The organism is Streptomyces sp. JW3 (assembly GCF_052216785.1).
In the GTDB taxonomy this organism is placed as follows: domain Bacteria; phylum Actinomycetota; class Actinomycetes; order Streptomycetales; family Streptomycetaceae; genus Streptomyces.
In genome coordinates this window covers 167229-222890 of the sequence record NZ_JBQOUX010000001.1, presented here as the reverse complement: position 1 = coordinate 222890, position 55662 = coordinate 167229, and the positions used below count along the sequence as shown (strand labels likewise).

Annotated in this window: 54 protein-coding genes, 1 pseudogene and 1 riboswitch (2 of these 56 running past the window's edge); of the genes and pseudogenes, 26 read left to right on the top strand and 29 right to left on the bottom strand. The window is 72.5% G+C overall.

Features of this window, described 5'->3' with window-relative positions; all coding sequences use genetic code 11:
- The 5 genes from sdhC to ACTT8P_RS01070 form a co-directional block, all read left to right on the top strand.
- Positions 1-52, top strand: partial view of a succinate dehydrogenase, cytochrome b556 subunit gene (sdhC, locus tag ACTT8P_RS01090; protein WP_361157227.1) — the 3' end only. The gene continues 329 nt to the left of window position 1, outside the view; only the last 52 of its 381 coding nucleotides appear in the window; the start codon falls outside the window, past its left edge; the stop codon is at positions 50-52.
- A 5-nt stretch (positions 53-57) separates the two neighbouring features.
- On the top strand, positions 58-540 hold the full coding sequence (locus ACTT8P_RS01085) for a succinate dehydrogenase hydrophobic membrane anchor subunit (protein ID WP_442829548.1): 483 nt from the start codon (positions 58-60) through the stop codon (positions 538-540).
- A gap of 17 nt (positions 541-557) precedes the next feature.
- Entirely contained in the window at positions 558-2312 is a 1755-nt protein-coding gene (sdhA, locus tag ACTT8P_RS01080) for a succinate dehydrogenase flavoprotein subunit (RefSeq protein ID WP_442829547.1), read from the top strand.
- Positions 2312-3091 (top strand): succinate dehydrogenase iron-sulfur subunit, encoded by a 780-nt coding sequence (locus ACTT8P_RS01075; RefSeq protein WP_442829546.1) that lies wholly within the window; start codon positions 2312-2314, stop codon positions 3089-3091. The genes sdhA and ACTT8P_RS01075 overlap by 1 nt, the downstream gene beginning before the upstream one ends.
- A 156-nt stretch (positions 3092-3247) precedes the next feature.
- Positions 3248-3868 carry a Uma2 family endonuclease gene (locus ACTT8P_RS01070; RefSeq protein ID WP_442829545.1) on the top strand — a complete coding sequence of 207 codons (621 nt, stop codon included), beginning with the start codon at positions 3248-3250 and terminating at the stop codon, positions 3866-3868.
- Between the two features lie 3 nt (positions 3869-3871).
- Here ACTT8P_RS01070 and ACTT8P_RS01065 read toward each other — a convergent pair whose 3' ends face one another.
- Entirely contained in the window at positions 3872-4459 is a 588-nt protein-coding gene (locus ACTT8P_RS01065; protein WP_442829544.1) for an HD domain-containing protein, read from the bottom strand.
- Between the two features lie 159 nt (positions 4460-4618).
- Between ACTT8P_RS01065 and ACTT8P_RS01060 the strand changes: the two are divergent.
- The 6 genes and pseudogenes from ACTT8P_RS01060 to ACTT8P_RS01035 form a co-directional block, all read left to right on the top strand.
- Positions 4619-5044: pseudogene (locus ACTT8P_RS01060) on the top strand (hypothetical protein); the annotation flags it as partial.
- Between the two features lie 14 nt (positions 5045-5058).
- A complete protein-coding gene (locus ACTT8P_RS01055) occupies positions 5059-5727 on the top strand; it encodes a YdcF family protein (RefSeq protein WP_442829543.1) in 669 nt (222 codons plus the stop codon).
- 148 nt (positions 5728-5875) lie between these two features.
- Positions 5876-6286: a VOC family protein gene (locus ACTT8P_RS01050; RefSeq protein ID WP_442829542.1), complete on the top strand. Its 411-nt coding sequence runs from the start codon at positions 5876-5878 to the stop codon at positions 6284-6286.
- A gap of 94 nt (positions 6287-6380) precedes the next feature.
- Positions 6381-6788 (top strand): hypothetical protein, encoded by a 408-nt coding sequence (locus tag ACTT8P_RS01045; protein WP_442829541.1) that lies wholly within the window; start codon positions 6381-6383, stop codon positions 6786-6788.
- Between the two features lie 4 nt (positions 6789-6792).
- Positions 6793-7248 carry a thiol-disulfide oxidoreductase DCC family protein gene (locus ACTT8P_RS01040; protein WP_442829540.1) on the top strand — a complete coding sequence of 152 codons (456 nt, stop codon included), beginning with the start codon at positions 6793-6795 and terminating at the stop codon, positions 7246-7248.
- Between the two features lie 9 nt (positions 7249-7257).
- Entirely contained in the window at positions 7258-8013 is a 756-nt protein-coding gene (locus tag ACTT8P_RS01035) for a TetR/AcrR family transcriptional regulator (RefSeq protein WP_442829539.1), read from the top strand.
- Here the strand turns inward: ACTT8P_RS01035 and ACTT8P_RS01030 are convergent.
- A complete protein-coding gene (locus ACTT8P_RS01030; RefSeq protein ID WP_442829603.1) occupies positions 8006-10405 on the bottom strand; it encodes an MMPL family transporter in 2400 nt (799 codons plus the stop codon). The genes ACTT8P_RS01035 and ACTT8P_RS01030 overlap by 8 nt on opposite strands.
- Positions 10406-10579: 174 nt before the next feature.
- On the opposite strand from ACTT8P_RS01030, the gene ACTT8P_RS01025 reads away from it, so the two are divergent.
- Positions 10580-11269 (top strand): response regulator transcription factor, encoded by a 690-nt coding sequence (locus ACTT8P_RS01025; RefSeq protein ID WP_442829538.1) that lies wholly within the window; start codon positions 10580-10582, stop codon positions 11267-11269.
- Positions 11266-12735: an ATP-binding protein gene (locus ACTT8P_RS01020; protein WP_442829537.1), complete on the top strand. Its 1470-nt coding sequence runs from the start codon at positions 11266-11268 to the stop codon at positions 12733-12735. Before ACTT8P_RS01025 ends, ACTT8P_RS01020 begins: the two co-directional genes overlap by 4 nt.
- Here the strand turns inward: ACTT8P_RS01020 and ACTT8P_RS01015 are convergent.
- Positions 12721-13971 carry a metallophosphoesterase gene (locus tag ACTT8P_RS01015; RefSeq protein WP_442829536.1) on the bottom strand — a complete coding sequence of 417 codons (1251 nt, stop codon included), beginning with the start codon at positions 13969-13971 and terminating at the stop codon, positions 12721-12723. The genes ACTT8P_RS01020 and ACTT8P_RS01015 overlap by 15 nt on opposite strands.
- A gap of 58 nt (positions 13972-14029) precedes the next feature.
- Positions 14030-14269 (bottom strand): SCO4848 family membrane protein, encoded by a 240-nt coding sequence (locus tag ACTT8P_RS01010; RefSeq protein WP_442829535.1) that lies wholly within the window; start codon positions 14267-14269, stop codon positions 14030-14032.
- A gap of 91 nt (positions 14270-14360) precedes the next feature.
- On the opposite strand from ACTT8P_RS01010, the gene ACTT8P_RS01005 reads away from it, so the two are divergent.
- Positions 14361-15656, top strand: a complete 1296-nt coding sequence (locus ACTT8P_RS01005) for a D-alanyl-D-alanine carboxypeptidase family protein (RefSeq protein WP_442829534.1) — start codon at positions 14361-14363, stop codon at positions 15654-15656.
- Here the strand turns inward: ACTT8P_RS01005 and ACTT8P_RS01000 are convergent.
- Genes ACTT8P_RS01000 through ACTT8P_RS00985 form a run of 4 tightly spaced genes read right to left on the bottom strand, consistent with a single transcriptional unit; the run spans position 15604 to position 18404 of the window.
- Positions 15604-16521: a YihY/virulence factor BrkB family protein gene (locus ACTT8P_RS01000; protein WP_442829533.1), complete on the bottom strand. Its 918-nt coding sequence runs from the start codon at positions 16519-16521 to the stop codon at positions 15604-15606. The genes ACTT8P_RS01005 and ACTT8P_RS01000 overlap by 53 nt on opposite strands.
- Entirely contained in the window at positions 16509-16937 is a 429-nt protein-coding gene (locus ACTT8P_RS00995) for a GtrA family protein (RefSeq protein ID WP_442829532.1), read from the bottom strand. The genes ACTT8P_RS01000 and ACTT8P_RS00995 overlap by 13 nt, the downstream gene beginning before the upstream one ends.
- Positions 16934-17881 carry a decaprenyl-phosphate phosphoribosyltransferase gene (locus ACTT8P_RS00990; RefSeq protein WP_442829602.1) on the bottom strand — a complete coding sequence of 316 codons (948 nt, stop codon included), beginning with the start codon at positions 17879-17881 and terminating at the stop codon, positions 16934-16936. The genes ACTT8P_RS00995 and ACTT8P_RS00990 overlap by 4 nt, the downstream gene beginning before the upstream one ends.
- Positions 17882-17888: 7 nt before the next feature.
- Positions 17889-18404 (bottom strand): phosphatase PAP2 family protein, encoded by a 516-nt coding sequence (locus ACTT8P_RS00985; protein ID WP_442829531.1) that lies wholly within the window; start codon positions 18402-18404, stop codon positions 17889-17891.
- Between the two features lie 153 nt (positions 18405-18557).
- On the opposite strand from ACTT8P_RS00985, the gene ACTT8P_RS00980 reads away from it, so the two are divergent.
- Both ACTT8P_RS00980 and ACTT8P_RS00975 read left to right on the top strand, forming a co-directional pair.
- On the top strand, positions 18558-19913 hold the full coding sequence (locus ACTT8P_RS00980; protein ID WP_442829530.1) for an FAD-binding protein: 1356 nt from the start codon (positions 18558-18560) through the stop codon (positions 19911-19913).
- Between the two features lie 102 nt (positions 19914-20015).
- Positions 20016-20771 carry a decaprenylphospho-beta-D-erythro-pentofuranosid-2-ulose 2-reductase gene (locus tag ACTT8P_RS00975; protein WP_442829529.1) on the top strand — a complete coding sequence of 252 codons (756 nt, stop codon included), beginning with the start codon at positions 20016-20018 and terminating at the stop codon, positions 20769-20771.
- A 50-nt stretch (positions 20772-20821) separates the two neighbouring features.
- Here the strand turns inward: ACTT8P_RS00975 and ACTT8P_RS00970 are convergent, their stop codons facing one another.
- The 7 genes from ACTT8P_RS00970 to ACTT8P_RS00940 all read right to left on the bottom strand — a co-directional run bounded on the left by ACTT8P_RS00970 (position 20822) and on the right by ACTT8P_RS00940 (position 27203).
- Positions 20822-21400 (bottom strand): 2'-5' RNA ligase family protein, encoded by a 579-nt coding sequence (locus ACTT8P_RS00970; protein WP_442829528.1) that lies wholly within the window; start codon positions 21398-21400, stop codon positions 20822-20824.
- Positions 21401-21546: 146 nt separating this feature from the next.
- Entirely contained in the window at positions 21547-22560 is a 1014-nt protein-coding gene (trpS, locus tag ACTT8P_RS00965; protein WP_442829527.1) for a tryptophan--tRNA ligase, read from the bottom strand.
- 112 nt (positions 22561-22672) lie between these two features.
- Positions 22673-24124 (bottom strand): glycine hydroxymethyltransferase, encoded by a 1452-nt coding sequence (locus tag ACTT8P_RS00960; protein ID WP_442829526.1) that lies wholly within the window; start codon positions 24122-24124, stop codon positions 22673-22675.
- 37 nt (positions 24125-24161) lie between these two features.
- Positions 24162-24270: riboswitch (ZMP/ZTP riboswitch) on the bottom strand.
- Between the two features lie 271 nt (positions 24271-24541).
- Entirely contained in the window at positions 24542-25726 is a 1185-nt protein-coding gene (locus ACTT8P_RS00955) for a glutathionylspermidine synthase family protein (RefSeq protein ID WP_442829525.1), read from the bottom strand.
- Positions 25727-25732: 6 nt separating this feature from the next.
- Positions 25733-26047 (bottom strand): hypothetical protein, encoded by a 315-nt coding sequence (locus ACTT8P_RS00950; RefSeq protein ID WP_442829524.1) that lies wholly within the window; start codon positions 26045-26047, stop codon positions 25733-25735.
- Between the two features lie 122 nt (positions 26048-26169).
- Positions 26170-26379, bottom strand: coding sequence for a DUF397 domain-containing protein (locus tag ACTT8P_RS00945; protein WP_442829523.1), 210 nt, complete (start codon positions 26377-26379; stop codon positions 26170-26172).
- Positions 26376-27203, bottom strand: coding sequence for a helix-turn-helix domain-containing protein (locus tag ACTT8P_RS00940; RefSeq protein ID WP_442829522.1), 828 nt, complete (start codon positions 27201-27203; stop codon positions 26376-26378). Before ACTT8P_RS00940 ends, ACTT8P_RS00945 begins: the two co-directional genes overlap by 4 nt.
- Before the next feature lie 142 nt (positions 27204-27345).
- Between ACTT8P_RS00940 and ACTT8P_RS00935 the strand changes: the two genes are divergently transcribed.
- The 3 genes from ACTT8P_RS00935 to ACTT8P_RS00925 all read left to right on the top strand — a co-directional run bounded on the left by ACTT8P_RS00935 (position 27346) and on the right by ACTT8P_RS00925 (position 28961).
- Positions 27346-27540, top strand: a complete 195-nt coding sequence (locus tag ACTT8P_RS00935; RefSeq protein WP_442829601.1) for a hypothetical protein — start codon at positions 27346-27348, stop codon at positions 27538-27540.
- 150 nt (positions 27541-27690) lie between these two features.
- Entirely contained in the window at positions 27691-28179 is a 489-nt protein-coding gene (locus ACTT8P_RS00930) for a hypothetical protein (RefSeq protein ID WP_442829521.1), read from the top strand.
- Between the two features lie 41 nt (positions 28180-28220).
- The gene (locus ACTT8P_RS00925; protein WP_442829520.1) at positions 28221-28961 is read left to right on the top strand and encodes a class I SAM-dependent methyltransferase; all 741 of its coding nucleotides are present in this window, start codon (positions 28221-28223) and stop codon (positions 28959-28961) included.
- 36 nt (positions 28962-28997) lie between these two features.
- On the opposite strand, the gene pdxR is transcribed toward ACTT8P_RS00925, so the two are convergent.
- On the bottom strand, positions 28998-30398 hold the full coding sequence (gene pdxR, locus ACTT8P_RS00920; protein WP_442829519.1) for a MocR-like pyridoxine biosynthesis transcription factor PdxR: 1401 nt from the start codon (positions 30396-30398) through the stop codon (positions 28998-29000).
- Between the two features lie 46 nt (positions 30399-30444).
- On the opposite strand from pdxR, the gene ACTT8P_RS00915 reads away from it, so the two are divergent.
- Positions 30445-30945, top strand: coding sequence for a carboxymuconolactone decarboxylase family protein (locus ACTT8P_RS00915; RefSeq protein ID WP_442829518.1), 501 nt, complete (start codon positions 30445-30447; stop codon positions 30943-30945).
- Positions 30946-30966: 21 nt separating this feature from the next.
- Here ACTT8P_RS00915 and ACTT8P_RS00910 read toward each other — a convergent pair whose 3' ends face one another.
- From ACTT8P_RS00910 to ACTT8P_RS00870, 9 genes are all read right to left on the bottom strand, one after another.
- Positions 30967-31914 (bottom strand): ABC transporter substrate-binding protein, encoded by a 948-nt coding sequence (locus ACTT8P_RS00910; RefSeq protein ID WP_442829517.1) that lies wholly within the window; start codon positions 31912-31914, stop codon positions 30967-30969.
- Between the two features lies 1 nt (position 31915).
- Complete coding sequence (locus tag ACTT8P_RS00905; protein ID WP_442829516.1) at positions 31916-33853, bottom strand: ABC transporter permease; 1938 nt, start codon at positions 33851-33853, stop codon at positions 31916-31918.
- Complete coding sequence (locus ACTT8P_RS00900; RefSeq protein ID WP_442829515.1) at positions 33850-34926, bottom strand: quaternary amine ABC transporter ATP-binding protein; 1077 nt, start codon at positions 34924-34926, stop codon at positions 33850-33852. Before ACTT8P_RS00900 ends, ACTT8P_RS00905 begins: the two co-directional genes overlap by 4 nt.
- Positions 34923-36479 (bottom strand): GMC family oxidoreductase, encoded by a 1557-nt coding sequence (locus tag ACTT8P_RS00895; protein WP_442829514.1) that lies wholly within the window; start codon positions 36477-36479, stop codon positions 34923-34925. Before ACTT8P_RS00895 ends, ACTT8P_RS00900 begins: the two co-directional genes overlap by 4 nt.
- 146 nt (positions 36480-36625) lie before the next feature.
- Positions 36626-38158, bottom strand: a complete 1533-nt coding sequence (locus tag ACTT8P_RS00890) for an aldehyde dehydrogenase family protein (RefSeq protein ID WP_442829513.1) — start codon at positions 38156-38158, stop codon at positions 36626-36628.
- Between the two features lie 318 nt (positions 38159-38476).
- A complete protein-coding gene (locus tag ACTT8P_RS00885; protein ID WP_442829512.1) occupies positions 38477-39466 on the bottom strand; it encodes a malate dehydrogenase in 990 nt (329 codons plus the stop codon).
- A 428-nt stretch (positions 39467-39894) separates the two neighbouring features.
- Positions 39895-41274, bottom strand: coding sequence for a DUF2690 domain-containing protein (locus ACTT8P_RS00880; protein ID WP_442829511.1), 1380 nt, complete (start codon positions 41272-41274; stop codon positions 39895-39897).
- Positions 41275-41886: 612 nt separating this feature from the next.
- Positions 41887-42549, bottom strand: a complete 663-nt coding sequence (locus ACTT8P_RS00875) for a DUF3017 domain-containing protein (protein WP_442829510.1) — start codon at positions 42547-42549, stop codon at positions 41887-41889.
- Positions 42536-43393 carry a bifunctional methylenetetrahydrofolate dehydrogenase/methenyltetrahydrofolate cyclohydrolase gene (locus ACTT8P_RS00870; RefSeq protein WP_442829509.1) on the bottom strand — a complete coding sequence of 286 codons (858 nt, stop codon included), beginning with the start codon at positions 43391-43393 and terminating at the stop codon, positions 42536-42538. Before ACTT8P_RS00870 ends, ACTT8P_RS00875 begins: the two co-directional genes overlap by 14 nt.
- Before the next feature lie 305 nt (positions 43394-43698).
- Here ACTT8P_RS00870 and ACTT8P_RS00865 point away from each other — a divergent pair, with 305 nt between their 5' ends.
- From ACTT8P_RS00865 to ACTT8P_RS00850, 4 genes are all read left to right on the top strand, one after another.
- Positions 43699-44499 (top strand): RDD family protein, encoded by an 801-nt coding sequence (locus ACTT8P_RS00865; protein ID WP_442829508.1) that lies wholly within the window; start codon positions 43699-43701, stop codon positions 44497-44499.
- A gap of 159 nt (positions 44500-44658) precedes the next feature.
- Positions 44659-45441, top strand: coding sequence for an FHA domain-containing protein (locus ACTT8P_RS00860; protein ID WP_442829507.1), 783 nt, complete (start codon positions 44659-44661; stop codon positions 45439-45441).
- Entirely contained in the window at positions 45438-47156 is a 1719-nt protein-coding gene (locus ACTT8P_RS00855; RefSeq protein WP_442829506.1) for a serine/threonine protein kinase, read from the top strand. Before ACTT8P_RS00860 ends, ACTT8P_RS00855 begins: the two co-directional genes overlap by 4 nt.
- A 134-nt stretch (positions 47157-47290) precedes the next feature.
- A complete protein-coding gene (locus ACTT8P_RS00850) occupies positions 47291-48049 on the top strand; it encodes an SDR family NAD(P)-dependent oxidoreductase (protein WP_442829505.1) in 759 nt (252 codons plus the stop codon).
- Between the two features lie 148 nt (positions 48050-48197).
- On the opposite strand, the gene purH is transcribed toward ACTT8P_RS00850, so the two are convergent.
- A complete protein-coding gene (gene purH / locus ACTT8P_RS00845; protein WP_442829600.1) occupies positions 48198-49760 on the bottom strand; it encodes a bifunctional phosphoribosylaminoimidazolecarboxamide formyltransferase/IMP cyclohydrolase in 1563 nt (520 codons plus the stop codon).
- Between the two features lie 11 nt (positions 49761-49771).
- Positions 49772-50422 carry a phosphoribosylglycinamide formyltransferase gene (purN, locus tag ACTT8P_RS00840; RefSeq protein ID WP_442829599.1) on the bottom strand — a complete coding sequence of 217 codons (651 nt, stop codon included), beginning with the start codon at positions 50420-50422 and terminating at the stop codon, positions 49772-49774.
- Positions 50423-50827: 405 nt separating this feature from the next.
- On the opposite strand from purN, the gene ACTT8P_RS00835 reads away from it, so the two are divergent.
- Entirely contained in the window at positions 50828-51649 is an 822-nt protein-coding gene (locus ACTT8P_RS00835; protein WP_442829504.1) for a hypothetical protein, read from the top strand.
- A gap of 47 nt (positions 51650-51696) precedes the next feature.
- On the opposite strand, the gene ACTT8P_RS00830 is transcribed toward ACTT8P_RS00835, so the two are convergent.
- Positions 51697-53484: a cell division protein PerM gene (locus tag ACTT8P_RS00830; protein ID WP_442829503.1), complete on the bottom strand. Its 1788-nt coding sequence runs from the start codon at positions 53482-53484 to the stop codon at positions 51697-51699.
- 96 nt (positions 53485-53580) lie between these two features.
- On the opposite strand from ACTT8P_RS00830, the gene ACTT8P_RS00825 reads away from it, so the two are divergent.
- Positions 53581-54807, top strand: a complete 1227-nt coding sequence (locus tag ACTT8P_RS00825) for a helix-turn-helix domain-containing protein (protein ID WP_442829502.1) — start codon at positions 53581-53583, stop codon at positions 54805-54807.
- 77 nt (positions 54808-54884) lie between these two features.
- On the opposite strand, the gene sucD is transcribed toward ACTT8P_RS00825, so the two are convergent.
- On the bottom strand, positions 54885-55662 hold the 3' portion of the coding sequence (gene sucD, locus ACTT8P_RS00820) for a succinate--CoA ligase subunit alpha (protein ID WP_442829501.1). 107 nt of this gene lie beyond the right edge of the window; only the last 778 of its 885 coding nucleotides appear in the window; the start codon falls outside the window, past its right edge — the gene reads right to left on this strand; its stop codon occupies positions 54885-54887.

Here is a 55662-nt window from a genome sequence, read left to right as displayed (position 1 = left end):
GGCCCTGTACCCCGTCCTCGGCCACGCCACCCGTGAACTGTTCGGGAGCTGACGCGCATGTCTACCGCTGAAACCACCGCCTCCGGGGTGGGCCCCGTAGAGGGCTCGTCCGTCTACACGGTCGACAACCCGGCACCGCTCATCGAGCCCCCGCGCAAGCGCACCAAGAAGTCCCCCAAGTCCACCCGGGGCAACTTCGAGATGTACGGCTGGCTCTTCATGCGCCTGTCCGGCGTGGTGCTGGTCGTCCTGGTCCTCGGCCACCTGCTGATCCAGCTGGTCCTGGACGGCGGCGTCTCCAAGATCGGCTTCGCCTTCGTGGCGGGCCGCTGGGCGTCCCCGTTCTGGCAGGTCTGGGACCTGCTGATGCTGTGGCTGGCGATGCTGCACGGCGCCAACGGCCTGCGCACGGTCATCAACGACTACGCGGAGCGGCCGAACACCCGCCTGTGGCTCAAGGGCCTGCTGTACACCGCCACGGTGTTCACCATTCTGCTGGGCACGCTGGTGATCTTCACCTTCGACCCGAACATCCGCTAGGCACGGGGCTGCGAATCATGAAGGTACACAAGTACGACACCGTCATCGTCGGCGCCGGTGGCGCCGGCATGCGCGCGGCCATCGAGTCGACCAAGCGCAGCCGCACCGCCGTGCTGACGAAGCTCTACCCCACCCGGTCCCACACCGGCGCCGCGCAGGGCGGCATGGCCGCCGCGCTGGCCAACGTGGAGGAGGACAACTGGGAGTGGCACACCTTCGACACGGTCAAGGGCGGTGACTACCTGGTCGACCAGGACGCCGCCGAGATCCTGGCGAAGGAGGCCATCGACTCCGTCCTCGACCTGGAGAAGATGGGCCTGCCGTTCAACCGGACGCCGAACGGGACGATCGACCAGCGCCGGTTCGGCGGGCACTCCCGCAACCACGGCGAGGCCCCGGTCCGCCGGTCCTGCTACGCGGCGGACCGCACCGGCCACATGATCCTCCAGACGCTGTACCAGAACTGCGTGAAGGAGGGCGTGGAGTTCTTCAACGAGTTCTACGTCCTGGACCAGCTCATGACCGAGGTCGACGGGGTCAAGAAGTCGGCCGGTGTGGTCGCCTACGAGCTGGCCACCGGCGAGATCCACGTCTTCCAGGCGAAGTCGGTGATCTACGCGTCCGGCGGCACCGGCAAGTTCTTCAAGGTGACGTCCAACGCGCACACCCTCACCGGTGACGGCCAGGCGGCCTGCTACCGGCGCGGGCTGCCGCTGGAGGACATGGAGTTCTTCCAGTTCCACCCGACCGGCATCTGGCGGATGGGCATCCTGCTCACCGAGGGTGCCCGCGGTGAGGGCGGCATCCTGCGCAACAAGGACGGCGAGCGCTTCATGGAGAAGTACGCGCCCGTCATGAAGGACCTGGCGTCCCGTGACGTCGTCTCGCGCTCCATCTACACGGAGATCCGGGAGGGCCGCGGCTGCGGTCCCGAGGGCGACCACGTCTACCTGGACCTCACGCACCTGCCGCCGGAGCAGCTGGACGCCAAGCTGCCGGACATCACCGAGTTCGCGCGGACCTACCTGGGCATCGAGCCGTACACGGACCCGATCCCGATCCAGCCCACCGCGCACTACGCGATGGGCGGCATCCCGACCAACGTCGAGGGTGAGGTGCTGGCCGACAACACCACGGTGGTGCCCGGCCTGTACGCGGCCGGCGAGGTCGCCTGCGTCTCCGTGCACGGCGCCAACCGCCTGGGCACCAACTCGCTCCTGGACATCAACGTCTTCGGCAAGCGGGCCGGCATCGCGGCGGCCGAGTACGCGCACTCCGCGGACTACGTCGAGCTGCCGGAGAACCCCGAGTCCCTGGTCGTCGAGCAGATCGAGCGGCTGCGCACCTCCACCGGCAACGAGCGGGTGGCGGCGCTGCGCACCGAGCTCCAGGAGACGATGGACGCCAACGTGATGGTGTTCCGCACGGAGCAGACCATCAAGACGGCGGTCGAGAAGATCGCGGAGCTGCGCGCCCGCTACAAGAACGTCTCGATCCAGGACAAGGGCAAGCGGTTCAACACCGACCTCCTCGAGGCCGTCGAGCTGGGCAACCTGCTCGACCTGGCCGAGGTGATGGCCGTCTCCGCGCTGGCCCGCAAGGAGTCGCGCGGCGGTCACTACCGCGAGGACTACCCGAACCGCGACGACGTGAACTTCATGCGCCACACCATGGCGTACCGCGAGGTCGGCGACGACGGCACCGAGTCCATCCGTCTCGACTACAAGCCGGTCGTCCAGACCCGCTACCAGCCGATGGAGCGTAAGTACTGATGGCTACCCCTGTTCTGGACAAGGCGGACGCGGCCGGCACGCCCGAGCCCGGTTTCGCCGACTCCCCCTACATCACCGTCACGGTCCGGGTCCGCCGGTTCAACCCGGAGGTCTCCGCCGAGGCGGTCTGGGAAGACTTCCAGCTGGAGATGGACCCCAAGGAGCGCGTCCTGGACGCCCTCCACAAGATCAAGTGGGAACAGGACGGCACGCTCACCTTCCGCCGCTCCTGCGCGCACGGCATCTGCGGGTCCGACGCGATGCGGATCAACGGCAAGAACCGCCTCGCCTGCAAGACGCTGATCAAGGACATCAGCCCCGAGAAGCCGATCACGGTCGAGGCGATCAAGGGCCTCACCGTGCTGAAGGACCTGGTCGTCGACATGGACCCGTTCTTCCAGGCGTACCGGGACGTGATGCCCTTCCTGATCACGAAGGACACCAACGAGCCGACCCGCGAGCGCCTCCAGTCCGCCGAGGACCGCGAGCGCTTCGACGACACGACCAAGTGCATCCTGTGCGCCGCCTGCACGTCCTCGTGCCCGGTGTTCTGGAACGACGGCCAGTACTTCGGCCCGGCCGCGATCGTCAACGCCCACCGCTTCATCTTCGACTCGCGCGACGAGGCCGGCGAGCAGCGGCTGGAGATCCTCAACGACCGCGACGGCGTCTGGCGCTGCCGCACGACCTTCAACTGCACGGACGCCTGCCCGCGCGGCATCGAGGTCACCAAGGCGATCGCGGAGGTGAAGCGAGCGCTGATCACGCGCCGCTTCTGACGTCCGTCGGTTCACGCCGGTCAGGGCCCCGTTTCCGCTGGGAGACGGGGCCCTTCGGCGTGCGCCACGCGTTCGGGTGAAGGACAGCCGTACAGCCCTTGAGGTGTTTACCGGCCTACCATGCTGCTCTCGACACCAGCCCACAGGAGGCATGTGATGACCGCAGCACACGTTGAGCGGCCGCACTGCGACCGGCCGCTCCTCGACGCGGCCAACCGGCTCATGGAGCACAACCCGGGCTATCGCGTCGAGATCATCGGAGGCATCCTCGCCGTGACTCCCCCGCCGGACATCGCTCATAGCCGAGCGCTCAACAAGCTCACCGAGCCCTTCGTGGCCGCAGGTCTGGGCAACGGTGAAACTGAGGTACACCAGGGCATCGGGGTCTGGCTGCCCGACGGCCCCGAAGACTATGCCATCCCCGATCTGTCCGTCGTCGACGTCGACGCCGACGAGCATCTCATCGAGAACAACTGCTACGACCCTGCCGTTTTCCGTCTGGTTCTGGAAGTCACGTCGAGCAATTACCAGAACGATCTGCGTGCCAAGGTAGCCGCTTACGCCATCGCCAGGATTCCGGTGTACGTGATCGTCAATCGCAGGCACAACCGCCTCCACGTACTCACCGACCCCGTCGCCAACGAATACGACCAGCACCGGGTGTTCGCCCCTGGTCAGTCGGTCACCCTCCCCGACTCTCTCGGCGCCGAGGTCACCCTCGACGTCACCGAGATCCTTGCCGCCGGACGGCCGAAGAGCGCGTCCGGTGAGAGCTGACCGTCAGCTCTGTCCCTCGCCGAGGGCCGCGCGCAGCCAGTCCAGTGAACCGGTCGCCAGTACGGCGTCCGCGAGAGCCTGGCCGGACGGGGTGACGATCCGCCCACGGCTGTTGTCGATCCACCGCTGCGCGTTCTCGTAGCCCTGGGAGCGGTACTCGATGCCCTGGAGCATGCACTCCAGCTTGTCGGCGTCCCGCGCGCAGACCGCCTCCGGAGTCTCCCGGGCCTCGTATGCGGCGATGATCCGAGTCACCGCCTCGGCGACGGTCGCGGGCATCCCCGCCACCTGATCCGCCACGATGTGCCGCGGGTCGGCCTCGCCGCCGCTGTACTTCTTGCCGAGGTGGTTGACGTCCCCCGTGCGGGTCTCCCCGGTGTCGTGCCAGACGGCGAGGAGCGCGGCGCGGGCCGGGTCGGCGCCCTCCATCGCGGCGATGACGGACGCGATGAGACTGGTCCGCCAGGAGTGCTCCGCGACCGACTCCGGGTCCTTGACACCGGCCATCCACCACCCGGTCCGCTTGGTCGCCTTCAGCGTGCCGGCCTCGTACAGGAAGCGGGCTACCGGCGTCAGATCCTCGTCGGCCACGGTCGAACCCCTTTCACGTCTCGGCAAGACGGATCGCGCAGAGTCCTGCGAACTGCCTTGAACCAACCGACAATATCGGCGAGCAGCGGCTGGAGGCCCCAGCGCTGTCACACGGCTTGGGACCATACAGACACCTGCCCGCACGCCATCAAGGTCGCAACGCGGGCCCGCGCGAAACTGTGGGTGGGAACCGCGTTGAGCAAGGACGGCCGGCACGACTATGCGACCCGCGTCATGCAGGCAGCGACCCGCGACTTCGAAGACCTCGTCGAACCCGATGACTGGTCGGTTGCCCACCAGAAACTCGCCCTCGCCCGCCGCGGCGCCGGGGACCTCACTCAAGCCCTGCACTTCATCGACGTCGCTCGCACCAGCGGGACGCCCGACTCACCAATGCAACGCGTGCGGCTGGACACCGCTCACGGCCACATCCTGCTCTCCGATGCGGCGACCCGGGATGATGGACACCTCGTCCTCGACCAGGCCGCCAAAGTGGCCGCGCAGTACGGACTCGTGCACCAACTGCGCAGCATCGAGGGCATCAAGGCCATGAGCCGGGAGCCGACCGGCCCCCGGCAACGGTGACCAGGGAGAAACGCGTGCGCGACGACCAGCAGGGCATCACCGAGGACCAGTGGCGCCAGGCCGAGCTGATCTGGGACTACCACCAGATGCACCACGCGCCGCAGCCCGTCGACGTGGCGATCGGGCTGGGCAGCCACGATCTCGGCGTCGCCGCCCATGCCGCCGAGCTGTACCGCTCCGGGCTCTTCCCGGCCCTGGTGTTCACCGGCGGCAACAGCCCCACCACCGCCAAGGTCTTCCCGCGCGGCGAGGCGGTCCACTTCCGCGAGCACGCCATCGACCTCGGCGTCCCCGCCGAGGCAATCCTGCTGGAGCCCAGCGCGACGAACACCGGGCAGAACATCACCCTCTCCCGCGAGGTCCTCACCGCCGCCGGCCTCCACCCCGAGACTGTGCTGCTGGTCTCCAAGCCCTACATGGAAAGGCGGTCGTTCGCCACCGCCCGCAAGCTGTGGCCCGACATCGAGATTCACTGCGCGTCGGAGCCGCTGGAGTTCGACGACTATCTGAAGTCCATCGGTGACGAGAAGCTCGTCCTGGACATGCTCGTCGGCGACCTCCAGCGGGTCATCGAGTATCCGAAGCTCGGATTCGCCATCGCGCAGGAGGTCCCGGAGGACGTGCATGCGGCGTACGCATCCCTCATCCGCGACGGCTTCACCAGCCGCCTCATCAGCCCGTGACACGCTGACCGACAACGCGAACCCGGCCCGCCCCGGCCGCTTCCCCCACCCACCAACCCCGACGTCCTTGCCGCCGGACGGCGCAAAGCGCGCCCGGGAAGGGATGACAATCAGCCTCCCCCGGAGATGATCGCCCTACCCTGACGCCATGTCAGATGACGAGTCCTACGAACTGCTCGGGTTCGACAACGTGCTGCTGCCCGTCGGGGATCTCGGCGAGGCGGTGGAGTTCTACCAGCGGGCCGGGTTCGAGATCGGGTTCCGGTTCGACGAGGGCGGGATCGCGTTGTTGAAGGCCGGGAAAGAGACGCCCGGGATCGCGCTGCGGCATGAAGAGGGGTTCGGGCATCGGCCGCCGCCCTGGCCCTCGGCGCGGGTCTGGCTGGAGGTGCCGGACGCCAAGGCCGCCGCGCGGGTGCTCGCGGACGCCGGGGTCGAGGCGTACGACGGGCCCTTCTCCAGTGCCACCGGGTGGACGGTGGAGTTCGCCGACCCCTGGGGGAATGTCGTGGGGCTCACCGACTACCGGAAGCGGCCGCAGCTCGCCCGGCGGGCGTGACGGGGGCCACTCCGCCTTTGAGTTGAACACGTTCAAAAGCGGGTCTAGAGTCATTCCCGTCAGCGTTTTGAACGCGTTCAAGAAGGGGTGGGGCATGGACCGCACCGTCATCGCCTACGTCATCTACCTGGCCGTCAGCATCGGGCTGACCATCTGGGTGGCCCGCACACTCAGCCGCAACGGGCGGATCTTCCTCGCCGATGTGCTGCACGGCGACGAGAAGCTCGCCGACGCCGTCAACCACCTCCTGGTGGTCGGCTTCTACCTGGTCAATCTCGGTTTCGTCGCCCTCTACCTGAGCGGTGACGACACCATCACCGACACCCGTCAGATCTTCGAGGCGCTGTCGACCAAGCTCGGTGTGGTGCTGCTGGTGCTCGGCGTGATGCACCTGGGGAACGTGTACGTGCTCAACCGCATCCGGCGGCGCGGGGTGATGGAGCGGGAGCAGGTACCGCCGGTGCCGCCGCAGGGCTGGGTGGCCCCCACGGTCGGGCGTTGAGCTGATGACCCCCGTACGGCGGCTGACCGTCCTCTACGACGCCGAGTGCGGGCTGTGCGTCCATGTGCGGGACTGGCTGCTGCGCCAGCCCCGGCTGGTGGAGCTGGAGCCGGTCCCCGCCGGGTCGGACGCGGCCCGGCGGCGCTTGCCCGACCTCGACCACGCCGCCACCCTCGACGAGATCACCGTCGTCGGGGACGCCGGGCAGGTCTACCGGTCCGCCGCCGCCTGGATCGTCGTGCTCTGGGCGCTGCGTGCGCACCGGCCGCTCGCCCACCGGCTCAGTACGCCCTCGGGGGCGCGGCTGGCCAAGGGCGCGGTGCTGGCCGCCGCCAAGTGGCGCGGCTCGCGGTGGGGCGGCCAGGTGTACCGCCGGGCGGACGGCTGGACGTATGACCCGCGGGCCGGCTGGACCTACCGCGCGCCGGGCTGTGCCGACGGCGCCTGTGCCACTGGCTAGGCTGCGCTCGTGCCCGCGAAGAACGACGGCCCCGACGACGGGACCCACCTCAGCAAGTCCGAGCAGACCCGCGCCCTGATCCTGGAGACGGCGATGCGGCTGTTCCAGGAGCGGGGGTACGACAAGACCACGATGCGGGCCATCGCCCAGGAGGCCGGGGTCTCAGTCGGGAACGCCTACTACTACTTCGCGGGCAAGGAACACCTGATCCAGGGCTTCTACGACCGGATCGCCGCCGAGCACCAGGTGGCGGTCCGGGAGGTGCTGGCCCGGGAGAGCGACCTGGAGGCCCGGCTCGCGGGCGTCCTGAAGGTGTGGCTGGACATCGCCGCGCCGTACCACGAGTTCGCGGTGCAGTTCTTCAAGAACGCCGCCGACCCGGACAGTCCGCTCAGCCCGTTCTCCCCGGAGTCGGAGCACGCGCGCGTGGAGGCGATCAGCGTGCACCGGACGGTGCTGGCGGGGGCGAAGACCAAGGTGCCGGAGGAGCTGCGGGACATCCTGCCGGAGCTGATGTGGCTCTCCCAGATGGGGCTGGTGCTGTACTGGATCTTCGACCGGACGGAAGGGCGGGAGCGCAGCTACCGGCTGGCCGAGCGGGGGGCGCGGCTGACCGCGCGGGGTGTGGTGCTGGCCCGGTTCCGGGTGCTGCGGCCGCTGGTGCGCGAGGTGCACGAGCTGTTCACGGACTTCCTGCCGGGCATGACGGCGGCGCTGCCCGATCCGCGGCGGAAGGGGCAGCGCCGGTCGGAAGAGGTCAGTTGACCGCGTCCGCCTCCTCCTGTTCCGCCAGTTCCACGTCGTGCACCAGCGGCTCGTCGGCCACGGTCACGTGCGCGGCCCGGGAGCCGTACGCGGGGGCGGTCGTCGCCAGCAGGTAGGTGCCCGGCGCGGGGACGGCGAGGATGTACGAGCCGTCGGCCAGGGCCGTGACCCGGTCGAGCTGCCGGCCGCCCGGCGTCAGCAGGGTGACGGACGCGCCGCGCACCGGGTCGCCGCCGGGGGCGCGGACGTAGCCGTGGACGACCGAGGACGGGCCGTCCTGGGCAGTCACCGGCGCTTCCGCCGGTTCCACCGCCAGGTGCGGCAGCCGCTTGTCCAGGCCGGCCGGCAGCCACCAGTTGGACCGGCCCAGCAGATGCATCGCGGCCGGCACCAGCGCGGTACGCAGGATGAACGCGTCCAGCGCGACCGCCGCCGCCAGGCCGATGCCCGCCATCGCGCCCTCCGTGTCGCCGCTGAGCACGAACGCGGCGAACACGCTGATCATGATGAGCGCGGCACAGTTGATGACCCGGCTGGTCTCGGCCAGGCCGACCCGCACCGCGCGGCCGTTGTCCCTGGTGTGCACCCACTCCTCGTGCATCCGGCTCACCAGGAAGACCTGGTAGTCCATCGACAGCCCGAACAGCAGCGACAGCATGATGACCGGCAGGAAGGAGGTGATCGGCCCCTCCTTGCCGAAGCCGAGCGCCTCCGCGCCCCAGCCCCACTGGAACACCGCCACCAGTACGCCGAAGGAGGCCGCCGCGGCCACCAGGTTCATCAGCGCGGCCGTCAGCGGTACGACGAGCGAGCGGAAGGCGACCAGGAGCAGCAGGAAGCCCAGCGCGATGATGGTCGCGACGAAGTACGGCAGCCGGTCCCCGGTGACGGAGGCGAAGTCCTTGAAGACGGCCGTCACCCCGCCCACGTACGCGTCCGTGCCCGACTCGGGGATCACGTCGTCGCGCAGCCGGTCGATCAGCTGGTCGGTCTCCTCGGACTGCGGTGAGGTGGTCGGCACCACCTGGATCACGGAAACGCCGTTCGCGGGCGGTACGGCGGCCACCTGGGCGACGCCCTCGGTGGCCTCGATCGCCCGCACCAGACCGGTGGCGTCAGCGCCCTCCACGACCACCTGGAGCGGGCCGTTGAAGCCGGGGCCGAAGCCCTCGGCGAGCAGGTCGTACGCCTGCCGGGTGGTCGTGGACTCGGGCTGGTTGCCCTGGTCGCTGGCGCCGAGCCGGAGCGAGAAGACGGGGATCGCGAGGACCGCCATCACCACGACGGCCACCGCGGCGGTCGAGCGCGGGCGCCGCTGGACGTACGCCGACCAGCGCGCCGCGAGTCCGGCCGACTCCTTCGGCTCCGGTCCGGTCGCGGCCAGCCGGCGCCGCTGGCGGCGGCTGAGCACCCGGATGCCGAGAAAGCCGAGCAGCGCGGGCAGCAGGGTGACGGCGGCCAGCACGCTCAGCACCACGGTCAGCGAGGTGGCGACGACCACGCCGTCCAGGAACCGCATGTTCATCACCAGCATCCCGGCCAGCGCGATGCACACCGTGCCGCCCGCGAACAGCACCGCGCGCCCGGAGGTGTTGAGGGCGGTCACCGCCGCCTCCTCCGGTGCCATGCCGCGCAGGATGCCGCGCCGGTGCCGGGTGACGATGAACAGCGCGTAGTCGATGCCGACGCCGAGGCCGATCAACGTGCCGAGCAGCGGGGCCACTTCGGGCACGTCGGTGACGTGGCTGAGCAGGGTGGTGGACATCATGCCGCCGCCGACCCCGGCGACCGCGGTGACCAGCGGCAGCAGCATCGCGAACACCGACCCGAAGGCCAGGAACAGGATGACCGCCGCCGCCGCGATGCCGACGAGTTCGGCGGTGCCCATCGGCGGCTCCTGGGTGCGGGCGATGGCCTGCCCACCCAGCTCCACCGTCAGCCCGGCGCGCTCGGCGCCCCGCGCGGTGTCCACCACGTCCTCGATCACCGCCAGGTCCACCGAGTTGGCCTGCTCGGTGAAGGTGACCTGGGCGTAGGCGATCCGCCCGTCCCGGCTCACCTGCGCCGCGCCGGCGTCCGCGTAGGGGCTGCTGACCGCGCCGACCCCGTCCAGCCGCCCGATCTCCGTTAGCGCCGGTTCGATCCGGGACCGTACGGCGGCGTCCCGCACCGAGCCCTCGTCGACCTTCCACACCACCGTGTCGGTGTCGCCGGAGCTCTCCGGGAACGCCTTCTCCATCAGGTCGAAGGCCCGCGCGGAGTCCGTGTCCGGGAGCGAGAAGACGTTCGCGTAGTCCGATCCCGCGGCCGTCCCTCCCGCCCCGAGTCCAAACAGCGCCCCCACCCACAACAACAGGACCACCAGCCGATGCCGGTAGCACCACCGCGCCAATGCCGCCACGCTCGAACTCCTCGCTCGCAGGAAAAAGTCGGTCGGTCCCCCAGGTCCTGCGCCACAGCATCGGCGCGGCCGGCCCCGCGCGGACACCGGCTGCGCATGACTCTCAAGGAACTCCAAAGCGGCGGCCCTCCCCCGATGTCAGTGCCCGCGCCGATACTGGGGGGCATGACGACGGGACCAGGCACCGTGCTGGTGGTGGAGGACGAACCGAGCATCGCGGACGTCCTCGCCATCGCCCTGCGCTTCCACGGCTTCGGGGTGATGTGCGCGGGCACGGTCCGCGAGGCCCTCGCGCTCACCGACACCACCGCGCCGGACGCGGCGCTGCTCGACGTGATGCTGCCGGACGGCGACGGCCGCGCGCTGGGCCGGGAACTGCGCGCCCGGCGGCCCGAGTTGGCGCTGGTCTTCCTGACCGCGCGGGACGCGCCCGCCGAGATAGTCGGCGCGCTCGGGTTCGGCGACGACTACATCACCAAGCCGTTCAACATCGACGAGGTGGTCGCCCGGGTCCAGGCGGTACTGCGCCGGGTGCGCCCCGCCGACGTGCTGCCGCAGCGGCCGCCGCTCACCTATGGCGACCTGGAGCTGGACGAGACGACGTACACGGTGCGGCGCGGCGCCAGCTCGGTCGAGCTGACCCCGACCGAGTACGCGCTCCTGCGGTTCCTGGTGCGCAACGGCGGCCGGATCGTGCCCAAGGAGCAACTGCTGCGGCATGTGTGGCAGTACGAGCACGCGCCGTCCGAGTCGACCGTGGTGGAGACGTACGTCAGTTATCTGCGGCGCAAGCTGGACGCGCTCGGGCCGCCGCTGATCACCACCCGGCGGGGTGTCGGATACGGCCTCGCATGAGGGCGCTGCGGCCCCTCCTGCTCGGCCGCCGGGCCCGGGGCATCCCCTCGCTGCGGGCCAAGCTGACGGTGGCCAACGTGGCGCTGCTGGCCATCGGCGTGGTGGTGGCCACCGCCGTCAGCCTGGTCGGCATGCGGCACTACCTGATCGACCAGATCGACGCCGAACTGGCCCGCACCCGGCAGTCGCTGGGCGGCTCGCCGCTCACCATGGAGCAGCTCGACGCGCTGGGCGCGGTGGCGCTGGTCCGGGACCGGTTCCTGAACGGCGACGCCCGGGACCGGGCGCCGGACAACGTCATCGCGGCGGCCGACCGCCGGGGCCGGCCGCTGCCGCTCGCCGGGTACGGGCCGAGCGACAGCCAGCGCGCGCTGGCCGCCGCGGTGGGCGGCCCGGCGGAGCTGGCCGCCGACCCCGAGCCGCGCGACATCACCGTGCACGACACCGCCTACCGGGTCACCGCGGCCCGGCTCTCCGACGGCACGTACATCCTGGTCGCCACCTCCACCGACGCGCTGCACACCGGCGTCGCCAAGGCCCTCAGACTCGACCTGGGCGTCGGCACGCTGCTGCTGGCGCTGCTGGCCTGGCTGACGATGATGAGCGTGCGGCGCCGGATGCGGCCGCTGGAGGACATGGTGGAGACCTCGTCGGCGATCGCCGAGGGGGACCTGACCCGGCGGGTGCCCTCCAGCCGGGAGGCCACCGCGGAGGTGGAGCAACTGCGCCTCGCGCTGAACTCGATGCTGCACCAGGTGGAGTCGGCGTACCGCACCCGCGAACGCAGCACCGCCCAGCTGCGCCGCTTCGTCGCCGACGCCTCGCACGAACTGCGCACCCCGCTGGCCGCGATACGCGGCTATCTCCAGCTCTACGACAAGGGCATGCTGCGCGAGCCGGCCGAGCGCAAGCGGGCCTGGGAACGGGTGCTGGCGGAGACCGACCGGATGGGCCGCCTCGTCGACGAACTGCTCACCCTCGCCCGTCTCGACCAGCGCCCCGAGCTGCGGCTGCGCCGGGTCGACGTCGGCCGGCTGCTGCGCGACGCGGCCGAGGACCTGCGCGCCCAGCAGCCGGACCGGCCGGTCACGGTGGACGCCCCGGGGGAGCTGGTGCTGCGGGCCGACGAGTCGGGCCTGCGGCAGGTGGTGGGCAACCTGGTGGCGAACGTACGGGTGCACACGCCGGCGGACGTGCCGGTGCGGCTCGCCGCGGTGGCGCTCGACGGGAGCGTGCTGCTGTCCGTAGAGGACAAGGGGCCGGGACTGGCGGCGCAGGACGCGGCGCGGGTCTTCGACCGGTTCTTCCGGGCGGGCGGCGGTGCGGGCAGCGGCCTGGGGCTGGCGATCGTGCAGGGCGCGGTGCGGGCGCACGGCGGCGAGGTGAGCGTACGGACCGCGCCGGGCGAGGGCCTGACCGTGACGGTCGTGCTGCCCGCCCGGACGGACGGGTCAGCTCTGGCGTGAGGCCAGTTCGATCACGGTGATGTCGGACTCGGCGCCCACCCGGGTCGGCGGCCCCCAGGCGCCGGCGCCCCGGCTGACGTAGAGCTGGGTGTCGCCGTAGCGCTCCAGGCCCGCGACGGTCGGGTTGGCGGCGGCGGCCAGCAGCGGGCCGGGCCACAGCTGGCCGCCATGGGTGTGGCCGGAGAGCTGGAGGTCGACGCCGTGCTCGACGGCGTCGTGGATCATCACCGGCTGGTGGGCGAGCAGCACACAGGCGCGGGCCCGGTCCCGGTCGCCGAGCGCGCGGTCGTAGTCGGGGCCCTGGCCCTCGCTCTCGCCGCTGATGTCGTTGACGCCGGCCAGATCGAAGTGGGGCAGTTCGGTACGGGCGTTCTCCAGGGGCAGCAGGCCCAGCCGGCGGACCTCGTCCACCCACTGTTCGGCGCCGGAGAAGTACTCGTGGTTGCCGGTGACGAAGTACGTGCCGTGCCGGGCGCTGAGCCGGGCCAGCGGCGCGGCGGCCGGGCCGAGGTCCTTGACGCTGCCGTCCACCAGGTCGCCGACCACGGCGATCAGGTCGGGCTGGGTGCCGTTGACCGTGTCGACGACCTTCTGCGCGAAGCCCCGGCCCAGCACCGGGCCGAGGTGGATGTCGCTGACCACGGCGATCCGGAAGCCGTGCGCGGCGCGCGGCAGCTTGGCCAGCGGCACGGTGACCCGCTTCACGGTCGGCCCGTTCAGCACGCCGTACGTCCCGTACCCGACCGTCCCGACCGCCACCGCGGCGGCGGCCCCGCCGACCACCCGGGAGACGAAGAGCCGCCGGGAGGGGACGGTGAGGGGGCCGGGTGCGGGATCGTCGGCCGCGGGCCCCGGTGCCGGTGCCGGTGCCGTGCTCACCGGCGTCCGGGCGACGCTCTCCTCGGACACGGCCGCCCGCCGCTCCAGGTACCGCCGCAGCAGCGGCCGTACCGCCTCCCCGGCCAGGACCCCGAGCAGCAGGTAGATCGACAGGGCCAGCCACAGGAAGCCCGGCCAGCCCAGGATCCGCTGGAGCCAGAAGGGCGCGCCGGTGCGCTCGGCGACCAGCGCGCCGACGGCCAGCAGCCAGCCGCCCGCGATCAGTACCGCGCCCGCCCGGCGCACGCCGCCCGCGCGCCGGGTCGTGTCGCGGAACAGCCGCCGCCACACGTACCAGTTGGCCGCCACCAGGACGCCCACCAGCACCAGCGCGACCAGCGCCAAGACGATCACCATGCCGTACGTACCCCCACCCGTTCCACCCGTTGTGCCCCCACCCCGACCCGGACCGCGACTATGACGTGCGGCGCAGTGCGCGCAGCCCGCGCAACCCGATGAGCCCGACGACCGTCCCCCATACGAAGGAGACCACCGCCAGCAGCAGGTGGACCCAGAAGTACGCCGTGGGATCGCCGTCCTCGAACGCGAGTCCGCTGCTGTCCTTGGCCAGATTCTTGACGAAAGTGATCCAGATGATCCAGGACCACACCCCGAACGCGAGCAGGAACCAGGAGACGGGACGGCTGAGCTTCATGCCCCCAGTATCGCCGCCGCCGGTCCGGTTCGGGGTCCGGGGTGGGGAGGCGGGTGGGACACCGCGGCGGGCGGGCGGTACGTTCTCGACCGTGCCCGCACCCAAGAAGACCGTCCGGCGTTCGCTGCTGGTCACTCCCGCCGTCCTGACCACCGTCTCGGCCCTCGCGCTGGCCGCACCGGCCGCGTCCGCCGCCCCGCGCCCGGACGCCTCCGCGAGCCCCTCCGCCACGCCCCCGGCGCAGATGTCGAGCGTGGGCGGCAGCCGGCTCGGGCAGTCGGGCACGCAGGCCAATCTGGCGAGCGGCGTACCGGTGCTGCCCAAGGACGTCACCGCGCGTTCCTGGATCGTCTCGGACGCGGAGAGCGGCGAGGTGCTGGCCGCGCACAACGCGCACTGGGAGCTGGCCCCGGCGTCCACCCTGAAGATGCTGTTCGCCGACACGGTGCTGCCGCAGTTCCCGAAGACCACCAAGCACAAGGTGGTCCCCGCCGACCTGGCGGGCATCGGCTCGGGCTCCAGTCTGGTCGGCATCAAGGAGAACGAGACGTACACCGTGCACGACCTGTGGCTGGGCGTCTTCCTGCGCTCCGGCAACGACGCGGTGCACGTGCTGGCCGCGATGAACGGCGGGGTGGACAAGACGGTCGCGGACATGAACGAGCACGCCGAGCAGCTCCAGGCGCTCGACACCCACGTGGTCAGCCCGGACGGCTACGACGCCCCCGGACAGGTCTCCTCCGCCTACGACCTGTCGCTGTTCGCCCGCTCCGGGCTGCAGAAGGCGGACTTCCGCGAGTACTGCTCGACGGTCAGCGCGGACTTCCCGGGCGAGACGACCAAGAACAAGAAGGGCAAGACGGTCCGCAAGCCCTTCGAGATCCAGAACACCAACCGGCTGCTGACCGGCGACTACGACATAGACCAGTACCCGGGCATAGCGGGGGTGAAGAACGGCAACACCACCAACGCGGGCGCCACCTTCACCGGCGTCGCCGAGCGCGACGGCAAGGTGCTGCTGGTCACGGTGATGAACCCGGAGAAGAGCGAGCACAACGAGGTCTACAAGGAGACCGCCAAGCTCTTCGACTGGGGGTTCAAGGCGGCCGGCAAGGTCGAGCCGGTGGGCGAGCTGGTGGCCCCGAAGGGCACCGCGTCCAGCGCCTCCCCCGAGGCGGGCGCGGGCGAGGCCGGCGGCAGCGGCGACGGGGACGGCGCGAAGGACTCCGAGCCGGTCGGCGCCGCCGCCGGCACGGACGGCTCCGGCGGCATAGGGACGGCGCTGGGCATCACCGGCGGCGCGCTGGTGCTGCTCGCGGGCGCCGCGTTCCTGGTCAACCGCCGCTGGCCGCTGCCGGATCTGGTACGCCGCCGGACCCGCCCGTAGCCCCGCCGAGTTCGCTCTCCTTGCTGCCGGTCGCCGTCCAGGACGCGCAGAACAGCACCAGCTTAGAGGTGAAATTGATCCACAGCAGCAGGGCGACCGGCACCCCGAACGCGCCGTACATGCTCTTCGCGGCCACGCCCTGCATATAGCCGCTGAGCAGCAGCTTGAGCAGTTCGAAGCCGACCGCGCCGAGCAGCGCCGCCACCAGCAGCCGGCGGCGCTCGGGCTCGGCGCCGGGCAGCAGGGTCAGCACGTAGAGCAGGACCAGGAAGTCGGCGAGTACGGCGACGGCGAACGCGGCGATGTACAGCAGCACCCCGCCGACGCCGCCGCCGTCCATGCCGAGGCGCCGGATGATCCAGCCGACCAGCGCGGAGGCGACGGTGGAGATGGCGAGGGTGACCAGCAGCGCGCCGCCGAAGCCGATCAGGACGCCGCCGTCCTTGGCCTTGCGCAGCACCGGGTTGTCCTCCTCGTCGGGCAGTTCCCACACCGCCCGCAGACAGCCCCGGGTCTGGTCGATCCAGCCCAAGCCGGTGAACAGCAGCAGGGCGGCGGCGATCACCCCGACGGTGCCGGCGTTGGCCACCAGGCCCTCGATGTTCAACTGGTCGGCGATGCCCGGGATCTGATCGGTGATCTTGTCCTGGACCTCCTTCTGCTGCTGCTCGCTGAGGGTGGCGGCGATGATCGCGGCGCCCAGCGAAAGCAGCGGGAACAGCGCGATGAAGCTGGTGAAGGTCATGGCGGCGGCCAGCCGCGTCCACTTCACCCGGTCCAGCCGCTCGTACGACCGCCAGGCGTGCGTGGCCATCAGCCGGGCCACCCACGGGCCCACTACGGGAAGCTTTTTCAGCCAGTCCATGATCCGACCCTGCCCCCAGTTGGGAAAACCAGTGTCCTTGTGCCCCAGAAACGCAGGATCGTGGCCAGCACCATGCCGATTCCGGCGCCGGCGACCGTGTCGGCGCGCTGCGAGGTGAGGCCGAGGCCGTAGTGGCTGACGGTGAGGCAGAGCAGTTGGACGGCGGCGCCGGCCAGGTTCACCGCGAAGAAGACGGCGTACGGGCGCGGGCCGCGGGGCCGGGTGTGCCGGTAGGTGCCGAGCGCGTTGCCGGCGTAGGCGACCGTGCAGCCGGCCACGAAGGAGAGCGCCTTGGCGGTGAGCGGGCCGAGTCCGGCCGGTCCGCGCAGCAGGGTGAACAGGCCCAGGTCGACGGCGTAGGCGAGGAGGCCGGCCAGGGCGAAGCCGAGCAGTTCCCGGCGGCCGGCCACGCTCACCAAGGGGACACCGCCGCCGCGTACAGCGCCGCCCACACCACCCCGATCAGGGTGAGCGCGCGGTCGCGCAGGACGACGTCCTCGGGTTCGCCGGCCGTGCCCCGGTCGGCGAAGACGGCGTAGCGCAGCACGGCGAGGATGAAGGCGACCACCGAGAGCTGGCGCCAGGGCAGCAGGCCGGGGTGCCCGGCGCCGCCCTCCTCCAGGGCCCACAGGCAGTAGCCGAGGACGGCGACACCGGCCGCGAGCTGCCAGACGAAGCGCAGGTAGCCGGTGGTGTACTCGGTGAGCAGCGCGCGGGTGGCACCCGCCCGGCCGGCCATCTGCACGGCCTCGGAGTAGCGCTTGGCGGCGACCATGAACAGCGCGCCGAAGCCGGTGGTGATCAGGAACCAGCGGGACAGCGGGATGCCGAGCGCGAGCCCGCCGACGGTGGCCCGCATCAGGAACCCGGTGCTGACCACGACGAGGTCGACGACCAGGACGTGCTTGAGGCTGACGCAGTACGCCAGTTGCATGCCCAGGTAGGCGGTCAGCAGGGCGGCGACGGCGGGCGGGCAGAGCCAGAGCGCGGCGGCGGGCGCGAGCAGGGCGAGGGCGCCGCCGACGGCGTAGGCGACGGGGACCGGCACCTGGCCGGCGGCGACCGGGCGGTGCCGTTTGACCGGGTGGGCGCGGTCGGCGTCGGCGTCGCGGGCGTCGTTGACCAGGTAGACGGCGGCGGCGCAGGCGGTGAACAGGACGAAGACCAGGGCGATCCGGGTCAGCGCGGGCAGCGAGAGGAGTTCGCCGGCGGCGGCCGGGGCGGCGACGACCAGGACGTTCTTGATCCACTGCTTGGGGCGGGCGGTGCGGACCAGGCCGGTCAGCAGGCCGCCCGGACGGGGCGGCCGGGCCGGCGGCCGCTCCCGGGTGCGCTGGCGCAGGACGGCGGTGTCAGCCATGGACGTGTCAGCCATGGAGCACGCCTCCGCGCATCCAGTCGGCGCCGAGCCGGGCGGTGAGGGCACCCAGGGCGGCGCCGGCCGCCACGTCCGAGGGGTAGTGCACGCCGGTGACCAGCCGGGAGAGGCAGACCGCCGCGGCCACCGGCCAGGCGGCGCGGCTGCCGAGGGTGCCGAGGGCGACGGCGGCGGCCACCGCGGAGGTCGCGTGCGAGCTGGGGAAGGAGTGCCGGCCCGCGGTGCGCACCAGCGGCCGGACATGCGCCGGGCGCGGGCGGCGCACGACCCGTTTCACGCCCATGCTGGCCAGGTGGGCACCCGCGGTGAGGGCGGTGCCGCGCAGCCAGGCCGCCCGGCGGGGGCGGTCCAGGGCGGCTCCGGTGAGTCCGGCCGCGAGCCACAGTGCCGCGTGCTCCCCCGCGAAGGACAGCGCGCGGGCGGCGCCCGCCACCCGCGGGTCACCGCCGCACGCCCTGAGCGCCGAGACGATCCGGTGGTCCATGTCGTCGAGGTGGTCGTCCATGCGGACTCACTGTTCATGCCGACGGCGGCGGAACTCCGGCAAAACTCCGGGACTATTGAGCGACATCCCATTAATCACCCATTTCGGGGATAACCCGGGATAACTGGAGATTTCAGAATCGATACTGAATAAAGGGGCGATACGGTCGCGGCCATGTCTGCCGACACTGACTGGGGTCCCGTCACCGGATGGGGCCGCACCGCCCCCACCGCCGCCCGGCTGGTCCGCCCCCGGACGTACGAGGAGGCGGCGGTCGCGGTCCGCGCCTGCGGGGCGCGCGGCACCGTCGCCCGGGGCCTGGGCCGGGCCTACGGCGACGCGGCGCAGAACGCGGGCGGCGCCGTGCTGGACATGACCGGCCTGGACCGGATCCACGCCATCGACGTCGAGGGCGGCACCGTGCTGTGCGACGCGGGTGTCTCGCTGCACCGGCTGATGGAGGTGCTGCTGCCGCTCGGCTGGTTCGTGCCGGTGACGCCCGGTACCCGCTATGTCACCGTCGGCGGGGCGATCGGCGCCGACATCCACGGCAAGAACCACCACGTCTCCGGGTCCTTCTCCCGGCATGTGCTGTCCCTGGAGCTGCTCACCGCCGACGGCCAGGTCCGGACCGTCGTGCCGGGCACGCCGCTGTTCGCGGCGACCGCCGGCGGCATGGGCCTGACCGGCGTGATCCTCACCGCGACGGTCCGGCTGCACCCCGTCGAGTCCTCGTACATGTCCGTCGACACCGAACGCGCCACCGACCTCGACGACCTGATGGCCCGGCTGACCGCCGACGACCACCGCTACCGGTACTCCGTCGCCTGGATCGACCTGCTGGCACGCGGCGCGGCGACCGGCCGCGCGGTCCTCACCCGCGGCGACCACGCCCCGCTGGACGCGCTGCCGCGCCGGGCCCGCCGGGCTCCCCTGGCCTTCCGCACCGCCCAGCTGCCGGCCGCCCCGGCGTATGTCCCGGAGGGGCTGCTGACCCGTACCACGGTCGGCCTCTTCAACGAGCTGTGGTTCCGCAAGGCCCCCCGCGCCCGCACCACCCGCCTCCAGCGCATCCCGTCCTTCTTCCACCCCCTGGACGGCGTCCCGCACTGGAACCGGATCTACGGCCGCGGCGGCTTCGTCCAGTACCAGTTCGCCGTCGGGTACGGCCAGGAGGAGACCCTGCGCCGGATCGTGCGCCGGATCTCCGAGCGGCGCTGCCCGTCCTTCCTGGCCGTCCTCAAACGGTTCGGGGACGCCGACGCGGGCTGGCTGTCCTTCCCGGTGCCGGGCTGGACGCTGGCCCTGGACATCCCGGCCGGGCTGCCCGGCCTCGGCGCCTTCCTCGACGAACTCGACGAGGAGGTCGCGGCGGCCGGCGGCCGGGTCTACCTGGCCAAGGACTCCCGGCTGCGGCCGGAACTGCTCGCCCCGATGTACCCGCGCCTCGCCGACTTCCGCGCGCTGCGCGCGGAGCTGGACCCGCGCGGAGTCTTCGTCTCCGACCTCTCCCGCCGCCTCGACCTCTAGCACCCCCACCTCCTCTAGAACCCCCACCTCCTCTAGGACCCCCACCTCCTCTAGAACCCCCACCTCCTCTAGGACCCCCGCTTCCGGACCCAGGAGACCGCCATGAAGGACGCTTTCGGCCTGCCCCAGTCCCTGCTCGTCCTCGGCGGTACGTCCGAGATCGCGCTGGCCACCGCGCGGCGCCTGGTGGCCCGCCGCACCCGTACGGTGTGGCTGGCCGGCCGCCCCTCCCCCGCGCTCGACGAGGCCGCCGAGGGACTGCGGCGGCTCGGCGCGGACGTCCGCACCGTCGCCTTCGACGCCCTCGACCCCGAGTCGCACGAGGAGGTGCTCGGCAAGGTCTTCGCGGAGGGCGACATCGACCTGGTGCTGCTCGCCTTCGGCATCCTGGGCGACCAGGCGCACGACGAGCGGGAGCCGGTGAGCGCCGTGCGGGTCGCGGGGACCAACTACACCGGCGCCGTGTCGGCCGGCCTGGTCAGCGCCGCCGCGCTCCAGACGCAGGGCCACGGCTCACTGGTCGTGCTCTCCTCGGTGGCCGGCGAGCGGGCCCGCCGCGCCAACTTCATCTACGGCTCCAGCAAGGCCGGCCTGGACGCCTTCGCGCAGGGTCTGGGCGACGCGCTGCACGGCACCGGCGTGCACGTCATGGTGGTGCGCCCCGGGTTCGTACGGTCCCGGATGACCGCCGGTCTGGCGGAGGCGCCGCTGGCGACGACCCCGGAGGCGGTGGCGACCGCCATCGAGCTGGGCCTCAGACGCCGCTCGGAGACGGTCTGGGTGCCGGGCGCGCTGCGGGTCGTGATGTCGGCCGTGCGCCACCTGCCCCGCGCGGTGTTCCGCCGGCTGCCCGTCTAGTACTACGTCGCCCTAAACAGCTAGTACTACGTCGTCCTGGGCAACTGGTACTACGTCCTGGGCAGCGTGCTGCGCTCCGCGCGGCCGGCCTGGGGCGGTACCACCGTGCTGCCGAAGGGGTACTCGCGCAGCTTGCGCCACACCCCGTCGGCGCCCTGCTCGTACAGCGCGAAGCCGGTGCAGGGCCACTCGGCCGCGTAGCCGGCCAGCTCCGCGAAGGCGCGGTCCATCGCCGCCTCCTCGATGCCGTGCGCCACGGTGACGTGCGGGTGGTACGGGAACTGGAGCTCGCGGGCGACCGGTCCGGACGCGTCGCGGACCTGCTTCTGGAGCCAGGTGCAGGCTTCGGCGCCCTCGACCACCTGGACGTAGACCACCGGCGAGAGCGGCCGGAAGGTGCCGGTGCCGGACAGCCGCATCGGGAACGGCCGGCCGGCGGCGGCGACCTCCGCCAGGTGCGTCTCGATCGCGGGCAGCAGCCCGGCGTCGACCTCGGTGGGCGGGAGCAGGGTGACGTGGGTGGGGATTCCGTGAGCCGCGGCGTCGCCGAAGCCCGCGCGCAGCTGTTGCAGCCGGCTGCCGTGAGGCTCCGGGACCGCGATCGACACGCCGATCGTTACGGTCCCCACGTCGTCTCCTGTTCTGTCCTGTCGGTGCTTCGGCGGAAGTGGCCGCTGGTGCGGCCACCTGTTAATCGACTGTACGGCCACGACCGGGTCCCGGGCAGGCGCAACCGGAGTGATGTGCGGCGCTCAAGGCGCTGTCGGGGCTCCGCTCAGTGCTTGGCGGGCAGGAATCCCACCCGGTCGTACGTCTGCGCGAGGGTCTCGGCGGCGACCGCCCGCGCTTTCTCCGCACCCTTGGCCAGCACCGAGTCCAGCGTCTCCGGGTCGTCCAGATAGCTCTGGGTGCGCTCGCGGAACGGCGTCACGAAGTCGGTCACGACCTCGGCCAGGTCGGTCTTCAGCGCGCCGTAGCCCTGGCCCGCGTACTTCTCCTCCAGTTCGCCGATGCCCGCCCCGGTGAGGGTGGCGTAGATGGTGAGGAGGTTGCTGACGCCCGGCTTGTTCTCGGCGTCGTAGACGACGACCGTGTCGGTGTCGGTGACCGCGCTCCGGACCTTCTTGGCGGTGGCCTTCGGCTCGTCCAGCAGGTTGACCAGGCCCTTCGGCGTGGACGCGGACTTGCTCATCTTGACCGTCGGGTCCTGGAGATCGTAGATCTTCGCCGTCTCCTTGAGGATGTACGGCCTGGGGACGGTGAAGGTCTCGCCGAAGCGGCCGTTGAAGCGCTCGGCGAGGTCGCGGGTCAGCTCGATGTGCTGGCGCTGGTCCTCGCCGACCGGCACCTCGTGCGCCTGGTAGAGCAGGATGTCCGCGACCTGGAGGACCGGGTAGGTGAACAGGCCGACCGAGGCGCGGTCGGCGCCCTGCTTGGCGGACTTGTCCTTGAACTGGGTCATCCGGGACGCCTCGCCGAAGCCGGTGAGGCAGTTCATCACCCAGGCGAGCTGGGCGTGCTCGGGGACGTGGCTCTGCACGAAGAGCGTGCAGCGGTCCGGGTCGAGGCCGGCGGCGAGGAGCTGGGCGGCGGCGAGCCGGGTGTTGGCGCGCAGCTCCTTCGGGTCCTGCGGGACCGTGATCGCGTGCAGGTCGACGACCATGTAGAACGCGTCGTGGGTCTCCTGGAGCGCCACCCATTGGCGGACCGCGCCGAGGTAGTTGCCGAGGTGGAACGAGCCCGCGGTGGGCTGGATTCCGGAGAGCACGCGGGGACGATCAGAGGCCATGCTCATCATTCTCTCAGGTCGCCGGGGGCACTCGGAAACGGGCCGGAAACGGGCCGGGGCCGCGTCCGGCGCTGCGGACGCGGCCCCGGCCCGTGGTGGGCGCCGGCGGTGATCAGCCCAGGTCGATCTCCGGGTAGAGCGGGAAGCCGGCGACCAGGTCGGTGGCCCGGCGGGAGATCTCGTCGGCGATCTTGGCGTCCAGGACGTGGGACGCCTTGGAGGGAGCGCCGGACTTGGTGGTGCCGGGCTCGGCGGCGGTGAGCACGCGGTCGATGAGACCGGCGACCTCGTCCATCTCCGCCGTGCCCAGGCCCCGGGTGGTCAGCGCCGGGGTGCCGATGCGGATGCCGGAGGTGTACCAGGCGCCGTTCGGGTCGGCCGGGATGGCGTTGCGGTTGGTGACGATGCCGGAGTCCAGCAGGGCCTGCTCGGCCTGTCGGCCGGTGAGGCCGTAGGAGCCGGCCACGTCGATCAGGTTGAGGTGGTTGTCGGTGCCGCCGGTGACCAGGGTGGCGCCGCGCTTCATCAGGCCCTCGGCGAGCGCGCGGGCGTTGTCGACGATGCGCTGGGCGTAGTCCTGGAAGGACGGCTGCCGGGCCTCGGCGAGGGCGACCGCCTTGGCGGCCATGACGTGCGGCAGCGGGCCGCCGAGGACCATCGGGCAGCCCCGGTCGACCTGGTCCTTGAGCGAGTCGTCGCACAGCACCATGCCGCCGCGCGGGCCGCGCAGCGACTTGTGCGTGGTGGTCGTCACGATCTGGGCGTGCGGGACCGGGTCGAAGTCGCCGGTGAGCACCTTGCCCGCGACCAGACCGGCGAAGTGCGCCATGTCGACCATGAGCGTGGCGCCGACCTCGTCGGCGATCTCCCGCATGATCCGGAAGTTCACCAGGCGGGGGTAGGCGGAGTAGCCGGCGACGATGATCAGCGGCTTGAACTCGCGGGCGGAGGCGCGCAGCGCCTCGTAGTCGATGAGGCCGGTGGCCGGGTCGGTCCCGTAGGAGCGCTGGTCGAACATCTTGCCGGAGATGTTGGGGCGGAAGCCGTGGGTGAGGTGGCCGCCGGCGTCCAGGGACATGCCGAGCATCCGCTGGTTGCCGAAGGCGGCGCGCAGCTCGGCCCAGTCCTGGTCGGTGAGGTCGTTGATCTGGCGGACGCCGGTCTTCGCCAGGAACGGCACCTCGACCCGGGCGCCGAGCACGGCCCAGAAGGCGACCAGGTTGGCGTCGATGCCGGAGTGCGGCTGGACGTAGGCGTGCCGGGCGCCGAAGAGTTCCTTGGCGTGCTCGGCGGCGAGCGACTCGACGGTGTCGACGTTGCGGCAGCCGGCGTAGAAGCGGCGGCCGATGGTGCCCTCGGCGTACTTGTCGCTGAACCAGTTGCCCATCGCGAGCAGGGTGGCCGGGGAGGCGTAGTTCTCGGAGGCGATCAGCTTGAGCATCTCGCGCTGGTCGGCCACCTCCTGGCCGATGGCGTCGGCGACGCGCGGCTCCACGGCGCGGATCACGTCGAGGGCGGCGCGGTAGGCGGTGGACTCGGTGGAGAGCGGCTGCTCGGCTGACATGGGGGACCTCCGGGACGTCGACTTTCAGCGTTCACGGTACGGGGGCCCAGGCGCACGGCACTGTTCCGGGGCCCTCGGGTACAGGGGTCCGGGGGCCGCTCCCCGATGGTCGGTCCCATCCCAGCGCGCCAGTCACGGCCCGGGGCCAGGTTACCCGGCGGCCGGAAGCTCGGTCGTAAAGCGTCCATCATGCGGGCGGCGGCGGGGGCTGCCGCGCCCGGGTGCGCGAGGACGAGTACCGGCTGCCGGTGTCCGTCCCGCTCGGCGGGGACGAAGCCGGTGCCGGTGTCCCGGCGCAGCGGCAGGAGCCGGTCGTCGTCCGCCGGGTCGCGGGCGGCGAGAAGCACGCCTGCCGGGTCCGGGGCGAGCGCGGGAACGGTGGTGAAATCCGCATACGAGCCGTTGGCCGCCGGTCCCTCACAGGATCACGTGCGGCAGGAAGCGGGCGTACTCGTCCGTCACCAGGCCCGCCGACTCGCGGATGCCGAGCCCCGCCGACTCGTCCTCGACCACCCAGGCGCCCAGCACGACGTGGTTGCCGTCGAAGGCGGGGAGCGGGGCGAGGGCCTGGTAGCAGCAGGGCTCGTCGCGGGGCGCCGGGTCGCTGCCCGGCTCGTGCAGGGTCACGCCCGCGCCCTCGCGGCCGAGGAGCGGCTTGGCGACCCAGCCGGTGCCGCCGGTCAGCTCGCGGGGGCCGTCGAGGTAGGCCGGGAGGAGGTTGGGGTGGCCGGGGTACAGCTCCCAGAGGATCGCCAGCAGCGCCTTGTTGCTGAGCAGCATCTTCCAGGCGGGCTCGATCCACAGGGTGGAGCCGGTGCCGCCGCCGTTGTCGAGGGTGGCCAGGACGTGGCCGGCGAAGCGGTCGGTGGTGAGCCACTCCCAGGGGTAGAGCTTGAAGCAGCTGCGGATGAAGCGGAGCCGGGTGTCGACGAACCGGCCGGAGAGCCGGTCCCAGCCGATGTCCTCCACGGAGATCGACTCGGTCTCCAGGCCGGCCTGCTCGGCGGTCTCCTTGAGGTAGGCGACCGTCATGAGGTCCTCGCCGAGTTCGTCGGCGGTGGAGTGCGCGAAGTACAGCGGGCTGCCGGGCGGGAGCAGGGATGCCTGTTTCTTCCAGGCGTCGATCAGGCGCTCGTGGAGGGAGTTCCACTGGTCGGCGCCGGGGAAGCGGTCCTCCATCCAGAACCACTGCGGGGACGCCGCCTCGACCAGGGAGGTCGGGGTGTCCGCGTTGTACTCCAGGAGTTTCGCCGGTCCGGCGCCGTCGTAGCGCAGGTCGAAGCGGGCGTAGACGGAGGGGAGTTCGGCGCGGCGCCGCCATGCCTCGGTGACGGCCCGGATCACGCGGGGGTCGGTGATGCCGAGGTCGGCGAAGCGGCCGGCGGTGACGATGTGCTCGGCGGCGGCCAGGCACATGCGGTGCAGTTCCTCGACGGTCTCCTCCAGCGCCTCGACCTCGTCCAGGGAGAAGACGTAGTAGGCGCTCTCGTCCCAGTAGGGGCGCAGGGAGTCGTCGGGGTAGCGGGTGAGGGGGTACACGAGCCCCTGTTCCTCGACGGTCTGCTGCCAGCCGGGGCGGGGCTCGACGGTGCGACGCCGCACGGCCGCTCAGCCGCCGCTGCTGCCGTGGCTGGAGCAGCCGAGGCCGCCGCGGTCGACGGCCTCGTCGCGGTCGAAGGTGCCGTAGTCGGCCCGGCCGCGGGTGACGTCGGAGTCGTAGTACCAGTCGGAACTCGCCAGGCCGGTGGTGGACTTGCAGTTCTTGTCGGCGACGACCTTGTAGCCGTCGGCGAGGGTGTAGTCGTCGCGGTCCACGCAGCGCCGGTCGGGCTCCGAGCCGCACGACGTCAGAGCGGCCGCGAGGACCCCCATACCGCCGAGCACGACGGTGCTCGACCGCAGCCGTCGCCGGGTCTCTGCCATGTCCGTTTCCCCCTGTTGTCCGCGCGTGCGTACGGCAGTTGACTCGATCTGGTGTCCGACCGCCGTCGGAGGTGGATGGTACGGCAGGGGGATGGGGACCGCGAAGGAGGGCCGCCGACTGGTCAGACGGTGCCGAACCCCCCGCCCTTGACGCCCGTCACGAAGGCGGCGAACGAACCGGCCGGGAAGGCCAGCACCGGGCCGGCCGGGTTCTTGGAGTCGCGGACGGGGACCGTGCCGCGGGAGGCGGCCAGGTTCCTGGCGACCTCTATGCACTGGCCGCCGTTGTTGCTGTACGAGGACGTGCGCCACTGCGGGTCTTCGGTCGTCACGGTGCGCCCTTTCGAAGCTCTTCGATCAAGGCCACCGACGCCGCCTGCGACAGCGCCCCGGCCTGTAGCTGATGGTAGGCCGTCAGGATGGGCAGTACGAACGAACTTTCCCGTTCCAGGTGCCCGCGTTGGGACGACTCCGCGTAGGACATCAGCGAGCGGTCCGGCATCGTCAGCACAGTGACGGGCAGGTCGAAGGGGCGTCGCTCTCCCATGCTGAACGGCGCCACCTGGAAGACGCTGTTCGGGAGGTCGGCGAACTCGATCAGCCGGTTCCACTGGGCGTCCATGACGGCCCGGTCACCGATGGGGCGGCGGAGGCAGCTCTCGTCCAGCACGGTCAGCAGCAGCGGCACGGGGTCCCGGTCCAGCGAGGTCTGCCGCTCCGCGACGAGCCGGACGCGTTCCTCCGCCTGCTCGGGCGTGATCGCGCCCCGCTTGACGGCACTGTCGGCGAGGACGCGCGCGTACTCCGGTGTCTGGAGCAGGCCGGGGACGACGCCCACCTCGTACAGCCGGATCTCGGCGGCCCGCCGCTCGTGCCCGACGTACTCGGGGAAACCCTCCAGCAGCGCCGTGGAGCGGACCGCTCGGCTCGCCTTCTGGAACAGCTCGCCGGTGTCGAAGACCCGGTCGGCGATCCTCGCGAAACGTCGGGTTGGCGGACGCCGGCCAGTTTCCACGGCGGAGATGTGCGTCCCCGAGTAGCCCATGCGTTCGCCCAACTCGTCCTGTGTCCAGCCGCGCTCGTCGCGCATCCTGCGCAGACGGTTCCCGAACGCCGCGGCCGGTGATCGCTCCGGGTCCAGTTCCTTGCGGTTCAACGCACCTCTCCCAACTCTCCGGTCAACTCACGCAGGTTGAGGACTGCCCAGCCGCGGGCCATTCTGAACCCGCTTGGTAGTCACATCGCTACGGAGAGGAGCGGCAGTGGCAGCGCAGCACGTGCCCGAACTCGGCGCGCTCATGGTGGACACCAGCCGGGGCGGCCGGGTGGGCGAGTTCCGCGGCGTCGCCGGACCGTACTGGTTCCTGCGTCCCGTCTGCGGCGGGACCGAATGGGAGGCGGACCCGCGCGACGTCCGTCCCGCGGACCCGATACAGCGTCTGAGCGCGGAGACCGCCCGTGCCAACGCCCGGAGCCGCGGAGAGGTCCTGTGAGGCCCGGGGCGCGGACGGCCATGGCGGTGGCATCGGTGGTGTCCCGGTGAAATGGATGACAGAACAGGCCGGAGTGTCATCCGTTTCGCGGGGGTATCCCGGAGGGCCTGGCCGACCCGCCCGGATTGCGTACGGAACCGGAGGCATTCGGTGATTCCCCGCGACCGCTGCCGCGGGCCCCTCGCCGAATCGTGGCGCCCGGGTACGGCGCCGGGCCCCAGGCTCGCCGCCGCCTGGGCGGTCCGCCGGCCGGCGTTCGTCAAGGTCACCGGCGTCGACGTGGTACGTGTCGCCAGCGCCTGCGCTTCGACCGCCCTCACGATCCTGCGGGAACGCGGCGTGCCGCGCGGCCCGGTCCTGGCCAACCTGCCACGCAGCACGGTGGAGTTCATCGTGGTCCGCGGCACGGCGGACGTGTGGCCCGCGCTGCGCCTGACCCGCTGTGTGGCCGACGCCGTGATGCGGTGTCCGGCGCCCTCGGTGACCAGCGGCAGCGGACTGACCCCGGTCGCCGGCCGGGTGTGGCTGACCCCGCCCGGCCCCGGTGCCCCGGACGCCACCGACGCCGACCAGCTCGCCGAAGCGGTGACCGTGGCGCTCCTGCGGCACGCCCGGATGCGGGCCGGCGTCGAACCCTGATCGTGTTGACCGCCCTCGGCAGGCAGTGCTGGAGTCGGCTCGTGGACAGCATTCCCGCCAACCGGCGGCTCTGGAACCAGATCAGCGACGCCTACCAGCTCGAGCACGACCCGCGGATCGGCGCGGCCCCCCGGCTGTGGGGCATGTACTCCATCCCCGACGCGTACCTGCACGCCCTGGGCGACGTCACCGGCAAGCGCGTCCTCGAACTCGGCTGCGGTGCCGGGCAGTGGTCCAGAGCGCTCGTCGCCGAGGGCGCCACCGTGATCGGGCTCGACCTGTCCGAAGCCCAACTCGCCGCGGCGGCCGGCGCGATGGGGGCGGACCGCTACCCGCTGGTGCAAGGCGCCGCCGAACACCTCCCCTTCGCCGCCGACAGCTTCGACCTGGTGTTCTGCGACTTCGGCGGACTCAGCTGGGCGCCCCCGCACCTGGCCGTCCCGCAGGCCGCACGCGTCCTGGGCCGCGGCGGGCGCCTGGTGTTCAACGTCGCCAGCCCGTGGTTCGAGGCCTGCTACGACGAAGCCGCCGGCCGCGTGACCACGACGCCGCGGCAGGACTACTTCGGGCTGAACACCATCACCGAAGGTGACGGCGCGACCAGCTACCAGCTCACCTACGGCGACTGGATCAGGGTCCTGTGCGGCGCAGGTCTCGTCATCGACGACCTCGTCGAGCCGCGGCCCGGACCCGGAACACCCAACGGCTACAACGAGACCGACCCGCCCGACTGGGCACACCGCTGGCCGGCGGAACTGCTCTGGGTGACCCACAAACCGTGAGTTCCGCCGTGCGGCGGGTCCAGAACGCCGGTTCCGCTACGGCAACACCCTGCACAGCGCGTCCAGCGCCCCCGCCCAGGCGTGGTCCGGCGGAGTCCCGTAGCCGACGACCACCGCGTCCAGGGGAGGTGTCGTCGCGTCCGGGTGGCGGAACAGGGAGAGGCCGTAGAGGGCCAGGTTCTGCCAGGTGGCGGCCTGGATGACGGACTGTTCGGTGCCGGGCGGGAGGAGGAGTACGGCGTGCAGGCCGGCGGCGATGCCGGTGGCCCGGACGTCGGGGGCGCGCGCGGCCAGTGCCGTGGTCAGGGCGTCGCGGCGGCGCCGGTAGCGCAGGCGGGCGGCGCGCACATGGCGGTCGTAGGCGCCGGAGGTGAGGAACTCGGCGAAGGTGAGCTGGTCCAGGGCGGAGCAGGTGGGGAGGTGGTTCTTGGCGGCCAGCACCTCGTCGAGCAGCGGTGCGGGCAGCACGGCCCAGGCCAGCCGGAGGCCGGGGGCGAGGGCCTTGCTGGCGGTGCCGAGGTGGACGACGCGGTCGGGGTCGAGGCCCTGGAGGGCGCCGACCGGCTGGCGGTCGTAGCGGAACTCGCCGTCGTAGTCGTCCTCCAGGACCAGCGCGCCGGTGCGCCGGGCCCAGTCCACGACCGCCGCGCGGCGGTCCGGGCGCAGTGCCATGCCCATCGGGAACTGGTGCGCGGGGGTCAGGAGGACCGCCCCGGCCGCCTCGGGCGGCGCGCCCGGGTCGGTGCCCTGGGCGTCGAAGGGCAGCGGGACGGTGCGCAGCCCGGCGGCGGTGAGCAGGTCGCGGTGGATGTGCAGGCCGTACGACTCGACGGCGACCGTGTGCACGCCGCGGGCCCGCAGCACCGTGCCCAGCAGGGACAGGGCGTGTGCGGCCCCGTTGCAGACCAGGATCCGGGCCGGGTCGGCGCGCACGCCCCGGGCGCGGGAGAGGTAGCCGGCCAGCGCCTGCCGCAGTTCGGGGCGGCCCCGGGGGTCGCCGTAGCCGAACGCCTCGTGCGGGGCCGTGTGCAGGGCCCGGCGGGTGGCCTTGAGCCACTCGGCGCGCGGGAAGGAGGCCAGGTCGGGGGTGCCGGGGCGCAGGTCGTGGACGGGGCGGGCGGGGGTACGGCCCCGGGGTGCGGGGCCGGCCGGGGGCGCGGCGACGGGGCGGTCGGCGACCCGGGTGCCGGAGCCCTGCCGGGCGGTCAGCCAGCCCTCGGCGACCAGGTCGGCGTAGGCGTCGGCGACGGTGTTCCGGGCGATGCCGAGGTCGGCGGCGAGGGTGCGGGAGGACGGCAGCCGGGTGCCGGGGGCGAGCCGGCCGGTGCGGACGGCCTCGCGCAGGGCGTCGGTCAGGCCGCGGCGCAGGCCGGAACCGGCCGGTTCCAGGGGTCCCAGGTGCAGGTCGATACCGAGATTGGCCCAGGATTCCGTCACGGAAGTGGACCATACCCGTGGGCTGCTTCGTTCCTAGGGTGGACGCATGACGACACCGACCGACACCGCGTACGCCGCCGAGCAGCCGCCCCGGCTCCAGTGGGCCAAGCACGCCCCCGAGGTCTACAAGGCGATGATCCGGCTCGACGCCGCCGCCAAGCAGGGCCTCGACCCGGTGCTCTACGAACTGGTCAAGATCCGCGCCTCGCAGCTCAACCACTGCGCCCTCTGCCTCGACATGCACACCAAGGACGCGCTCGCGGCGGGCGAGAGCGTGGAGCGGATCGTGCAGCTCAGCGCCTGGGAGGAGTCCCGGCACTTCTACACCGCGAAGGAACTGGCGGCGATCGAGCTGACCGAGGCGGTCACCGTGCTGACGGACGGCTTCGTGCCGGACGAGGTGTACGAGCGGGCCGCCAAGCACTTCCCCGACGAGGCGGAACTGGCCCAGCTGATCGCCGCGATCACGGTGATCAACGCCTGGAACCGGTTCGGCGTGACCTGCCGGCTGACGCCGGGGCACTACCAGCCGGGGCAGCACGCCTGAGACGCGGACGGCGTACGCGGATCAGGGCAGCCACGCCCGCCACACCGGCCCGTGGCTGTCCACCCACCTCCGCGCCGCCTCCTGGGGCGACAGCTTCTGTTCGGCGATCATCAGGGAGACCTGGTTCTGGTCCTCGGTGGTCCACTCGAAGTTCTTCAGCAGCTCGGCCGCCTTGCCGCCGCCGCGGGCGAAGTCGGCGTTGAGGTACTTCTGGAGCGGGGTGACCGGGTAGGCGCAGTCGACCTTCGCGGGGTCGGCGTCGCAGCCCTCCGCGTAGGCCGGCAGCCTCACCTCCGTCATCGGGACCCGCTCGAACAGCCACTGCGGGGTGTACCAGTACGTCAGGAAGGGCTTCTTCGCCTTCGCGAACTGCTGGATCTGGGTGATCTGGGCGGCCTCGGAGCCGGCGAAGACCACCTGGTAGTTCAGGTTCAGATTGGTCACCAGGGCCTTGTCGTTGGTGACGTAGGACGGGGAGCCGTCCAGCAGCTGGCCCTTGCCGCCGCTCTCCGGGGTGCGCAGCCGGTCGGCGTACTTGTTCAGGTTCTTCCAGTCGGTGACGTCCGGGTGCGCCTTCGCGAAGTACGTCGGCACGAACCAGCCGATGTGGCCGGTGACGCCGAGGCCGCCGCCGTTCACGATGGTCCGCTTGTCCTCGACGTAGCGCTGTTCCTGGTCGGGGTGGCCCCAGTCCTCCAGGATGGCGTCGACCCGGCCCTGGCTGAGCGCGTCCCAGGCGGGGACCTCGTCGACCTGGACGGTGTCGACGCGGTAGCCGAGTTCGTGCTCCAGGAGGTACTGGGCGACGGCCACGTTGGCCTGCGCGCCGACCCAGGACTGCACGGACAGCGTCACCGTCTTCGCGCCCTGCGCGTTCGCGAACGGTGACGCCTGCTTGGTCATGTCGGCGGCGCCGCAGCCGGTCAGCAGGACCAGCGTGCCCGCCAGGGCAGTCGTACGCAGCCGCATGTCAGGCTCCCTTCCGTGCACGGCGTTCGGTCGGTTGCGTGACGCGGTCCAGCATCAGGCCGAGGCAGACGATGGCCGCGCCGGCCACCAGGCCGGTCGCCAGGTCGCCCTGGGCGAGGCCGAAGACGACGCTGTAGCCGAGCGCGCCGCCACCGACCAGACCGCCGATGATGACCACGGCCAGGACCAGCACCACACCCTGGTTGACGGCCAGGAGCAGCGCCGGGCGGGCCAGCGGGAGCTGCACCTGCCGCAGTTGCTGCCCGCCGGTCGCGCCGAGCGAGCGGGCCGACTCCAGCGCCGCCGGGTCGACCCCGCGCAGGCCCTGCGCGGTGATCCGGACCACGGCGGGCAGCGCGTAGACGACGGCGGCGGCCACGGCGGGGGCGCGGCCGACGCCGAACAGGGCAACGACCGGGATCAGGTACACGAACTGCGGCATCGTCTGGAAGACGTCGAGGACCGGGCGGAGCAGGCGTTCGAACCGGTCGCTCCGGGCCGCCGCGATGCCGGTGGCGAAGCCGAGCAGCAAGGTGACGGCGACGGCCGCCAGCACCTGGGAGAGGGTGTCCAGGGACGGTTCCCACACGTCGAGGACGCCGATCGCGGCCATCGCCAGTACGGCGGTCAGCGCGGTGCGCCAGGTGCCGATCAGCCAGGCCAGGGCGGCGACGGCCAGGAGGACGGACCACCAGGGCAGCCACAGCAGGCCGTCCCGCAGCGGATCCAGGACCCAGGTGGTGAAGTGGCCCGCCCAGTCGGCGGTGCCGCCGACGACGGGGACGCCGGAGTAGAGGTGGCCGGTCATCCAGTCGACGGCGCGGTTGACGGGTTCGGCGAGGTCCAGCGCCCAGGACTCCGGCCACTCCAGGCGGCCGGCCAGCCGGCCGGCGAGGGCGACGGCCACGGCGCCGGCGAGCGCGTACCGCCGGCCGGCCGGAGACCTCGGGGCCTCGTCCGACCGCTCCCCCGCCGCGCCGGTCACCCGGTCCAGCACGACCGCGAGCAGCACGATCGGGATGCCGGCCGCGAGGGCCGCCCCGACGTCGACCGCGGCGAGCGCCTGGTAGACCCGGTCGCCGAGGCCGCCGGCGCCGATGACGGAGGCGATGACGGCCATCGACAGCGCCATCATGATCGTCTGGTTGAGGCCGAGCAGGAGTTCCGCGCGGGCCAGCGGGATGCGGGCGGTCAGCAGCCGCTGCCGGGCGGTGGTGCCGAGCGACTCGACGGCTTCCAGGACCTCCTGGTCGGCGCCGCGCAGGCCGAGCGCGGTGAGCCGGGCCATCGGCGGGGCGGCGTAGACGACGGTGGCCAGCACGGCGGCGGGGACGCCGATGCCGAAGACCAGGACGACGGGGAGCAGGTAGGCGAAGGCGGGCAGCACCTGCATGGTGTCCAGCACCGGACGCAGCGCCCGGTCGGCCCGGTCGGACAGCCCGGCGGCCAGTCCGAGCAGCGCGCCCACCAGCACCGAGACCAGCACCGCTACGGCCATCAGGGCGAGGGTCTGCATGGTCGGCACCCACATGCCGAGCAGGCCGCAGGCCAGGAACGCCACCGCCGTGCCGAGCGCCAGCCGGAGGCCGGCCACCCGCCAGGCGACCAGCGCGCCGACCGCGCTGACGCCGGCCCAGCCGACGGCGAGGAGGGCGAGGTAGACGGCGCGTACGGCGAGGACGACGGCGTTGCTCACGTGGCCGAAGAAGTAGAGGAACAGCGGGTGGCTGTCCCGGTTGTCGATGATCCAGTCGCTGACCTGGCCGAGCGGGCCGGAGACGTCGACGGTGAGGGCGGCGGGCCAGGTGCCGCTGGACCACTGGGCGTGGGCCAGGGGGGCGAGGACCGCGGCGGCGAGGGCGAGGGGGAGGAGTTTGCGGGCGGCACGATTGCTGAGGATGCCGGGCGGGACGGCGGACGCCGTGACGGTCGTCGTCATCGGACCGCCTCCCTCGCCTGGTCCGTTCCGGCGACCACACCGAGCAGTGCCGCCGCGTCCACCACCCCCACGCACCGGCCGTCCTCCATCACCCGGGCCGCGCTGCCGCTGCGGGCGACCGCCTCGATGGCCTCGGCGACGGTGGCGTCGGGGCGGACGGCGGGGCCGTGGCCCGCCTCCTCGGCGCCGGCGGCCGGCCGCATCGCCGTACGGACCGTCAGGACCTGCTCGCGCGGCACGTCCCGGACGAATTCCCGTACGTAGTCGTCGGCGGGCGAGCCGACGATCTCCTCCGGCGTGCCGAGCTGGACCACCCGCCCGTCCCGCATCAGGGCGATGCGGTCGCCGAGCCGCAGCGCCTCCTGGAGGTCGTGGGTGATGAAGACCATCGTGCGGCCCTCCTCGCGGTGCAGCCGCACCACCTCCTCCTGCATGTCCCGCCGGATCAGCGGGTCCAGCGCGCTGAACGGCTCGTCGAACAGCAGCACCTCGGGGTCGACGGCGAGCGCGCGGGCCAGGCCGACGCGCTGCCGCTGACCGCCGGAGAGCTGGGCCGGGCGGCGCCGCTCCATGCCCTCCAGGCCGACCTTGGCGACGACGGCGGCGGCCCGTTCGCGCCGCTCGGCGCGGCTCATGCCCTGGATCTGGAGGCCGTAGGCGACGTTGTCGAGGACGGTGCGGTGCGGGAGCAGGCCGAAGTGCTGGAAGACCATCGCGGTACGGTGCCGGCGCAGGGCGCGCAGCCGGGTGCGGTCCATCGCCCGTACGTCGTCGCCGTCGATGGCGATGGAACCGGCCGTCGGTTCGATCAGCCGGGTCAGACAGCGGACCAGGGTGGACTTGCCCGAGCCGGACAGGCCCATGACAACGAAGACCTCGCCCTTGCGCACCTCGAAGCCGACGTCCCGGACGGCGGCCGTGCAGCCGGTGCGGTCGCGCAGTTCGGCCGGGGTGAGGGCGGTCAGCTCCGGGTCGCCGGGGACCCGGTCGGCCTTCGGTCCGAAGACCTTCCACAGGCCGTGCACGGCGAAGACCGGGGGCCGCTCGGCCGGGGTGGCGGGGAGGGCGCTCATCGGGCGTCACCCCCGGCCGGGGCGGCGGACGCCGCGCCGATCAGCTCGACGGCCTTCTCGCCGACCATCAGCACGCCGATCATCGGGTTGACGGCGGGCATGGTCGGGAAGACCGAGGCGTCGGCGATCCGCAGTCCGTCCAGACCGCGGACGCGCAGTTCGGGGTCGACGACCGCGAGGGGGTCGTCCGGCGCACCGATGCGGCAGGTGCCCGCCGGGTGGTAGACGGTGTGCGCGACCTTGCGGGCGTACTCGCTCAGCTCGGCGTCGCCCAGCACGTTCGGCCCCGGGCACACCTCGCGCTTGAGCCAGCCGGCCAGCGGCTCGGTCTTCGCGATCTCGCGCGCGACGCGGATGCCGTCGACCAGGGTGCGGCCGTCGTGGTCGTCGGGGTCGGTGAAGTACCGGAAGTCCAGGGCGGGCTTGACGGACGGGTCGGCGCTGGTCAGGTGGAGGCGGCCGCGGCTGCGCGGCTTGGGGATGTTCGGGGTCATCGAGACGCCGAACTCCGGGCGCCGGTAGCCCAGTCGCTCCGGGTGGTCCGTGAACGGGATCTGGTAGAAGTGGAACATCAGGTCGGGGCCCTGGTGTTCGGGGTCACGGCGCACGAACAGGCCGGCGTCGGAGTCCATCGCGGAGTTGTCCGGAATGGGGCCGTCCGTCTCCCAGACGATCACCGACTCGGGGTGGTCGAGGAGGTTCTCGCCGACGCCGGGCAGGTCGTGCGCCACGGGTATGCCGAGCGCTTCGAGGTCGGCCCGCGGACCGATGCCGGAGTGCAGCAGCAGCCGGGGCGAGTCGACCGCGCCGGCGCACACCACCACCTCGCGCCGGGCGCGAACGAGATGCTCCGCGCCGTCCTTGGTACGGACGTGGACGCCCTCGGCCCGGGGACCGGCCAGCTCCAGGCGGTACGCCCAGGTCTCCAGCATCAGGGTGAGGTTGGGGCGTTCGTCCATGACCGGGTGCAGATACGCCACCGACGCCGAGGAGCGCTTGTTGTCCTCGGGGTGGTAGGCGAGGTCGAAGAAGCCGACGCCCTCGGTGAACGGCTTCTTGTTGAAGCCCTCGATCCGGGGCACCTGGAGCGCCTTCTGGGCCGCGTCGACGAAGTCGCGGGCGATGGCGTTCCGGTCCTTCTCGTCGACCGGCACGATGTGGTTGAGCAGCCGGGCCCAGTACGCCTCCATCGGCACCGCGCCCCAGCCCTTGGCGCCGGCCGCCTCCCACTCGTCCCAGTCGGACGGCAGCGGCTTGAAGGCGATGAGGGTGTTGTGCGAGGAACAGCCGCCGAGCACCCGGGCCCGGCTGTGCCGGATGTGCGAGTTGCCGCGCGGCTGCTCGGTGGTGGGGTAGTCGTAGTCGAGTTCGCCGCCGAGCAGGCCCATCCAGCGGCGCAGGGTCAGCACGTCGTCGCGGCCGACGTCGCTGGGGCCGCCCTCGATGACGGCGACGGTGGTGTCCGGGTTCTCGGTCAGACGGGAGGCGATGACCGAGCCGGCGGTGCCGCCGCCGATGACGACGTAGTCGTAGACAGGGGTGCTCTCGGGCATGGGCGTACTCCAGGGGCCGGGACGGAAGGAGGGGACGGGGCCTGGGACGGGGCGGGGACAGGGGCCGGAGACGGGGCCGGGGACGGTGACCGGAGATGGGGACCGGAGACGGGAACGGGGGCTGGAGACGGACGACAGGGAGGGGGTCAGCCGGCGAACCAGCGGACCGGCGCGGGCGCGAGGTTCTGGTAGACGTGCTTGGTCTCGCGGTACTCGGCGAGGCCCGCGGGGCCCAGTTCGCGGCCGGTGCCGCTCTTGCCGAAACCGCCCCACTCCGCCTGCGGCAGGTAGGGGTGGAAGTCGTTGATCCAGACCGTGCCGTGCCGCAGCCGGCCCGCGACCCGGCGCGCACGGCCCGCGTCGGTGGTCCAGACGGCGCCCGCGAGCCCGTACTCGGTGTCGTTGGCGAGGGCGACCGCCTCGTCCTCGGTGCGGAAGGTCTCGACGGTGAGGACCGGGCCGAAGACCTCCTCGCGGACCACGCGCATCTCGCGGTGGCAGTGGTCGAGGACGGTCGGCTGGTAGAAGTACCCGGCCTCGGGGCGTACCGCCGAGGGGGCCGGGCGCCGGCCGCCGCAGCGCAGGACCGCGCCCTCGGCGAGCGCGGCGGCGACGTACTCCTCGGTGCGGGCGCGCTGCCGTTCGGAGACCAGCGGGCCGCACTCGACGCCGGGTTCGGTGCCGCGGCCGAGGCGGATCCTGTCGGCGCGGCGGGCGAGTTCGGCGACGAAGCGGTCGCGGACGGACTCCTCGACGATCAGCCGGGAGCCCGCCGAGCAGACCTGGCCGCTGTGCATGAAGGCGGCGTTGAGGGCCTGGTCGACGGCGGTGTCGAAACCATCGGCGGTGGCACAGGCGTCGGCGAAGACCACGTTGGGGTTCTTGCCGCCGAGTTCGAGGGCGACCTTCTTGACGGTGACGGCGGCGGACTGGGCCACCTTGACGCCGCTGGCCAGACCGCCGGTGAAGGAGACCAGGTCGACGTCGGGGTGCTCGGCGAGCCGGGCGCCGACGGTGTGACCGGGACCGGTGACGAGGTTCGCCACCCCGGCCGGCAGGCCCGCCTCCACCAGTAGCTCGATCAGGGTGATCGTGGTCAGCGGGGTGATCTCGCTGGGCTTGAGCACGAAGGTGTTGCCGGCCGCCAGCGCCGGCGCGATCTTCCAACTGGCCTGGAGGAGAGGGTAGTTCCAAGGTGTGATCAGCGCGCAGACACCGACCGGTTCATGGACGACGACGCTGTGCACGTCGGGCGTGCCCGCGTCGACGACCCGGCCGGGGGCCTCGGCGGCGACCAGGTCCGCGAAGTAGCGGAAGGCGTCCGCGACACAGTCGACGTCGACCCGGCCCTCCTCGACGGTCTTGCCGGCGTCCCGGCTCTCCAGCCGGCCGATCCGCTCCCGGTCCCGGACCAGCAGATCGGCGACGCGGCGCAGCAGGGCGGCGCGGCCGGCGACCGGGGTGCGTGGCCACGGGCCCGTGTCGAAGGCGCGGCGCGCGGCGGCCACCGCGAGGTCGGCGTCCTTCGCGTCGCCCTCCGCGACGACGGCGAACGGCAGGGCGTCCGCGGGGTCGACGACCTCCCGGGCGGCCCCGGAGGACGCCGCCAGCCACTCGCCTCCCACGTGAATGCCGGTGCGCTCCGCGTCGAGCTCTCGGGGTGCCGTTCTGTCCGCCATGCCCGGTGTCCGCCTTCCGTTCCTGATCAGCGCCCGTGTGTCGGATGGATGCCACGCCGGGGACCGGGAGCCCTGCCCCGGTCGCCCGTTTGCATGCCGAATCGATGGCTGAAAGTGCGGTAGGTCACTGGGAGTGTGACCGCATGGCGGAGCATTGACCACCGTCGACGACATGATCCGGCGATCCCGGTCCCGAGCACGGCTGCGGCTACGGCTACGGCTACGGCTACGGCAGTACGTATGACAGTACGTATGACGACGGGCCTTCTTCCGGTACGAACTGGAAGAAGGCCCGTCGGGCGTCGGTGCGGGCGCCGCTCAGATGAGGCCGAGACCGCGGACCGCGTCGCGCTCCTCCGTCAGCTCCTGGACGGAGGCGTCGATGCGGGCGCGCGAGAAGTCGTTGATCTCCAGGCCCTGGACGATCTCGTACGAGCCGTCCTTGGTGGTGACCGGGAAGGAGGAGATGAGGCCCTCGGGGACGCCGTAGGAGCCGTCCGACGGGATGCCCATGGAGACCCAGTCGCCGTCGGCGGTGCCGTTGACCCAGGTGTGCACGTGGTCGATGGCGGCGTTGGCGGCGGAGGCGGCCGAGGAGGCGCCCCGGGCCTCGATGATCGCGGCGCCGCGCTTGGCGACGGTCGGGATGAAGTCGTCGGCCAGCCACTGCTCGTCGTTGACGACCTCGGCCGCGTTCTTGCCGGCGATGGTGGCGTGGAAGATGTCCGGGTACTGGGTGGCGGAGTGGTTGCCCCAGATGGTCAGCCGCTTGATGTCGGCGACCGTCGAACCGGTCTTCTTCGCGAGCTGGGTCAGCGCGCGGTTGTGGTCCAGGCGGGTCATCGCGGTGAACCGCTCGGCCGGTACGTCGGGCGCGGCGGCCTGCGCGATCAGCGCGTTGGTGTTGGCCGGGTTGCCGACGACCAGGACCTTGACGTCGTCCGCGGCGTGGTCGTTGATGGCCTTGCCCTGCGGCTTGAAGATGCCGCCGTTGGCCTCAAGGAGGTCACCGCGCTCCATGCCCTTGGTGCGCGGGCGGGCGCCGACGAGCAGACCGACGTTGGTGCCGTCGAAGGCGACGTTCGGGTCGTCGGTGATGTCGATGCCCTGGAGCAGCGGGAACGCGCAGTCGTCCAGCTCCATCGCCGTGCCCTCGGCGGCCTTCAGCGCCGGGGTGATCTCCAGCAGGCGCAGCTTGACCGGCACGTCCGCGCCGAGCAGCTGGCCGGAGGCGATGCGGAAGAGGAGGGCGTAACCGATCTGGCCGGCCGCGCCGGTGACGGTGACGTTCACGGGAGTGCGGGTCATGGCGTTCTCCGTATGACAGCTGGCGGTGGGGGCTCGCTGCCCCGCTACGTTTGATCGATCTCTTGGTATCAAGAGATCGACCCAGCGGTCAGGCTATCGCGCATCCGGCATCCCGGACCTCCGGGTCCGTGTGGCCCGTCCCACAAGGCGCCTGCCTGGCCTTATGCCGGACGGTACGCACCCGGGCACACAAAGAGGCGGCCGCCGGTCCGGGAGAGGGGGGACGCTGGCGACCGCCGTATGGGGATACCCGTTGCCGGACTCCCGTGGGGGTACTCTTCGCGTGCCCGTGATCGGGCCGGGCATGCCTGCCGGGCGGGAACTTTTCCCGCCGCCCGGCATCCCCGCTGTTCGGACCGGCGCGCGGACCCGTCCGCCCGGATTGCCGACCGGATCCCTCCGCGCCGGATCCCTCCGCGCCGGACCCGTTACTCGGTGCAGCCCTGCTCCCCCGACGCCAGCGTGACGCACGCCTTCGCGTCGGCCGCGGCCTCGACGGCCACCATCGGCGTGTACGCGATGGTGTCACCGGTCACCGTGATCGACCCGGTCTGCTCGGCCCCGCCGGCGCTCACCCGGACCTCGTCGCCCTGGCCGGCCTGGGTGACCCGGCCCCACGCGGTACCACAGGTCTTGCTGTACCGGACCTCGACGACGACCGTGCCGACGGTCGCCGTCCGCTCGGTGGTCACCAGGTCGCCGCCGCAGCCCATGGTCTCGGCGTCCTTGCCGGTGCACTGGTCGCCGCTGCACTTCACCCCGGCCGGCAGGTCCGGCTCGGTGGTCACGGTCGGCGACGGGGACGGCCGGGCGTCCTGCTTCTCCTCGCCGCCGTCGTTCAGCAGGAAGAAGGCGCCGGCGACGACGACCAGGACGCCGACGACGCCCGCGACGAAGGTCGCCAGCCGCTTGCCGCCGGTTCCGTTCCCGGCACCCGGTCCCGGCACCCGGTCGCCGGGCGGCGGTCCGCCCTGCGGCCGGGTCACCGGGGTCTGCGGGCTCCCGACGGCGCCCAGTGCCACGGTGTCGTTCGGCACGGGTGCGCCGGGTCCGCCGGGTGTGCCGGGCGTCCCGGTCCTGCGGTTGCCGGACGGCGCGGGTCCGCGATAACCGGCCATGCCCCAGGAGTTGGCCGCGGCGGAGGCGGCGGCGACCTCGGCGGCCGGACCGCTGTCCCGGGCCCCGGCCCAGTCCGGGCTGTCGGCGGCGGTCGGCTGCGCCGGCACCGGTGGCACGGTGGGCGACACCCCGGCCGGACCGGCGATCCCGGGCGTGAGCACGGTGCCGCCGGCCGCCCTGCCGCTCCTGGCTCCGCCGGCTTCCTTGGCGCCCCTCGACTCCTTGGCGCCCCGCGACTCCTTTGCCCCCTGGGCCCGCTGAGCCCGCTTGGTCTCCTTGGCGCTCGGAGTGTTCGTCGCGTTCGTGGCGCTCGGGGCGTCCACCCGGGCCGCGTTCGACTCGGGCGTGGTCAACTCGCCCAGTGCCGCGCGCGCCTGGGAGATCCGGATGGCCTCCATGGTCATGTCGTGCCGCATCTCCGAGCGGCTCCACGCCCGCTCGGCCAGCTCCCACATGGTGGTCAGATGGACCGGATTGGTCCGCGTGACCTCGGCCAGGGCCACGATCGCCCCCTTGGGCGCGAGCAGCCGGCCGTTGAGATACCGCTCCCAGGACGTCTTGCTGTAGCCCGTGGCGTCGGCCACCGCCGCGATGCTCAGTTCACTGCGGTCGACGAGCCTGCGCAACTGGCCGGCGAACTCCTTGATCTGCGGATCGAGATCATCGGGCAAGGCCTTCCAACGAGGCATTGCTTCCCCCTCTTCCCCCCGGATGTCGTGCTGGTCGTTCCCCCGTGCGCATGCGCTCCGCCGAGTCCCGTTCTGGCTACCCACAGGGATGCGCCCGGCGAGGATCTCGGTTTCCCGGGGTGGGGGCGCACAGGAGCACAGCAGCCGCGGGCGAGCACCGTCGCACGCCCACCGACTCGCGGTCCAGTCTGCCATCCGGGCCTCCGCGGTCCCCATTCGCGGAGGCCCGTCTTCCGTCGGGACGCCCCGGACCGTCCCGATTGACCAAGTGAACCGGATCTCAGATGAGTTGACCACACATCCGCGAACTTGTCGTCACATCATCACACTGAACGCACACGCCCGCGCACGCCCTGTCACGCTCGGCGCACGGTTCTCTCCGGTCACGGACCCGGCGGGTGCGCGGTGGGTGCCCGGTGGGTGCCCGGTGGGCGCCCGATGGCTGCCCGATGGCTGCCCGATGGATGAACCGTCACCTCCGTGCCACAGCACGCCGCCGGGCGTTGAAGCGGGCGCGGGGCGTGCGGGAGCCTGGGCAGCGGACGGCGGCCCGTCCGCACGCCGGGGGGACGAGAGGAACGGGCCGCCGTTCTCAGCGCTGCTCGTGCCGCGTTATTCGTTGCTCACCGTGAAGTGCAGCGTGTCCTTCAGGAACGGGATCTCCAGCAGCGGACTCGGCTGGGCCATCAGCGCCAGCAGCGCGATGGCGAGGCCCAGCACGCCGTAGGTGGCGATATCCGTGAAACGGGAGCGTACGGCGAGCATGCCGACGTCCGGCAGGAACCAGCGCAGCGCGGCGCCGCCCAGCAGCGCGAGGCCGATGAGCAGCGTCCCGTACCGGAACACGTCCAGCGCGGTGAGCAGCAGACCGAGCCCGACCAGGCCGACGACGGTGAGCACCGGCCACTGCCGGGCGGGCGCCGGGGCGTCACCGGAGGCGGCCCGGCCACCGCCCTCGGGACGCGCGGTGTCCCGGGTGAAGAGAGGGAACCGCCGGGTGACACGGCGCGGCCGGCCCTGGGCGTCGGGCGCGCTGACGGGGTCGCGGACGGTGAGGCCATCGGCATCCGCACCGGCGTCGGCACCGGCATCCGCACCGGCGTCGGCACCGGCATCCGCATCGGCATCGGCATCGGTATCGGTACGGACTTCGGCATCCGCCGCGTCGGGACGAGCACCGTCCACCTCGGCGGCCTCGGCGGCCTCGGCGGCCTCGGCGCGCTCGACACCCTCGGCTTCCTCGGCCAGGTCCGCGGCCTTCTTATCGGCCGGCACTGCGCTCCGCCGCCTCGACCACGTTGACCAGCAGCTGGGCCCGGGTCATCGGCCCGACCCCGCCGGGGTTCGGGGAGATCCAGGCGGCGACCTCGGCGACGTCCGGGTGCACATCGCCGACGATCTTGCCCTCGGCGTTGCGCGAGACACCGACGTCGAGGACGGCCGCGCCGGGCTTGACGTCCTCGCCCCGCACCAGGTGCGGGGAACCGGCGGCGGCGACGATGATGTCCGCGCGCTTGAGATGGGCGGACAGGTCCCGCGTACCGGTGTGGCACTGCGTGACGGTGGCGTTCTCGCTGCGCCGGGTGAGCAGCAGCGGCATCGGCCGGCCGATGGTGACCCCGCGGCCGACGACCACCACCTCGGCGCCCTTGATCTCCACGCCGTGGCGGCGCAGCAGGGTGAGGATGCCGTGCGGGGTGCAGGGCAGCGGCGCCGGCTCGTTCAGGACCAGCCGGCCGAGGTTCATCGGGTGCAGGCCGTCCGCGTCCTTGTCCGGGTCCATCAGCTCCAGGATCCGGTTCTCGTCGATGCCCTTGGGCAGCGGCAGCTGGACGATGTAGCCGGTGCAGGCCGGGTCCTCGTTCAGTTCGCGGACGACCGCCTCGATCTCCGCCTGCGTCGCGGTCGCGGGCAGCTCGCGCTGGATGGAGGCGATACCGACCTGCGCGCAGTCCCGGTGCTTGCCGGCGACGTACTTCTGACTGCCGGGGTCCTCCCCGACGAGGATCGTGCCGAGACCGGGCGTGACCCCCTTCTCCTTCAGGGCCGCCACGCGGGCGGTCAGTTCGGACTTGATCGCGGCTGCGGTGGCCTTGCCATCGAGAATCTGGGCGGTCATGCCCCCATCCTCGCGGATGACCGGCCTCCTGTTCCAATCCGGCCACCGCCCGGCCACCATCCGGGCAGCTCCGGGCAGCAGGGGGCAGCCCCGGGCAGCAGCGGACAGGTCCCGCCGTATCCGCCCTTGATCAGGGATGTTGCACTTGCACAACAGTGGGGCGATCGGCTGGACAAGGGCTCGGCCCGCCGAGGACGATGAGCGGCGCAGTATCGCGGTCAAGCTCGGGGGGCGAACCGCTCACGTCCTGACGTTCCTCCGTGACGTCCGCATCGTCCCCGCTTGCGCTACGAAGGAAGTCCGCCATGAGTTACGGCTCGCCCGACAACCCGTACGGTCAGCCGCAGAACCCGCCGCCGCCCGGGTACGGCGGCTCCGGTGCCCCCGGCGGCCCCGGAGCCCCGAAGGACCAGCCGCCGTACGGCGCCCCGCAGGGTCAGCCCGGTCAGCCCGGTCAGCCGGGTCAGCCGGGTCAGCCGGGTCAGCCGGGTCAGCCGGGTTACGGTTACCCGCAGTATCCCCAGCAGGGCCAGGCCGGCTACGGCTACCCGCAGGCGCCGGGCGTCCCGCCGCAGCAGGGGTACGGCTACCCGCAGCAGGGGTACGGCTACCCGGGCGGCCCGCGCGTCGCCTCGATGGCCCGCCGCTTCTCCGCCCGGCTGATCGACAGCGTGGCCTTCATCGTCATCTACTTCGTCCTCGCCTTCGCCGGCGTGGCCGGTTCGATAGGCGCGATGCAGGACTGCGACCCGAACTCCGTCAACTACGACAGCTGCATGGACGACGCCGGCTCGGACTTCGCGGCCTCGTTCGGCGTCATCTTCATCGTGTTCATGCTCATCGGGGTGCTCTACGAGTGGCTGATGACCGGCCTGGTGGGCGCCACCCTCGGCAAGCTCTGCGTCGGCATCCGCGTGGTGAAGGTCGACACCGGCCAGAAGCCGGGGCTGGGCTCGGCGTTCATCCGCTACATCATCCCGGTGGTCGGCGGCTTCGCCTGCGGCATCGGTCAGCTGCTCGTCTACCTGTCCCCGTTCTGGGACAAGTCCGGCCGCCAGCAGGGCTGGCACGACAAGGCCGCCAGCACGATGGTCATCCAGAACTGACCCGTCCGGATCCGACCCGCTCACGCTCGGGGTCGGGGTCGAGGGCGCGTTCTCGCCATTCAACTCCGAGGGCCGTGTTCCACCCTTTCGAGGGTGCCACGGCCCTCAGGTGTCCCCCTAGGCTGGCCGAGGCAGCCGTCAGGCACGGGGAGACGCACCTTGTACAGCATCATCGTGGTACCTCCGCCGACCACGGAGGACGGACGGGACCCGGCGCAACGCAGGCTCGCGCCCGGTGAACGGCTCGCGTTCGGGCGGGCGGTGGGCGCGGACGGCCTGCTGATCGAGCACGACGGGGTGTCCCGCCGGGCCGGTGAGATCACCGCCCAGGGCGCCTTCTGGACGCTGAGCAACCTCTCCGGGCATCAGACGTACGTGGTGGAGAACCCGGAGGGCGCGGGCGAGCACATCAAGGTGGCGCCGGGCCGGCTGGACGCGCCGGTGCCGTTCGAGTTCTCCCGGATCGTGCTGCCCGCGGCGGGCGACCTGCTCCCCGTGGAGGTGTGGGCGCCGCGCCACGACTATCTGCGCGCCGAGGACGAAGCCGAGGGCGGGGCCGGCTTCGGCGGCGGCACCGGCGGCGGCGGTGAGCCGACCGCGCCCGCCTTCTCGGTGGACCGCACCAAGCGCTACTTCGCCGTCCTGGCCGCCCTGTGCGAGCCGCGGCTGCGGGGCGCGCCGCACGCCGCGCTGCCCACGGTCGACCAGGTCGTGGAGCGGCTGCGCCCCACCTGGCCGGCGGCGTCCCGTACGTCGGTGCAGTGGAACATCGACTACCTGGCCGTCAAGCTGCGGCTCAAGCCCGGCCCGGAGACGGCCGAGCCGGGTCCGCGGCTGAACGGCAAGAAGGAGTCGCTGGTGTCGCTGGCGCTCCGCTTCGACCTGGTCCGCGAGGACGATCTGCTGGTCCTGGCGGTACCGCCCCGGCGGGCACTGCGGTGACCGAGCCGTACGCCGTGCCGGTGCCGCGGGGGTACCGGGTGGGCGGCTGGGAGGTACGCGAGCCGATCGCGACCGGCGCCTTCGGCAGCGTCTACGCGGCCCGCCGGGTGACCGGGGCCGACGACCGGGCCGGCGACCATCGGGCCGACGACGACCGGGCCGAGGACCACAGGGCCGGCGACGACCGGACCGGCGACCACCGGACCGAGGACCACCGGACTGGCGATCACCGAACCGGCACGGACGCGCCCGACCAGGTCGCCCTGAAGTTCCTGCCGACCGGCACCGGAACCCCCCGCCAACTCGCCCACCTGCGCGAACTGATCGACCGCGAGGTGCGGTTGCTCCGCCGGCTGCGGCGGCCCCGGCTGGTGCGGATGTACGAGACCCTCACCGTGGACGACCCCGGCACGCCCCGCCTCGACGGCGCCACCGTCCTCGTACTGGAGCGGGCCGAGGGCTCGCTGTCCGGTCTGCTCGCCGCCGCCCCGCGACCGCCGTCCGGGCCCGTCCTGCTGGCCCAGGTCTGCGAGGGCCTGGTCCAGCTGCACCGGGCGGGCTGGGTGCACGGCGACCTGAAGCCGGGCAACGTGCTGCTGATGGCGGACGGTTCGGTCCGCCTCGCCGACTTCAACATGGCCGCCGAACTGGAGGGCACCCACGCCTACACACCCGCCTTCTCCACCCCCGACTACACCCCGCCCGAGCTGCTCTGGTCCGAGGTCGGCGAGCGCGGCCGGCAGACCCGCCCGGCCGCCGACATCTGGGCCTTCGGCGTCCTCGCCCACCTGGTGCTCACCGGTTCCTTCCCGCTGCCCGGCGGCACCCCGACGGCCCGCCGGGACGCGGCCGTCGGCTATGCCCGGGGCGCCGACGAGCTGCGCCTGTCGCCCGAACTGCCGGATGCCTGGCGGGAGATCGTCCGCGGCTGTCTGACCCGTACGCACGCGGACCGGATCGGCACCGAGGAGCTACTGCGCCGGGTGTCGGACGCCACCGCCACGGCGCCGGAGGGACGGCGGCGGTTGCGGTGGCCGGCCGGCCCGTTCGCCCGCCGGGGCCGGCCCGGCGGACGCCGCCGGCGGGTCCTGGCCGCCGCGGCCGCCACGGTGGCCGTCGCGGCGCTGGCGTACGGCGTCGCCGACCGGACCGGCACCGGCACCGGTCCGGACCGGCAAGGCGGCGGCGGTACCGGAGCGGCCGGCACCCCGGCCGTCGCCGCCGCCTCCTACGGCGCCGCCGAACTGCGCACCGACCGGGGCGTCCCGGCCGCCTACCGGCTGCTGATCGTGGAGACGGCACACGACTGCGCGGACGCGAACGTCACGCCCGCCCTGATCGCCGCCATGCTCAAGGTGGAGAGCAACTTCGACCCCGATCTGGCCGATCCGTCCCTGGACGAGTACGGCATCGCCCGCTGGACCCCGCGCGTGCTGCGCTGGTGGATGAACGACGACGGCACCCCCGGCGAGACGGTGCCGCAGCCCCCGTTCCCCCCGGCCGAGTCCATCCCGGCGGTGGGCCGCTACCTGTGCTGGATCGCCCCTCGCCTGGACGACGGACTGCCGGGCGACCACCGCGTCCTGATCGCCGCCGCCTACCGGACGTCGTACCGAACGGTGAACGACGCGGCCGGTGTTCCCCCGAAGTGCCGCGACTACGCCGACCGCGTCGCCCACTACCTCAAGGAGTACACCCCCGCGGGCCGGACGTGACCCTGTGACTTCTCAGGGCGGCGCACCCGCCGTCCTTCGGCCGCCTCCTTTCATACCGCTCGATACAGAAGTGGTAGCGTCTAATTCGGTACCGAGCGGTACTGAATAGCGACCGAACCACATGGAGCGCAGTCATGGGACAAACGGGACAGCTCGCAGGCCGGACGGCCGTCGTCACCGGCGGCGGCACCGGGATCGGTCTGGCCACCGCCGTACGGCTGGCGGACGAGGGCGCGCACGTGTTCGTCACCGGTCGGCGCGAGACGGAACTGGACGCGGCCGTGGCGGCCATCGGCCCGGCGCGGGCCACCGCGGTGCCGGGCGACATAACCGACCTCGCCGACCTGGACCGCCTCTACGCCGCGGTCCGCGCCCGGGGCCGGGGCCTGGACGTGCTCTTCGCGAACGCCGGCGTCGGCTCGTTCGCGACGCTGGAGCAGACCACCGAGGAACACGTCGACCGGATCTTCGGCATCAATGTGCGGGGCACGCTGTTCACCGTCCAGAAGGCACTGCCCCTGCTCAACGACGACGCGTCGGTGATCCTGAACTCCTCGGTGCGGGCCGGCGACGGGGTCGCGGCGTTCGGCGCCTACGCGGCCTCGAAGGCGGCGATCCGGTCCTTCACCCGGACCTGGGCCAATGAGCTGAAGGACCGCGGCATCCGGGTCAACGCCGTCTCCCCCGGCAGCATCGACACCCCCGGACTGGACGACGTGGCCGGCGACGAGGACCCGGCGGTCGTCAAGGAACGGTTCACCACGGGCATCCCGCTCGGCCGGATCGGCCGCCCCGAGGAGGTCGCGAACGCGGTGGCCTTCCTCGCCTCCGGACAGAGCGCCTTCATCACCGGGGCCAACCTGTACGTCGACGGCGGCGAGACCCAGGTCTGAACGGAACCGACCCCGGTGGTACGAGGGGCGAGAGCGTCGCCTCCGTACCGCCGGGGTCAGGGCCGGATCAGGGCCAGGATCAGGGCCAGGATCAGGGCCGGATCAGGGCCGGATCAGGGCCGGATCAGGGCCGGGATCAGGGCCGGGATCAGTGGAAGAAGTGCCGCGTGCCGGTGAAGTACATCGTCACGCCGGCCTTCTTCGCGGCCTCGACGACCAGTTCGTCACGGACCGAGCCGCCCGGCTGGACGACCGCCTTGACGCCGGCCTCGGTGAGGATCTCCAGGCCGTCCGGGAAGGGGAAGAACGCGTCGGAGGCGGCGTACGCCCCCCGCGCGCGCTCGGCACCCGCCCGCTCCACGGCGAGCTTCGCGGAGTCCACCCGGTTGACCTGGCCCATGCCGACGCCGACCGAGGCACCGTCCTTGGCGAGCAGGATGGCGTTGGACTTGACCGCTCGGCACGCCTTCCAGGCGAACGCCAGCTCGGCCAGCTCGTCCGCCGTCAGGGCCTCGCCGGTGGCGAGGGTCCAGGTGGCCGGGTCGTCGCCCTCGGCCTGGAGCCGGTCGGTGACCTGGAGCAGCGCGCCGCCGTCGATCGGCTTGACCTCGACGGGGTGGCCGGGGGTCTCGGGGGCGCGCAGCACCCGGATGTTCTTCTTCTTGGTGAGGGCCTCCAGGGCCCCCGCCTCGTAGTCCGGCGCCACGATGACCTCGGTGAAGATCTCCGCGACCTGCTCGGCCAGCTCCTTGGAGACCGGGCGGTTCACCGCGATCACGCCGCCGAACGCGGACAGCGGGTCGCAGGCGTGCGCCTTGCGGTGCGCCTCGGCCACGTCCGCGCCGACCGCGATGCCGCACGGGTTGGCGTGCTTGATGATCGCCACGCACGGCTCGGCGTGGTCGTACGCGGCACGGCGGGCGGCGTCCGTGTCCGTGTAGTTGTTGTACGACATCTCCTTGCCGTGCAGCTGCTCGGCCTCGGCGAGACCGCCGGTGCCCGCGGTGTAGAGGGCGGCGGGCTGGTGCGGGTTCTCGCCGTAGCGCAGGGTGTGCGAGCGCTCCAGGCTGGTGGCGAGGAACTCGGGGAACTGCGAGTCGTCGGCCGGCGCGTAGGAGGAGGCGAACCAGGCGGAGACCGCGATGTCGTACTCGGCGGTGTGCCGGAACGCCTCGGCGGCCAGCCGCTTGCGGGTCGCCAGGTCGAACCCGCCGTCCTTGACCGCGCCCAGCACGTCGGCGTACCGCTCGGGGCTGGTGACCACGGCGACCGAGGGGTGGTTCTTGGCGGCGGCGCGGACCATCGAGGGGCCGCCGATGTCGATCTGCTCGACGCACTCGTCGGGGGACGCGCCGGAGGCGACGGTCTCGCGGAACGGGTAGAGGTTGACCACGACCAGGTCGAACGGGGCCACGCCCAGTTCGTCGAGCTGCTGCCGGTGGCTCTCCAGGCGCAGGTCGGCGAGGATGCCGGCGTGCACCTTGGGGTGCAGGGTCTTGACCCGGCCGTCCAGGCACTCGGGGAAGCCGGTGAGGTCCTCGACCTTGGTGACCGGCACGCCGGCGGCGGCGATCCGGCCGGCCGTGGACCCGGTGGAGACGAGTTCGACGCCCGCCTCGTGGAGCCCGCGGGCGAGGTCCTCAAGACCCGTCTTGTCGTAGACGCTGACGAGCGCCCGACGGATGGCCCGCTTGCCGCTCTCGGCGGTCACTGTCTCGGCGGTCACTGGATAACTACCTTTCGTCCCTCGATGCGATAGCCGTGGCGGGCGAGCCGGCCCACGACATCGACGAGCAGCCTTCGCTCGACTTCCTTGATGCGCTCGTGCAGCGCGCTCTCGTCGTCCTCGTCCCGGATCTCCACCACGCCCTGCGCGATGATCGGCCCGGTGTCGACGCCGTCGTCGACGAAGTGGACGGTGCAGCCGGTGACCTTGGCGCCGTACGCGAGCGCGTCCCGCACGCCGTGCGCCCCCGGGAAACTGGGCAGGAGGGCCGGGTGCGTGTTGACGAACCGCCCTCCGAAGCGGGCCAGGAACTCCTTGCCCACGATCTTCATGAACCCGGCCGAGACCACCAGGTCCGGCTCGTACCCGGCGACCGCCGCCGCCAGCGCCGCGTCCCAATCCTCGCGGGTGGCGAAGTCCCTCACCTTCGTGACGAAGGTGGGCAGCCCGGCGCGCTCGGCGCGGGCGAGCCCTTCGATGCCCTCCCGGTCGGCACCCACGGCCACGATCTCGGCGCCGTAGGCCGCGCTGCCGGTGGCAGCGATCTCGTCGAGGAGCGCCTGGAGATTGGTGCCGGATCCGGAGACCAGCGCGACGAGGCGCGCGACGCGTCCGGCAACGGGCTCGGCCACGGTCTCGGCGGCCACATTGGGGGCCACGGTGGGGGCCTTTCTCGGGGGTGCGGGTGGTGATGCGGTGGTTGTCGGGGTGGTGATGCGGTGGTTGTCGGGGTGGTGGTGCGGTGGTTGTTCGGGTGGTGGTGCGGTGGTGGTGCGCGGGGGTGGTACAGGGATGGTGCGGGCGGCTGCGAGCGGCTCGTACCACCGCGTTTGTGCGGTCGTACGAATGCTTCACGCCCCCTGATACGGGGAAGCCTACGAAGCAGCCGACCGGCAGCAACGATACCGGCACTCCGGGCGGCCCCCTCGGGACGGGGGCGTGGCCGGAAGGTAGCGTCTGGATGGGGGCGCGCCGGGAACGCTGTCCGCGCACCGCGCGTTCACCACTCGTAACCGCCCGATCGCCACAGCCAAGGGGAAGACGCTCACTTGATGCCGGACCGCAGCCCGCGACTGCTCACGCTCCCCCAGCAGTCGGCGCAGGGAAGGGAGCACAGCGGCGCCGTGCTGCTGCGGGAGCGCCCGTCCTCGCCGCCCGACGCCCCGGGCGACCGCGGCCACGGCGACGCCCCGAAGTCCTCGAAGTCCTCGAAGTCCTCGAAGTCCCAGGCGGACGACAATCCCTTCGCGCCGCCGCCCGAGGGCTCCCCGGACCAGCCCTGGCAGCCGCGCCGCCCGTCCGGCGACAGCGGCGGGGAGGGTTCCTCGGACGGCGGCCACCGGCCGTGGGGCGGCCAGTGGAGCGACCGGCAGCCCGGCCGTTCCCCCGGCGGCTTCGGCGAGCGTCCGGGCCCCGGCGGTCCGGGCAACGGTCCGCAGCAGCCGTCCGGCGCCCCCGGCCCGCGCTGGGACCCCACCGACCCCGCCCAGCGCCGCGCCCGGTACGCGCTGCTGAGCGGCATGTGGGCGCTGTTCTTCGCCCTGTTCAGCTGGGGGTACGTGGCGCTGCTGCTCGGTGCCCTCGCGCTGTACTGGGGCATCAGCGCCCTGCGCGCCAAGCCTCGCGCCGCCGCCGACCCGGACACCCCGGCGCTTCCGCCCGAGCAGACCGGCCGGCCGCAGACCACGGCGGCGGTCAGCGGCCTGGTCACGGCGTCACTGGGCATCCTGCTGGTCGCCGCGTCCTTCGCCGCGCAACTGGTCTACAGCGATTACTACACGTGTCAGAGCGACGCCCTCACCAACGAGGCCAAGCAGTCGTGCAGCCGGCATCTGCCGGAGGAGTTGCGGGGGGTGCTGGGGACGGAGGGCTGACTCGGGCTGGGGTGAGCCGGGTTTAGCTGGGCTGGGCTGAGCTGGGCTCAGGGGATTGGGCGGGGCGGATCGAGGGGTGGAGGGTCGGTCGGCAGGAGGTCGTAGGGCGCGTTGTCCGGGTGACCGCCGTGCCCGTGTCCGTGTCCGCCGCCGGCTGTTCCGTCCGGTCCGGTCTTCGCGTGCCGCGTCCAGGGCATCCGGGGTGATGACAGGAGGGGCGGGCGCCACCCCGACCCCCAGCGGCGCCGGTCGGCCGGGCCCCGCGGCACGCCCCGGCGGCACCGCCAGGCCCGTCCGAGCAGCGCTGTCGGCACGGCCACCGTCCAGACCCACCCCAGCGTGGCCGCCCCGGTCTGCCACCACACCGGTCCGAAACGGGCGAGGGCGTCGTTGCCGAGCGGCCCGCCGGCCAGTGCGGCGAGCAGGGCGACCAGGACCGCGCACAGCAGCGCCGCGAGGGAGGCGGCGGCGGCCGTCCGGCCGGTCGACCAGGGGGCATCGGTCCCGCCTCTCGGCCAAGGGCCCGTACGGCCCGCCCCGCGCCCCGCCCCGCCCCCCGTCCCGGCACCACCGCGACCGATGCCGATGCCGACGCCGATGCCGACGCCGATGCTGTTGCCCACGCCGGTCGGTGGACCCCCCGGGACCGCCGAGGTCATCGTCGGGACCGGCGCCCGGGCGGGTGCGGTGGCCGAGCGGGCGGTGAACCACCCCACCGTCGCCCCGGCCGCCAGCGGCACCGCGCCGACCGCCCAGTGCCACGGCGTGCCCGGACCCGGGTCCGGTACCGCCGCCAGCAGCGGCAACGGCGGCAGCAGCGGAGCGGGCGCGGAGGCGAGCGGGCCGACCAGATGCCCGGTGCCGAGCACGAAACCCGGGCCGAGGGAGTACGCCGCCGCCCAGACGGCCGCGTTCGGCACCAGCGCGAGACACAGCAGCAGGACGGAGAGCTGCCCCACCCAGCCGTCCGCCAGCCGGAGGAACGACCCCCGGGCCGCCCCGCCGTGCCCCACCAGCGACACCAGGAGCAGCAGCGCCCCGCCACCGCCGAGCACCGCCGTCCCGGCGCCCGCCGCCCGGGCCGCGGCGCCCATCCGCGCGTCCGGTTCCACGATCAGCTCACGCAGCGTCCGGGGCAGTACCCGCAGCGCCCGGCCCACCGGACCGCCCGGACGGCCGAACGCCGTCCACACCCCCGCGCCCGCCGCCGCCATGACGACCAGCGGCAGGCACACCAGCGCCCCCGCCCAGGCGGGCCGCAGCGCCCCGCCCCGTGCGTACAGCGCCACCGGCAGGGCGACGGCGAGGTAGCCGAGGACCACGCCCGCCCAGGCGTTGCGCGCGGAGACCGGTGGCGGGCCGTCCAGGAGGTCCCGGACCCGGACGCCCGCGCCCGGCCCCACGGTCACGCCCGTGCCGTCGCCGGGGTCGGTGGCGTCCCGGGCGGCCCGGTGCAGCAGCCAGACGGGCACCAGGGTGAGGAGCAGCGGAGTGATCCCGACCGGCGCGGGGACGCCGGAGAGGGTGCCGGTGCGGACCAGTTCGACGCCGTGCGCCAGCACCCACAGGGCCGTCGCGGCGTGCAGGGCGCCGCCGGGCCCGCTGTCGGGATACGGCGAGCTGATCCACAGCAGCGTCACCAGGACGGCGAGCGCGGCGAGTCCGAGCCCGGCGGCGACCGCGCCGCCGAGCAGCCCGGCGGCGAGCCCCGGCGAACGGTCCCGCCAGCGCAGCTGCCAGCGGGCGAACAGGGTGGTGAGCAACGTGGTGAGCAGGGTGGCGGGCGAAGGGGGCGGCGACGGTCGGCGAGCGGTCGTGGGGATCACGCCGGTCATGCTCCCAACGACACGCGCTTTCCCGTCGTAACAGGCGAAGCCCCGCTGTGTCGCTCAATATATGTTTATGTACTTTTTCGCACGGAGGGGCGTCCGGTGACGGAGAGCCCTGCCATTCCGCTTCCGCCTCCCAAGACCTGCCGACGCCTGCGGGAGACCGCCTCGCTGACCCAGGCTCAGCTCGCGGCACAGGTGGGGGTCTCCCGCGAGACGGTGCGTGCGTGGGAGACGGGCCGCACGACTCCGCGTGGCCGGAAGCGCGAGGCGTACGCGAAACTGCTGGCCGCACTGGCCCGGGAGACGAGCGAGGGGAAGGTGACGGCCGATCAGGCGCCCGCCCCGCACGCCGCGTCCGAGGCACCGGCGGATTCAAATACAGATTCGGACTCGGGACCGGGACCGGGGTCGGGGTCGGGGTCGGGGTCGGAACTAGGACTGGGACTGAGACCGGAGTCGGGGCCGGAGTCGGGGCCGGAGTCGGGGCCGGAGTCGGGACCGGAGCCGAAGCCGGAGCCGGGCCCCGCCCCCCTGACGCCCGCTCAGGCGTTCGACGCGTTGTACGCGTTCTGCGCCCCCGCTCTCGTCCGGCAGACCTACCTGCTCACCGGTCGGCGGGAACTGGCGCGCGAGTCGGTCGAGCGGGCCTTCCAGCTCGCCTGGGACCGCTGGCCCGAGGTGGCCCGCGACCGGGACCCGGCGGGCTGGGTGCGGGCGGCGGCGTACGAGTACGCCCTCTCCCCCTGGCACCGCTTCCGGCTGCGCCACCGGCAGCCCGAACCGCCCGCCGCCGGCGCCGACGACCGGGTCCTGCTGGACGCCCTGCTGAAACTCCCGCCCGCCCACCGCCGCACCCTCGTGCTCTACGACGGGGTCGGCCTCAATCTGCCGGAGACGGCGGCGGAGACGGAGGCGACCACCCCGGCGGCGGCGAACCGGCTGCTGAGCGCCCGCGAGGCCGTCGCCGCCCGGCTGCCGGCCCTGGCCGACCCCGGCGAACTGCACCGGCGGCTCGCCGAACTGGCGTCCACCGCGCGGCTGCGGGCCGCCGAGTCGCCGGCGGTGCGGACCGGCAGCGAACGCCGGGCCCGGTTGCTGACCCGGGCCGCCATCGCGTTCACGGCCGCCCTGATCGGGACCACGGCGCTGACCCTGCGGACGGCTCCGACGAAGTACGAACCCCCGGTGCCCGCCGGGCAGGCGGTGCGCGGCGTGCCGGCCCGAGTGGCGCCGGGGGCGCTGTCGGACGAGGAACTGTCACTGCGGAGCAAGCTGCGCGAGGAGCTCCAGGACGGTCCGGAGCGGCTGGTTCCGCTGGGGCGCTGAGGCCCGGCGCCGGACGCGCGAGGGCCCGCCGTCCCCGGAAGGAGGCGGGCCCTCGTGCGTACGTACGTAACGGGAACTCAGCCGCCCAGGATCTCGCGGGCGAGCTTGGCCGTCTCGGTCGGGGTCTTGCCGACCTTGACGCCCGCGGCCTCCAGGGCCTCCTTCTTCGCCTGGGCGGTGCCGGACGAACCGGAGACGATGGCGCCGGCGTGGCCCATGGTCTTGCCCTCGGGCGCGGTGAAGCCCGCGACGTAGCCGACGACCGGCTTGGTCACGTTCTTCGCGATGAAGTCCGCGGCCCGCTCCTCGGCGTCGCCGCCGATCTCGCCGATCATGACGATCAGGTCGGTCTCGGGGTCGGCCTCGAACGCGGCGAGCGCGTCGATGTGCGTGGTGCCGATGATCGGGTCACCACCGATGCCGACTGCGGTCGAGAAGCCGATGTCCCGCAGTTCGTACATCATCTGGTACGTCAGCGTGCCGGACTTCGAGACCAGGCCGATACGGCCCGGCTTGGTGATGTCGCCCGGGATGATGCCGACGTTGGACTGGCCCGGGGTGATGATGCCGGGGCAGTTCGGGCCGATGATGCGGGTCTTGTTGCCCTTCTTGCCGGCGTACGCCCAGAAGTTCGCCGAGTCGTGCACGGCGATGCCCTCGGTGATCACGACGGCCAGCGGGATCTCGGCGTCGATGGCCTCGATCACGGCGTCCTTGGTGAACTTCTCCGGCACGAAGATGACCGATACGTTCGCGCCGGTCTTCTCGATGGCCTCCTTGACGGTGCCGAAGACCGGTACCTCGGTGCCGTCGAAGTCCACGGACTGACCCGCCTTGCGCGGGTTGACGCCGCCC

Bases quoted from the DNA above. Each gene is read 5' to 3' on its own strand.
- ACTT8P_RS00910 (WP_442829517.1), bottom strand. From the start codon at position 31,914: ATGCGGCTGCGTACGACTGCCCTGGCGGGCACGCTGGTCCTGCTGACC.
- ACTT8P_RS00880 (WP_442829511.1), bottom strand. From the start codon at position 41,274: ATGCCTCGTTGGAAGGCCTTGCCCGATGATCTCGATCCGCAGATCAAG.
- ACTT8P_RS01045 (WP_442829541.1), top strand. From the start codon at position 6,381: ATGGACCGCACCGTCATCGCCTACGTCATCTACCTGGCCGTCAGCATC.
- ACTT8P_RS00975 (WP_442829529.1), top strand. From the start codon at position 20,016: ATGAAGGACGCTTTCGGCCTGCCCCAGTCCCTGCTCGTCCTCGGCGGT.
- ACTT8P_RS01015 (WP_442829536.1), bottom strand. From the start codon at position 13,971: ATGGTGATCGTCTTGGCGCTGGTCGCGCTGGTGCTGGTGGGCGTCCTG.
- ACTT8P_RS00895 (WP_442829514.1), bottom strand. From the start codon at position 36,479: ATGCCCGAGAGCACCCCTGTCTACGACTACGTCGTCATCGGCGGCGGC.
- ACTT8P_RS01085 (WP_442829548.1), top strand. From the start codon at position 58: ATGTCTACCGCTGAAACCACCGCCTCCGGGGTGGGCCCCGTAGAGGGC.
- ACTT8P_RS00890 (WP_442829513.1), bottom strand. From the start codon at position 38,158: ATGGCGGACAGAACGGCACCCCGAGAGCTCGACGCGGAGCGCACCGGC.
- ACTT8P_RS00885 (WP_442829512.1), bottom strand. From the start codon at position 39,466: ATGACCCGCACTCCCGTGAACGTCACCGTCACCGGCGCGGCCGGCCAG.
- ACTT8P_RS00935 (WP_442829601.1), top strand. From the start codon at position 27,346: ATGGTGGACACCAGCCGGGGCGGCCGGGTGGGCGAGTTCCGCGGCGTC.
- ACTT8P_RS00950 (WP_442829524.1), bottom strand. From the start codon at position 26,047: ATGGCAGAGACCCGGCGACGGCTGCGGTCGAGCACCGTCGTGCTCGGC.
- ACTT8P_RS01010 (WP_442829535.1), bottom strand. From the start codon at position 14,269: ATGAAGCTCAGCCGTCCCGTCTCCTGGTTCCTGCTCGCGTTCGGGGTG.
- ACTT8P_RS01075 (WP_442829546.1), top strand. From the start codon at position 2,312: ATGGCTACCCCTGTTCTGGACAAGGCGGACGCGGCCGGCACGCCCGAG.
- ACTT8P_RS00835 (WP_442829504.1), top strand. From the start codon at position 50,828: ATGCCGGACCGCAGCCCGCGACTGCTCACGCTCCCCCAGCAGTCGGCG.
- ACTT8P_RS01040 (WP_442829540.1), top strand. From the start codon at position 6,793: ATGACCCCCGTACGGCGGCTGACCGTCCTCTACGACGCCGAGTGCGGG.
- ACTT8P_RS01020 (WP_442829537.1), top strand. From the start codon at position 11,266: ATGAGGGCGCTGCGGCCCCTCCTGCTCGGCCGCCGGGCCCGGGGCATC.
- ACTT8P_RS00905 (WP_442829516.1), bottom strand. From the start codon at position 33,853: ATGACGACGACCGTCACGGCGTCCGCCGTCCCGCCCGGCATCCTCAGC.
- ACTT8P_RS01050 (WP_442829542.1), top strand. From the start codon at position 5,876: ATGTCAGATGACGAGTCCTACGAACTGCTCGGGTTCGACAACGTGCTG.
- ACTT8P_RS00870 (WP_442829509.1), bottom strand. From the start codon at position 43,393: ATGACCGCCCAGATTCTCGATGGCAAGGCCACCGCAGCCGCGATCAAG.
- ACTT8P_RS01000 (WP_442829533.1), bottom strand. From the start codon at position 16,521: ATGGACTGGCTGAAAAAGCTTCCCGTAGTGGGCCCGTGGGTGGCCCGG.
- trpS (WP_442829527.1), bottom strand. From the start codon at position 22,560: ATGGCCTCTGATCGTCCCCGCGTGCTCTCCGGAATCCAGCCCACCGCG.
- ACTT8P_RS00960 (WP_442829526.1), bottom strand. From the start codon at position 24,124: ATGTCAGCCGAGCAGCCGCTCTCCACCGAGTCCACCGCCTACCGCGCC.
- ACTT8P_RS00985 (WP_442829531.1), bottom strand. From the start codon at position 18,404: ATGGACGACCACCTCGACGACATGGACCACCGGATCGTCTCGGCGCTC.
- ACTT8P_RS00850 (WP_442829505.1), top strand. From the start codon at position 47,291: ATGGGACAAACGGGACAGCTCGCAGGCCGGACGGCCGTCGTCACCGGC.
- ACTT8P_RS00980 (WP_442829530.1), top strand. From the start codon at position 18,558: ATGTCTGCCGACACTGACTGGGGTCCCGTCACCGGATGGGGCCGCACC.
- ACTT8P_RS00915 (WP_442829518.1), top strand. From the start codon at position 30,445: ATGACGACACCGACCGACACCGCGTACGCCGCCGAGCAGCCGCCCCGG.
- ACTT8P_RS00900 (WP_442829515.1), bottom strand. From the start codon at position 34,926: ATGAGCGCCCTCCCCGCCACCCCGGCCGAGCGGCCCCCGGTCTTCGCC.
- ACTT8P_RS00990 (WP_442829602.1), bottom strand. From the start codon at position 17,881: ATGGCTGACACCGCCGTCCTGCGCCAGCGCACCCGGGAGCGGCCGCCG.
- sdhA (WP_442829547.1), top strand. From the start codon at position 558: ATGAAGGTACACAAGTACGACACCGTCATCGTCGGCGCCGGTGGCGCC.
- ACTT8P_RS00830 (WP_442829503.1), bottom strand. From the start codon at position 53,484: ATGACCGGCGTGATCCCCACGACCGCTCGCCGACCGTCGCCGCCCCCT.
- ACTT8P_RS01025 (WP_442829538.1), top strand. From the start codon at position 10,580: ATGACGACGGGACCAGGCACCGTGCTGGTGGTGGAGGACGAACCGAGC.
- ACTT8P_RS01070 (WP_442829545.1), top strand. From the start codon at position 3,248: ATGACCGCAGCACACGTTGAGCGGCCGCACTGCGACCGGCCGCTCCTC.
- ACTT8P_RS00865 (WP_442829508.1), top strand. From the start codon at position 43,699: ATGAGTTACGGCTCGCCCGACAACCCGTACGGTCAGCCGCAGAACCCG.